Annotated in this window: 31 protein-coding genes and 6 pseudogenes (2 of these 37 cut by a window edge); 17 read left to right on the top strand and 20 right to left on the bottom strand. The window is 68.9% G+C overall.

Annotated elements, in window-relative coordinates:
• Positions 1 to 1,273: the final stretch of a right-handed parallel beta-helix repeat-containing protein gene (locus OG507_RS39210; protein WP_327365077.1), read on the top strand. It extends 1,430 nt beyond the left edge of the window; the window shows 1,273 of its 2,703 coding nt (coding positions 1,431–2,703); the start codon falls outside the window, past its left edge; its stop codon occupies positions 1,271 to 1,273.
• Between the two features lie 32 nt (positions 1,274 to 1,305).
• Here OG507_RS39210 and OG507_RS39205 read toward each other — a convergent pair whose 3' ends face one another.
• Positions 1,306 to 1,929, bottom strand: a complete 624-nt coding sequence (locus tag OG507_RS39205; protein ID WP_327365078.1) for a hypothetical protein — start codon at positions 1,927 to 1,929, stop codon at positions 1,306 to 1,308.
• Positions 1,930 to 2,104: 175 nt separating this feature from the next.
• Between OG507_RS39205 and OG507_RS39200 the strand changes: the two genes are divergently transcribed.
• From OG507_RS39200 to OG507_RS39185, 4 genes are all read left to right on the top strand, one after another.
• The gene (locus tag OG507_RS39200; protein ID WP_327365079.1) at positions 2,105 to 2,581 is read left to right on the top strand and encodes a WXG100 family type VII secretion target; all 477 of its coding nucleotides are present in this window, start codon (positions 2,105 to 2,107) and stop codon (positions 2,579 to 2,581) included.
• A 2-nt stretch (positions 2,582 to 2,583) separates the two neighbouring features.
• Positions 2,584 to 3,012, top strand: coding sequence for a WXG100 family type VII secretion target (locus OG507_RS39195; protein ID WP_327365080.1), 429 nt, complete (start codon positions 2,584 to 2,586; stop codon positions 3,010 to 3,012).
• A complete protein-coding gene (gene eccCa, locus OG507_RS39190; protein ID WP_327365081.1) occupies positions 3,013 to 7,074 on the top strand; it encodes a type VII secretion protein EccCa in 4,062 nt (1,353 codons plus the stop codon). It begins immediately after the preceding gene.
• Positions 7,075 to 7,162: 88 nt separating this feature from the next.
• Positions 7,163 to 28,846: a toxin glutamine deamidase domain-containing protein gene (locus tag OG507_RS39185; protein ID WP_327365082.1), complete on the top strand. Its 21,684-nt coding sequence runs from the start codon at positions 7,163 to 7,165 to the stop codon at positions 28,844 to 28,846.
• 78 nt (positions 28,847 to 28,924) lie between these two features.
• Here the strand turns inward: OG507_RS39185 and OG507_RS39180 are convergent, their stop codons facing one another.
• The 3 genes from OG507_RS39180 to OG507_RS39170 form a co-directional block, all read right to left on the bottom strand.
• On the bottom strand, positions 28,925 to 29,260 hold the full coding sequence (locus OG507_RS39180) for a YbaB/EbfC family nucleoid-associated protein (RefSeq protein WP_327365083.1): 336 nt from the start codon (positions 29,258 to 29,260) through the stop codon (positions 28,925 to 28,927).
• Between the two features lie 153 nt (positions 29,261 to 29,413).
• The gene (locus OG507_RS39175; protein WP_327365084.1) at positions 29,414 to 30,340 is read right to left on the bottom strand and encodes an RICIN domain-containing protein; all 927 of its coding nucleotides are present in this window, start codon (positions 30,338 to 30,340) and stop codon (positions 29,414 to 29,416) included.
• A 647-nt stretch (positions 30,341 to 30,987) separates the two neighbouring features.
• A complete protein-coding gene (locus OG507_RS39170; RefSeq protein WP_442810913.1) occupies positions 30,988 to 32,124 on the bottom strand; it encodes an IS30 family transposase in 1,137 nt (378 codons plus the stop codon).
• Between the two features lie 212 nt (positions 32,125 to 32,336).
• On the opposite strand from OG507_RS39170, the pseudogene OG507_RS39165 reads away from it, so the two are divergent.
• The 3 pseudogenes from OG507_RS39165 to OG507_RS40585 all read left to right on the top strand — a co-directional run.
• A pseudogene (locus tag OG507_RS39165) lies at positions 32,337 to 32,927 on the top strand (IS256 family transposase); the annotation flags it as partial.
• Between the two features lie 70 nt (positions 32,928 to 32,997).
• Positions 32,998 to 33,432, top strand: a pseudogene (locus OG507_RS40590) (transposase); the annotation flags it as partial.
• 12 nt (positions 33,433 to 33,444) lie between these two features.
• Positions 33,445 to 33,687 (top strand): annotated as a pseudogene (locus OG507_RS40585) (transposase); the annotation flags it as partial.
• A gap of 92 nt (positions 33,688 to 33,779) precedes the next feature.
• On the opposite strand, the gene OG507_RS39155 reads toward OG507_RS40585, so the two are convergent.
• Positions 33,780 to 34,262, bottom strand: a complete 483-nt coding sequence (locus OG507_RS39155) for a (2Fe-2S)-binding protein (RefSeq protein WP_327365086.1) — start codon at positions 34,260 to 34,262, stop codon at positions 33,780 to 33,782.
• 422 nt (positions 34,263 to 34,684) lie between these two features.
• Between OG507_RS39155 and OG507_RS39150 the strand changes: the two genes are divergently transcribed.
• Complete coding sequence (locus OG507_RS39150; RefSeq protein ID WP_442810914.1) at positions 34,685 to 35,137, top strand: IS110 family transposase; 453 nt, start codon at positions 34,685 to 34,687, stop codon at positions 35,135 to 35,137.
• Positions 35,138 to 35,287: 150 nt separating this feature from the next.
• Here the strand turns inward: OG507_RS39150 and OG507_RS39140 are convergent, their stop codons facing one another.
• The 4 genes from OG507_RS39140 to OG507_RS39125 all read right to left on the bottom strand — a co-directional run bounded on the left by OG507_RS39140 (position 35,288) and on the right by OG507_RS39125 (position 39,797).
• Entirely contained in the window at positions 35,288 to 36,229 is a 942-nt protein-coding gene (locus OG507_RS39140; protein ID WP_327365087.1) for an FAD binding domain-containing protein, read from the bottom strand.
• Entirely contained in the window at positions 36,226 to 38,502 is a 2,277-nt protein-coding gene (locus OG507_RS39135) for a xanthine dehydrogenase family protein molybdopterin-binding subunit (RefSeq protein ID WP_327365088.1), read from the bottom strand. Before OG507_RS39135 ends, OG507_RS39140 begins: the two co-directional genes overlap by 4 nt.
• A 319-nt stretch (positions 38,503 to 38,821) precedes the next feature.
• Complete coding sequence (locus OG507_RS39130; protein ID WP_327365090.1) at positions 38,822 to 39,151, bottom strand: hypothetical protein; 330 nt, start codon at positions 39,149 to 39,151, stop codon at positions 38,822 to 38,824.
• Positions 39,152 to 39,179: 28 nt separating this feature from the next.
• The gene (locus tag OG507_RS39125) at positions 39,180 to 39,797 is read right to left on the bottom strand and encodes a TetR/AcrR family transcriptional regulator (protein WP_327365091.1); all 618 of its coding nucleotides are present in this window, start codon (positions 39,795 to 39,797) and stop codon (positions 39,180 to 39,182) included.
• An 84-nt stretch (positions 39,798 to 39,881) separates the two neighbouring features.
• Here OG507_RS39125 and OG507_RS39120 point away from each other — a divergent pair, with 84 nt between their 5' ends.
• The 5 genes from OG507_RS39120 (at position 39,882) to OG507_RS39100 (ending at position 45,837) form a co-directional block, all read left to right on the top strand.
• Positions 39,882 to 40,619, top strand: coding sequence for an SDR family oxidoreductase (locus OG507_RS39120; protein ID WP_327365092.1), 738 nt, complete (start codon positions 39,882 to 39,884; stop codon positions 40,617 to 40,619).
• A gap of 243 nt (positions 40,620 to 40,862) precedes the next feature.
• A complete protein-coding gene (locus tag OG507_RS39115) occupies positions 40,863 to 41,912 on the top strand; it encodes an IS630 family transposase (protein ID WP_327365093.1) in 1,050 nt (349 codons plus the stop codon).
• A gap of 408 nt (positions 41,913 to 42,320) precedes the next feature.
• Complete coding sequence (locus OG507_RS39110) at positions 42,321 to 42,611, top strand: transposase domain-containing protein (RefSeq protein WP_442810915.1); 291 nt, start codon at positions 42,321 to 42,323, stop codon at positions 42,609 to 42,611.
• 47 nt (positions 42,612 to 42,658) lie between these two features.
• Entirely contained in the window at positions 42,659 to 43,441 is a 783-nt protein-coding gene (locus OG507_RS39105) for a transposase (protein ID WP_327365094.1), read from the top strand.
• Positions 43,442 to 44,043: 602 nt separating this feature from the next.
• On the top strand, positions 44,044 to 45,837 hold the full coding sequence (locus tag OG507_RS39100) for a reverse transcriptase domain-containing protein (protein WP_327365095.1): 1,794 nt from the start codon (positions 44,044 to 44,046) through the stop codon (positions 45,835 to 45,837).
• A gap of 719 nt (positions 45,838 to 46,556) precedes the next feature.
• On the opposite strand, the gene OG507_RS39095 is transcribed toward OG507_RS39100, so the two are convergent.
• The 5 genes from OG507_RS39095 to OG507_RS39075 form a co-directional block, all read right to left on the bottom strand.
• A complete protein-coding gene (locus tag OG507_RS39095) occupies positions 46,557 to 47,537 on the bottom strand; it encodes an IS3 family transposase (protein WP_327365096.1) in 981 nt (326 codons plus the stop codon).
• A 13-nt stretch (positions 47,538 to 47,550) separates the two neighbouring features.
• The gene (locus tag OG507_RS39090; protein ID WP_327365097.1) at positions 47,551 to 47,832 is read right to left on the bottom strand and encodes a transposase; all 282 of its coding nucleotides are present in this window, start codon (positions 47,830 to 47,832) and stop codon (positions 47,551 to 47,553) included.
• 244 nt (positions 47,833 to 48,076) lie between these two features.
• On the bottom strand, positions 48,077 to 48,760 hold the full coding sequence (locus tag OG507_RS39085) for a hemerythrin domain-containing protein (RefSeq protein ID WP_327365098.1): 684 nt from the start codon (positions 48,758 to 48,760) through the stop codon (positions 48,077 to 48,079).
• A 439-nt stretch (positions 48,761 to 49,199) separates the two neighbouring features.
• On the bottom strand, positions 49,200 to 50,108 hold the full coding sequence (locus OG507_RS39080) for an IS3 family transposase (protein WP_327365099.1): 909 nt from the start codon (positions 50,106 to 50,108) through the stop codon (positions 49,200 to 49,202).
• 5 nt (positions 50,109 to 50,113) lie between these two features.
• The gene (locus tag OG507_RS39075) at positions 50,114 to 50,416 is read right to left on the bottom strand and encodes a transposase (protein WP_327365100.1); all 303 of its coding nucleotides are present in this window, start codon (positions 50,414 to 50,416) and stop codon (positions 50,114 to 50,116) included.
• Positions 50,417 to 50,485: 69 nt separating this feature from the next.
• Between OG507_RS39075 and OG507_RS39070 the strand changes: the two are divergent.
• A pseudogene (locus OG507_RS39070) lies at positions 50,486 to 50,749 on the top strand (integrase core domain-containing protein); the annotation flags it as partial.
• 67 nt (positions 50,750 to 50,816) lie between these two features.
• Here OG507_RS39070 and OG507_RS39065 read toward each other — a convergent pair.
• From OG507_RS39065 to OG507_RS39055, 3 genes are all read right to left on the bottom strand, one after another.
• Positions 50,817 to 51,563, bottom strand: coding sequence for an SDR family NAD(P)-dependent oxidoreductase (locus tag OG507_RS39065; protein WP_327365101.1), 747 nt, complete (start codon positions 51,561 to 51,563; stop codon positions 50,817 to 50,819).
• Between the two features lie 33 nt (positions 51,564 to 51,596).
• On the bottom strand, positions 51,597 to 52,355 hold the full coding sequence (locus OG507_RS39060; RefSeq protein WP_327365102.1) for a VOC family protein: 759 nt from the start codon (positions 52,353 to 52,355) through the stop codon (positions 51,597 to 51,599).
• A gap of 326 nt (positions 52,356 to 52,681) precedes the next feature.
• Positions 52,682 to 53,524 (bottom strand): IS5 family transposase, encoded by an 843-nt coding sequence (locus tag OG507_RS39055; protein WP_327365103.1) that lies wholly within the window; start codon positions 53,522 to 53,524, stop codon positions 52,682 to 52,684.
• Between the two features lie 502 nt (positions 53,525 to 54,026).
• Between OG507_RS39055 and OG507_RS39050 the strand changes: the two genes are divergently transcribed.
• Entirely contained in the window at positions 54,027 to 54,476 is a 450-nt protein-coding gene (locus OG507_RS39050) for a spore-associated protein (RefSeq protein ID WP_327365104.1), read from the top strand.
• A gap of 461 nt (positions 54,477 to 54,937) precedes the next feature.
• Here the strand turns inward: OG507_RS39050 and OG507_RS39045 are convergent, their stop codons facing one another.
• On the bottom strand, positions 54,938 to 55,927 hold the full coding sequence (locus OG507_RS39045) for an alpha/beta fold hydrolase (protein ID WP_327365105.1): 990 nt from the start codon (positions 55,925 to 55,927) through the stop codon (positions 54,938 to 54,940).
• A gap of 141 nt (positions 55,928 to 56,068) precedes the next feature.
• Here OG507_RS39045 and OG507_RS39040 point away from each other — a divergent pair, with 141 nt between their 5' ends.
• Positions 56,069 to 56,719 carry a helix-turn-helix domain-containing protein gene (locus tag OG507_RS39040; protein ID WP_327365106.1) on the top strand — a complete coding sequence of 217 codons (651 nt, stop codon included), beginning with the start codon at positions 56,069 to 56,071 and terminating at the stop codon, positions 56,717 to 56,719.
• A gap of 268 nt (positions 56,720 to 56,987) precedes the next feature.
• Here the strand turns inward: OG507_RS39040 and OG507_RS39035 are convergent.
• A pseudogene (locus tag OG507_RS39035) lies at positions 56,988 to 57,377 on the bottom strand (VOC family protein); the annotation flags it as partial.
• Positions 57,378 to 57,664: 287 nt separating this feature from the next.
• Positions 57,665 to 57,671: pseudogene (locus OG507_RS40580) on the bottom strand (Mu transposase domain-containing protein); its annotated part runs 272 nt beyond the window's last position; the annotation flags it as partial.

Genomic DNA, 57,671 nt, shown 5'->3' with positions numbered 1-57,671 from the left:
CGGAGTCTTCCTCGACGAGCGCAGTGAGCCCTGGATCGAGGAACTGACCATAGCCGACGCCAAGGGCAGCGGACTGGTGATCTGGACCGGGGCCAAGCCCCGGGTGCGGTCGGTGACGATCGCGGGCGCCGCGAAGAACGGCGTATACGTGGGCGACGGCGCCGAGGGGCTGCTGGAGGACTGCGCGGTCTCCGCCACCGGCTATCCGGCGGTGCACGTGGGGGCGAAGGCCTCCCCCGTGCTGCGCCGGTGCCTGGTGCACGACACGGACGAGGACCTGTCGCAGGCCGACGACGCGGCGGCCCGTTTCGAGCAGTGCCGCAGCAGCAACGTCAAGTCCGCCACCATGCCGACGGCCGACAAGGGCGAAGTGGCCGCCGCGGTGGGCGCGGTGGGTGCCGCGCGCGGCGCGGCCGGCGGGCAGGCCGCCGAGGTAAGCGTCCAGGAGCGGGTCGGCGAGGACCGGTTGCCGGAGCTGCTGGCCGAACTCGAGCGGCTGGTGGGTCTGGAGGGCGTCAAGCGCGAAGTGGCCTCCATGGCCAAGCTGATGCAGATGGTCAAGCGACGTCAGGAGGCGGGGCTGCAGCCTCCGCCGCTGAGCCGACACCTGATCTTCGCCGGCAACCCGGGCACCGGCAAGACGACGGTGGCGCGGCTCTACGGTCGCCTGCTCGCGGCGCTCGGGCTGCTGGCCAGTGGACACCTGGTGGAGGCCGACCGCAGCGCGCTGGTGGGCGAGTACGTCGGCCACACCGGGCCGAAGACCACCGCGGTCTTCCGGCAGGCGCTGGGCGGCGTGCTGTTCATCGACGAGGCGTACGCCCTGGCACCGGCGGGGCAGAGCAACGACTTCGGGCAGGAGGCCGTCTCCACCCTGGTGAAGCTGATGGAGGACCACCGCGACGACGTGGTGGTGATCGCGGCCGGCTACCCGGAGGACATGGAGCGCTTCATCGACTCCAACCCTGGTCTGGCCTCACGCTTCACCCGCACACTGCGCTTCGACGACTACGCGTCGACGGACCTGGTGCGGATCGTGGAACACCAGGCGTCCCAGCACGAGTACCGGCTCGGCGAGGAGACGGCGGCGGCGCTGCTGACCCACTTCGACTCCATCGAGCGGACGGAGCGTTTCGGCAACGGGCGCACCGCCCGCCAGGCCTTCCAGCAGATGACCGAGCGGCACGCCATGCGGGTGGCCGACCTGGCCGAGGTCGGCGACGAGGACCTGACGGTGCTGCTGCCGGCCGACGTGCCCACGGTGGTGGCCTGATGGCCCGGCACCGCGGGCACGCGGCGCCCTGCTCAGCCGGTGACGGAGCCCGGAGGTTCGGGGAAGCGCGAGGCCCGGTCGACACGGGCGTAGGACTGGCCCGCGTTGTTGATCATGGCGATGAAGTTGCCGAGCAGCTCCAGGGAGTTGCTCTGCATGGCCAGGGCCTTCTGCATCGCCGGGTTGATGTGCCGGGCGAACTCCTCGCCGATCTCGGCGAGCGTGCGCTGGTCGTTGTCGTCGCTCTCCTGCGGCGACGGGGACCAGCCGGTCCCCCCGGGGGTCTGGCCGCCCGTGTACTGACCCGAGGAGATGGGCGGGGGCGGGGCGGCGGGGCCCCAGAACTGCCCGTGCACAGCGCCGTCGACCTTCTGGCGCAGCGCCTCGTAGTTGAAGACTGCGTTGCGGCTCTGGGCCAGCAGGGTGTTCTCGGTCGCACGTACCGTGCCCGCGTCGAAGCGGATCGGGCCGCTGTCGACCACGTCGCTCGCCGACTGGCCGCCGGTCTGGCCGCCCGGGTCGACGTTGAAGCTGGGCGGAGTGTCCCAACCGACCGACATGGTGGGGACGGTATTGCCGAGGTCCTTTCCGGCGTCGGGGTCGTCGCCGTCGCCCGCTCCGGTGGAGCCGGAGTGGTTCTGCTGGGGATTAGGCATTCTCTTCTCCCGTATGCGCGTCCGCCGGCCGGACAGGGCCGGCGCTCCGGTCGGCAGTTGCCGACGCGTATCAGTTTGTCATACCGAAGTCCGGCCAAGAAAAAATCGAGCCGGGACTTCGAGAGCGGAGATCCGCGGCCTGCGGCCGGCGGGCAACGTAAAAGGAGCATGACTCATGGCGACGCCGACAGGGGACACTGCCGCATTGACCGCGTCACTTCGAACGGGGGCCCTCGAAGCGGAACCGCTCGCTCGTGCGGTGCGGCAACCCGCCGAGGTCGGCGGAAAGGTGCTGGTCGCGAAAGAGAAGGGCTCGGGCGGCAGTCGCAATAATTCAGGTGGCCAAGGCGGCACGATGTCCCCGGGCGAGTTCCAGGTCGCGCTGGGCGAACTCAGGCGTGCGATCGGTGTCGTACGGGGGGAGAGCGAGCAGATATCGGGCCTGATCGGCCAGATCGAGAACCATTTCGAGGCGGCCCACACCTCCTGGCAGAGTCCTTCCGCGTCGTCGTTCGAGGTGATGTCGAGCTGGTTCGCGAGGGCCTCTCGCGAACTGGAGGCACTACTGCGGGACATGGCGAGCCGCATGCAGACCGCCTATGACAACTACGCAGCCGCCGAGCACGCCAACACCCAGAATTCCGGAGGCTGACCATGCCCGAGAGCGTCGACTACGACATCAGCTCGATAAAGATCGACCCGCAGACGCTCGGCGCGGAGGGCGGCAGTCTGATGTCGCTCGCCAACGAGATCGGTGAAGCGATCGTGCGGATCAACAACACCGCCGCCGCCCTGAAATTGGGGTGGGTGGCGCCCAGCGCCGATGAGGCGCATGAATTCGGCGAACGCTGGACACGGGTGATGCGGCAGATGTTCGGCGAGAAGGACGGCCAGATCGGCGTCCTTCCCGCCCTCGCCGGAGGAATCCTCGGAACGGCCGTCGGATTCAGCCACCTGGAACTCGAGCTGGAATCCGCATTCGTCAATTTCTCCAATGAGCTCGCGGTTCCGTCCGGTGGCGACACCGGCCCGTCGGACCACACCGGACCCGGCTTCCCCATCACTCAGGACTTCCCGAACTAAATGACCAGGACAGATTTCCACCGCCCGGCCAGGACGTTCCCGCCGTCGGTCCCGGACCAGCAGATCTCGCTGGCGCCGCCGCCGCAGAAGGTCGCACAGAACCAGGCCCAGACCTGGCTGTACATGCTGCTGCCGCTCCTCAGCAGCGTCAGCATGGCCGCCTACATGGTCACCTTCGGCCGACCATGGATGATCATGCTCGGCATCGGCTTCGTCGTCGTCTCCATCGGTGTCACCGTCCTGGTCAGGATGCAGACCAAGAACGCCGGTCGACGCACGCAGTTCCGCCAGCGCGACCGGTACGTCGAATACCTCGGCGACATCCGACGCCAGGCACGGGAGTCGGCGGCCGCGCAGCGCGCCGTCGGCGCCTTCGTGCACCCGAGCCCCCAGCGGCTGTGGGCGATCGCCACCACCGGTCCGCGCCGCGTCTGGGAGCGCAGGCCCACCGACGCGGACTTCCTGAAGCTGCGGCTGGGGATCGGCAGCGGCACGCCGGCGATGCGTATCGCCCTGAGCAGGCACAGCGACCCCACGACGGAGCACGATCCCGAGGCGCACCGCCGCGCCGAGAAGCTCGCCCGCGACTTCGAGACCGTCGGCCTGCAGCCGGCCTGGGTCGATCTGGCGAACACCGGTGTCCTGAGCGTGCTCGGACCCGAGGAGCGCACCGCGGAGCAGGTCAGATCCATGCTGCTGCAGATCGCCGTCCTGCACGCCCCCGACGACGTCCAGATAGCCGCCCTCACCGCGGGCGAGGACCCCTCCTGGGGGTGGGTGAAGTGGCTGCCGCACGCTCGCCAGCCGGGCCGCGGGGACTCCGTCCCCATGGTGGCGGAGAGCATGGACGGCATCGCCGACCTGCTCCAGTCCCATGTCGACCGCGTGCGCGAGGAACGCGCGGAGCGCGCCGGCTCACTGGGCGTGCGGCGCGAGACCAGGGTCTCCCGCCATCTCGTGGTGGTGCTCGACGGGTTCCGGCCGAACGCGGAATGGGCGCGACTGCCGCTGGTGGCCGATCTGCTGACCGAGGCCGGCCCGGAGAGCGGTCTGCACGTGGTGTGCCTGGTCACGAAGGAGAGCGAGGAGCCCAGCCGGGTCGACGCGCGCGCCCGGGTGGACGCCGACGGGACCCTCACCCTGGAGACCCGATACCCCGCCCTGGTCCAGTCGGTCCGGGACGCGGTCGCCGACGAGTGCCCGCCGCGGCTCGGCGAGCAGACGGCCCGGGCGCTGGCGCCACTGCGGCTGTCCGGCGAGCAGGAGCAGGTCCTCGCCCGCACCGTCGCCCTGCCCGAGATGCTGGGCGTGGCGGATCTCGGCTCGTTCGACCCCACCGAGCTGTGGCGGGAGCCCGAGGACGAGGCGCTGATGCGGCTGCCGATCGGCTTCACCGGCGACGGCGCCCCGCTGGTGCTGGATCTCAAGGAGTCCGCGCTGGGCGGCGTCGGGCCGCACGGCCTGGTCGTCGGCGCGACCGGTTCCGGCAAGAGCGAACTGCTGCGCACCCTCGTGACGGGTCTGACCATGACCCACGCCCCGGAGCACCTGAGTTTCGTCCTGGTCGACTTCAAGGGCGGCGCCACCTTCGCCGGCGTCACCGAACTGCCGCACGTGGCGGGCCTGATCACCAACCTCGCCGACGACCTGGCGATGGTGGACCGGGTCCGCACTGCGCTGCAGGGCGAGCAGCAGCGTCGTCAGCAGATGCTGCGCAGCGCCGGCAACGTGGACTCGGTCCGCGAGTACCAGATCCTGCAGGCGAGCGGCGGCACCGACCTGGACGGCAGGCCGCTGGAGCCGATGCCGTACCTGATGATCGTCGTCGACGAGTTCGGTGAGCTCCTCGCCCAGCGGCCCGATTTCATCGAGCTCTTCGTCCAGATCGGACGAGTCGGCCGAAGCCTGGGCATGCACCTGCTGCTGGCCACCCAGCGGCTCGAAGAGGGCCGCCTGCGCGGCCTGGAGTCACACCTGTCGTACCGCATCTGTCTGCGCACCTTCAGCGCACAGGAGAGCCGGGCCGTGATCGGGACGCCCGACGCCTACCGGCTCCCCTCGATCCCCGGCTCCGCGTACCTGAAGGTCGACGAGTCCCTCTACGAACGCTTCCGCGTCGCCCACATATCCGGCGCCTACCAGGAGGAGGACGAGCGGGAGCCGGTGACGGGACCGCCCCCGGCCCCGGTGCCGTTCCGCATGCGCACCGCCGAGGACGCCCAGGCCGAGGAGACCGACGACGCCGAGCCCTCGGTGACGCTCTCCCGGCCGCTACCCGGTCGGCGCACCGAGATGCAGGTGGCCGTGGAGCGGGTGAGGGCGCACGGCAATCCCGTGCACCAGGTGTGGTTGCCACCGCTGCCCGCGATGGCGGAACTCGACTCGATGCTGGGTCCCGTCGGCACCGAGGGCGAGCGCGGGTTCCACGCCGTGATGTGGCCCCAGGGCGGCGGCCTCTCCTTCCCGATCGGCGTGGTGGACCTGCCCGCCCGCCAGGAGCAGCGCCCCTTGCTCCTGGACCTGTCCGGCCAGCAGGGGCACCTGATCCTGGTGGGCGCGCCGCAGTCCGGCAAGAGCACCCTCCTGCGCTCGCTCATGGTGAGCGCGATGCTCACCCACACCCCCGACGAACTGCAGTTCCTGGGGATCGACTTCGGCGGCGGCAGCCTCATCGGCCTGGAGCGGGCACCGCACGTCTCCGGCATCACGACCCGGCACGACGAGGCGCGCACCCGGCGGGCTCTCTCGGTGGTCCGCCAGCTGGTGAACGACCGGGAGCGGCTCTTTCAGGAACTGCGGATCGACTCCGCGGCGGACTTCCGCCGGCTCCGTGACGAGAAGTCCCTGCCCGACGGTGTCAACGCCGCCGACATCGTCCTCGTCGTCGACAACTGGGCCGCCCTGCGGGGGGCCATGGACGAGGCCGAGGAGGTCATCCCCGACATCGCGGTGCGAGGCCTCAACGTGGGTGTGCATTTGGTGCTCAGCGCCAACCGCTGGGCCGAACTGCGGGCCAACCTGCGCGACACCATCACCGGCCGTCTGGAGCTGCGCCTCGCCGAGCCCGCCGAGTCGGAGATCTCCCGGCCGCTGGCCAGACAGCTGCGCGCGTTCGTGCCCGGCCGCGGCCTCGCGGCGCCCGGCAACTTCTTCCAGGCGGCGCTGCCGCGCCTGGACGGTTCGGCGTCCACCGACAATCTCACCAAGGCCCAGGAAGTCGTGGTCGACGAGCTGGTCGCGGGCTGGAAGGGCGCTGTCGCCCCGCCGCTGCGGGTGCTCGCCGAACTGATCACGCCGGAGGAGCTGGACGGGGCCTGCCAGGCCCTTCCCGGCGGGGTCGAGGCGCTGCCCGCGGGCGCCGTGCCGATCGGGATCAGGGAGTTCGACCTGGCTCCCGCGGCCCTCGATCTGGACGCCGACGGACCGCACTTCCTGGTCTACGGCGACTCCGGCTCGGGCAAGACCTCGTTCTTGCGCTCGTGGATGCGCGCGGTGACCAAGCGCCGGTCGGCCTGGGACGCGCGCTTCATCGTCATCGACTACCGGCGCGGACTGCTCGGCGCGGTGCCCGAGGACTACGTCGGCGCGGTGGCCGGGGATCCGGACGCCGCCGCCGTCTACGTGGCACAGGTCGTGGAGAAGCTCAAGGAGCGGATGCCTCCCCCCGGCATCACCCCGCGCGAGCTGAAGGAGCGCGACTGGTGGGCCGGGCCCGAGCTGTACCTGGTCGTGGACGACTACGACCTGGTGGCCTCGGGCGGGGCGACCGGACGCGGACCGTTGGCAGCGGTGGGCGACTACATCACCCAGGCCGCCGAGATCGGCTTCCACGTGGTGCTCGCCCGCAGGAACGGCGGGATGAGCCGCTCGATGGCCGACCCGGTGGCCGGCCGGATCCGCGAACTCGGCTCCGCCGGGCTGCTGCTGTCCGGCGATCCCCGTGAGGGAGCGGTGCTGCAGGACCAGCGGGCGCGGCGCCTCCCGCCCGGCCGGGGCATCCTCGTCTCCCGCCGCAGCGGCGCCTCCCTCGTCCAGACCGTGCACGACGCGGCCGACGACTAGCCACCCGTACCGGCTGACGCCACCCGAAGCTCATGACCGGCGGGCGGTCCCCGCCCGGACCGCCCGCCTGTAAGGACACATACACGCCATGCCGGCCCATTACGACGACTCGCACATCCGTGACCTCGGCAACCAGTGGATCAATACTGGCCAACGGCTTCACGAGTACCTGGGGACGATGCACGGCGGCGTGCTGTCCATGGCCGAGGGATGGACCGGCAAGGCCGGCCACGCGGCGCAGGTGGTCTGGAACGGTGTGGCGGACCACAACATCTGGCACGCCATCTGGGAGGCGGGCTATGTGGCGCAGGAGGTCGGGAAGTCGATCATCAACTATGCGGACGAGCTGCAGAAGGCGATCAAGGAGATCAACCGGGCGCACCTGATCGAGGCCCTCACCACGATCTTCGGGATGGTCCTCGGGATCGCCTCGTTCGGCATCGGCGGCCTGCTGGGGCGGCTCGCCGCAATGGTCGGCGAGATCGTCGAGAGCATCGCCTCCAGCATCAGCAGGATCGCTGCCGCGGCCGGCGCGATCGGGCGCGCGGCCGCCTTCACCGCCGACTCGATCATCAACGCGGCCACGACACTCGGCACCGACATACTCACCCAGTGGATGGGCTCCGCCGCGGCGGGCGCACCCACCAAGATCGACTGGGCGGGCGAGGGCGTCAACATCGGCCTGAGCGTGTGGATGGGCTGGGGGATGGGAGGCCTCGACGTCTTCCACGCACCGAACGGACTCCCGGGCGGCTCAGTGCCGCACGTGTCAGCCCCCACGACCCCCACGCCGACGCCTGGCCAGACGAACATCTCCGTGCCGAACTCGTCCAACCTCCCCCACACCGGGCTGCCCTCCGTCGGGGACCTGTCCCCGTTCCCGTTGAACTCGGTCGTCCAGACCAACCACGCCCCGCCGACGAACAGCGGCGTCACGAACCCGGTGACCGGCTCGCCCCGCCCGAACGCCGGGATCCCCGGCAACACCGCACCGCTCCCGGGAACCGTCCGGCCGGCGGAGGGCGGTCCCGGCCGGGAGACACCCGGCATGACACGACCGACGGCCCCGGTCCCCGACACCCATGTGCCGAACACGTCCTTCGGTCAGGGGGCCGGCGGCGGCGCGCAGCCTCCGCACCTCGCCCGGGACGGCGCCACCCCCACGAGCGGGACACCCAACGCATTCCTCGACGGGCCGCCCCGCACCCCCGGCGACCTGTCCGGGAGGCCCTCCTCGACCCCGCCGGCTCCGCACGAGACCGGCACCGGGGGCAGGGGCGTCACCGTCAGCGGCCCCGACGGGCGGAACAACCCGCCGAGCACGACGACTTCGCACGAGGGCGGTGTGCGGGAGACCGTTCCGCCGAGCACCGTGACCTCGCACGCCGGTGGCCCTGAGGCCGCACACGTCCCCGGCGGCGGGTCCAGCGCGGGTGCTGGCGCCGGCGGTGGTCGGGGCACGGCTACGCCCGCTCACACCCCCGGACACACACCCGAACCCACCAACGGCCCCGCGACCCCCGGCCGCAGCACCACCACACCCACGCCCGCTCACACCCCCGGACACACACCCGAACCCACCAACGGCCCCGCGACCCCCGGCCGCAGCACCACCACACCCACGCCCGCTCACACCCCCGGACACACACCCGAAGGCAGCAGCAGCCCCGCAACCCCCAGCCGCAGTGGCGCCGATGTCCGCTCGAGCGCCCCGGGGTCGACCGGCGGCGCCCGGACCACGCACGACGTGCCGCAGACCTCGCACCCGGCCACCACCGGCGGCGGAGGCGGCGGTCGTCGTCCGGTGGATTCCCACGGCGGGCACGCGAAGCCCGACGGCACGACCGTGCACACGAAGCCCGACGGCACGACCGTGCACGCGGAGACGTCGGCGACCACCGAGGTCCACGCAGGCGGCGGGCGGCCCGCGGACTCCCTGTCCTCGCCGGCGTCCGAGGCACCCGGGATCAGGCAGCACGACATCGGTTCCGGCGCGACGGCGCACGACGGCTCCCCCGAAGGTGTCCTCACCGGCGGGACCGGCCACGACGCGGGCACCGTCCCCGGCCACCAGCCGACGCACACCCCCACTCCCGGGGACCCCGCGAAGACCGAGCAGTGGAACACCTTCAAGCAGGAGCAGAACGCCCGGAACCTTCCGGTCGTCGAGGCGGAAGCCCGCCTGGAGTATCGACAGCAGGACCTCGACACGGCCTGGCAGAACGCCTACGACAAGTTCGCCGAGAACGACCTGTTCGGCGGTTCGCACCTCGCGCGGGACGGGCGCGAGGCCCTGAACGCGCGATGGCAGTGGCGCAACTCCATCACCCGTGAGTTCCGGGCGGAGGTGGACAGGACGGGGCACATCTCCTCGGACGCCTTCACCCGCATCGTCGACGGCGCGCAGAAGAACGCGTACAAGTACCTCGTCCGGGCCGACCAGAGCGAGAGGTTCACCGCCCGCTTCAAGGAGCAGGTGGACGCCTACAAGGCGAACCGGTTCGGTGAGGGAGAGGACCTGCCTCAGTTCGACAGGGCGCCCTCGAAGTACGCCTTCGACCGCGATCTCCAGACGTACGTCAAGGACGACACCACCGTGTACGGGCACCCCGACGCCGACATCCAGGGGCCCGTCGCCAAGCTCAAGGACGGCGCCGACGGGTCCCGCCCGGACGACTTCACATTCGTCGAGCACACCTCGGACACCAACGCCCCGGTCGACCACTTCCGCGACAAGTCGCACGACTTCAACGCTCTCGAGCAGTACTACATAGGCAAGAAGGAGGAGTTCAACCAGATCCTGGACCGCTTCGTCCACGACGGGGACAGCGGCGGCGGACTGCCTTCGCACACGGGCCGCCAGATCGACGGTCTCCTGGACGGCGTGTTCGACGACCTCGGGGGCATGGCGACGCGCGAGCACGACATCCGGGTGGCGACGGGCGAGAAGTTCGACGACCTCATCCGGTGGAACTCCAGGGGCGCCGAAGAGCTGCCCGATAGTTTCGTCAACCAGGTGCGGCTGGACTTCCAGCGCGACCTGCGGGCCGACCACGCCCTCGTCTTCCGGCGCGGCGACGGGGACGGCCCCCGCGAGCTGTGGGACTGGGCGACCAACCGAGCCATCGACGGCCTCCCGAGTCGCATCGCGAAGGAGCACTTCATCCGGGGGCGGCTGTCGGAAGAGACGCAGCACGTGCAGGAGCACCTGTCGGGGCTGGGCGAGGACTTCCTCGGGCACTTCGGCGAGGCCGGGCGGCAGCGCGTCGTCGGTGAGTACCTGGACACGGTGCGGACCACCGCCGGCCAGCACTTCAACGAGCGGTGGGGCGACGTTCCGAAGGCCGGGGAGTCCGGTCCGACGTGGACCGACATGCGCGACCACCTGCGCTCATCCCTGCCCGGCCGGATCACCCACGAGGGCGACCTGCAGGCCGTGGTGGGCGACTCCGCGCACGCGTTCCACGAGAGCCTGGGCCACCCCGACAGCATCGAGTCCTTCCAGCTGCACAACGACACCGTCAGCAGGCTGGGCAACGACTTCCGTACGGAACGCGTCGTCAAATATGACGAACTGTTCGCCCCCGACGGACACAAGAGCCAGGCCTGGCTGGCGCACGACTCCCGACACGGAGACCCCTTCCAGTCCCGGCTCGGCGACCTGCGGGCCGGCGACTACAACTCCGACTTCCACAGCACCTACTACCCCGCCTTCCGGGACTGGCGAGCCGGCACGCCGTCGCCCGGGGAGAGCGTTCCCGTCCGTACGGGCTCGGACGGACACCCCGCCACCACCAACCCCGCCGGCACCGGGCGCCCGCCCGCCACGACCAACCCCGCCGACACCGGCGCCCCGGCGGTGCCGCCGCGGGAGCACACCGGCGACCAGCAGCAGGTGACGGTCGTCCCGGCGGCCGGGACGCACCAGGGGCCGGGCCCCTCCGGGGTGGAGACGCAGGCGGACCACACCCCGCCGCACCAGGACCAGTCGCAGGTGCAGCTCACCGCGGAGCGGGACATGGTCGGCTCCCCCGGTGTCACCTCCCACAGGCCCGACACGACGCTCTCCACCCACACGTCCGCCACGACTCTCCACAGCGGCAAGCAGGACCAGCGGGCACCGCAGGTTTCCCGGCAGGCCGACTCCGGAACCGCCAGCCTGCCCAGCGAGGTCAACCGCTGGCTGCAGAGGAACACCGACCACACCTTCACCCGCGCGCAGATCGACCAGGCCCACCAGGACCTGCTGCACGAACGCCCCTCCCTCGCGGACCTGCCGGTGCAGACGCAGGCCGTACTGATCGGCAACTCCCTGGCGCGCCCCATGGACCAGACCGTGCGGGCCGCGACCGACCTGCTGATGCGGTACACGGGCGTGTACCCCGACAGCCAGCGAATCCACCGGGTCCACCAGCAGCTGTTCGAGCAGTTCGGTTCCGAGTTCCAGCAGCTGACACCCGGCCGGCAGGCCGAGGTCGTCGTCGCGCGGATGCTGGACCTCCGGGCCGGACTCCACGACGTCAAGCACGACGTCAAGGCCGTGCACCCGGAGCCGGAGGAGCTGGTACCGCCCTCGTCTCCCGTGGAGCACTCCGAGCTTCTGGAGCCGCCTGCTTCCACCCAGTCGCCGGGCACGGTCACCGCTCCGATCGACAGGAACGCGCACGACGGCGTGCGGAACGAGGCCGTCAGCGAGACGCCGTCGGTTCCGCACGAGGCGGTGCAGGACCAGGACGTGGCGCAGCCGGGTTCGCGCTCCGGTTCCCTGGCGGACACCGAGGACGTCGACGTGCTGGGGGCGCCTGCCACGCGCACGGTCGACAAGGGCAAGGGTAGGGATCGCGGGCCGGCGATCGTGTCGGAGTCGGAGCGTACCGAGTTCATCCAGGGGTCGAGTTCCGGGCTGCTCCACGAGCCGGACAACGAGCATGTGCCCTTCGAGCAGGCCATGCGGGAGTTGCAGGTCAAGAACGAGTCGCTGCGCGGCCTCACGCTCGACGAGGTGCGGGAAGCCTTCCACATACAGCGGTACGCCGACCCCTCGCTTCCGGGCCTTCGACAGCAGGAACGCCTGCGTGACCTGGCGCAGATCGGGTGGGAACTGCACGCACACGGCCCCGCCGCGGCGCGCACACTGGCCGCGCGGCTCGCCGAACACGCCATCCGTCCGGGTGCCTTCGGTGGCGCCGTCGAGGAGACTTCGGCTTCGTCCGCGACCCAGTCCGGCAGCCAGGCGAACGCGTCGCAGGAGTCTCCCGTGCCGGCGCACCTGGTTCCCGAGGCGCTGCTGAACACCGATCCGAAGACGTTCCTGCGGGCGAACGTCCTGTCGATGGACATGGACAAGGGTCTGGAGATCCACGCCGCCGGCCTGAACGCGGTGGACCGGGACCAGTTCCTGAAGTCGCTGGACGTACTGCCGGGCCGGGAGGGGCACCTGCCGGAGCACCGGTTCGTGCTGGTGCGGCGGGGCCTGGACACGACCGGGAAGCCGGTCTTCGCGCTGGCGCCCGCGGTCGAGTGGTACGTGGAGCGCTACGGCGCGGAGCGGTTCCGCTTCCAGGAGGGGACCACCCTGCCAGGCGTGCGGACGGACGGCTATGTGGACGCCGCGTACGTGCCTTACCTGACGCGCAGCGCGCAGGACTACGCGAATCAGGTCGGGCATACGGACGTGCTGCGGGAGCCCGGGCAGTCCGGTCCCCGCCTCGTGGTGACGCCGACGATGAACGGCTGCGCGTACGCGGTGACGCCGCACGCCGATCCGGCCCGGATGAGGGTGTGGCACTACCAGTCGCCCGACTCGAAGATGCCGTATCCGGTGCAGTTCCGGCGGGACCAGCAGCCGACGGACTGGTACGGCGCGGGCGAGTACGCCGGTGCCGTACCGCAGGGCAGTCTGTTCGAGGTCGCGAACCTGATGTGGTACGGCAAGGACGGGTGGGAGTTCGTCAGCCAGGAGAACCACACGGGCACCAAGGACAGAGGCGCCGTGACCCTGGCGAACGTGCTGGGTCGCCGGGTGGACCTGGAGTCAGGTCACGAGGTCACCCATACGGCCGCGGCGTACCAGAGCCTGGTCCACAGCGAGCTGCACGACTGGGACCTGCCGCAGGCGATGCGGAACATCGAGGGGGTGGCTCCGGCCGGGCCCGACACCGTGGTCCTGCGCCAGGTGTACAGCCGCATCGAGCAGCACATCAGCGGTGAGATCGCCGAGCTCGGCCGGGCTCAGAACCCTGACGAACTGCGCGCGCTCGCGGACACGTTCAAGGCCGGGCGTACCGCGCTGATGAGCGACCTGGAGAGACTGATCGCGGAGGCCGGCGCGCAGTCCGCGTCGTGGGCCACGACGAATGCCACCCAGGGGGCCGTGAAGACGCGACGCGACCTCGCCGAGCAGATGGTGGACCAGTTCGTCAACCGCCCGGCGAAGGACTGGATCGACCTGCTGCGCGACGAGTCCGCTCCGCAGCATCCGAAGACGATGGCCGCGGTGCACCAGACGAAGGCCCGGATGGAGCTGGGCAACACGGGCTCCACGGTGAACGTCGTGTTCGAGAACATTCTGCGGGCCAAGCCCAAGGGCCCGGTGGAACGGGCCGTCCACGCCGTCATGGAGCAGGTACGCAACGAGATCAAGACCGAGATCGCCCAGCTCGGCCGGGTCGATGACCTCGACGGACTGAAATCGCTGGCGGTCAAGCTCCGGCAGCAGCGCGAGACCGTCCGGATCGTGGCAGAAGCGGGGTACCACGCCATGACCCGCGACGAGCGGGACCGCAAACAGGTCGGCCAGTTCCACCAGCAGGTCAAGGAACTGCTGGACGGTCTGGTCACTCCCCGGTTGGAGAACTGGATCGACGGGCTGCGGCAGGAGACCACCGCCCTGGCGGCCGGCAGCTCCTGGTACCGGCTGCCGCAGACCGAACAGCGGGAGCTCGGGCGAACGGTCCAGGACCTGCTGCCGGCCGGGAGCAGGGACGACGGGTTCTTCGACCTGCGGGTGCAGCGCGCCTACGACGGACTGGACCTTGCAATTCTGGCGCAGCCGCTGCCCCAGCAGGCCGCTCGCGTCGCCGACCTCCTCTATGGCGGGGCGCGGATCACCGAAGTGGACGACTTCTTCGTCCGTTCGGTCAACAGCGTGCTGAAGGACCGGAGCAAGGCACCGGTGTCACCCTGGCAGGTGCACCAGGCGTACCAGAGGCTGGCGTCCTCCCGGGGGGTGACGTTCACCCGGAGCAACTCCGTGTACCGGCAGGAAGCGATCGCCCAGTACCTCGCGGGACTGGTCCGGAACGCCGTCCCCGGCGGCGCCCCCAGTGTGCACATCGAACCGCAGGACGCCCCGGTGCACGAGGTCTCGGTGGACAACAGTCTGTCGGGGGGGGATCTGACGGAGGGGCTGCGGGAGCGGCTGAACCGGCCGGAGTTGCTGAACGCGGTGCACGAGGGCGTCCGGGTTCGTGACCGGGGGCTCACCGATGGGCAGCGGGCCGGGTTCGTGCGCCCGCAGGAGGATCTGCGGCTCGCCTACGGATGGCTGGACAAGGTCAACCCCTACCGGGCGCAGGGCGGTGGCTTCGAGACGAACTGCGTCCTGACCGCCATCGCGGTCGACCTGACCCTGCGCGACGGCGCCGTACACCAGGCATCACCGTCCGAACTCGGCGGTGACCACCAGATCACGCAGGACACCTCCGGACTGCACAACTACCTGTCCAACTACCTCGACCGCACACCCGACCCGGTATCCGGCTCCGCAGCGGTCATGACCGCGATGTCCGCCGCACCGCTCGGCGCACGCGGCATGCTCGTCATCGAGGACCTGACCGGCGGCATCGGCCATGTCGTCAACGTCACCCACGACCACAACGGCGTCGTCTTCCTCGACGGACAGTCCGGCATCCCCGTCCACGAACCCGCCGGCGCGGTCTCCTTCCTCCCGACCACCGAAGGCATCCCCGGACACCCCCTCCACCCCCAGACCGACACCACCACAACCACCACCACGCCGCCGCGCACGCTCGGAGCCCCCAAGCGGCTGGCCGCCATCCCTGAACTGGACGAGACGTCCGTCCCCGTCCTGCCACCCGTCCAGGAGCCGGTTCAGCGGTCCGGGCGGGTCACGACGACCGCCGTGGACCTGGACGAGCAGCGGCCGCCGCGGCTCGACCTCGAACTGCCTGCGGCGCTGCTGACCACCGGCCCGGTGCGGTTCGACGACGGCACCCAGCTGCCCCTCTACATGACCGGCGGCATCGGTTCGCAGCTGCCCGGTCTGCCACAGGACGTCGTGCGCCGTTCGTTCGCCTTCGGCCAGAGCAACCACACGCTGCGCGGCATCGACCACGTCGAGAGGGAGCTCGGCATCCGGCTGGACCAGTCGGCGGGCAGCCGGCCGGCAGTCGTGAAGGGGAGCCGGGAGCAGGACGGTTTCGGACTGCTGGCGCAGGTGTCCCGCAGTCTGCGGGACAGCCCGCAGGAATTCTTCGGCGACGGCAAGCAGTTCGTCTACAAGGCGGCGGACGGGAAGACCCGGACACTGGAGGTGACCGCCCGGCCGTACGGGAACTGGGAACGGTTCACCTCCGGTTACGGGAACCCGGTCAAGATCGACACGATGCAGCGGTCGACCGCCACCGGCGGTCAGATCAAGGTCAACGGCACCTCCTTCGGGCTGGCCCCGACGGCGCCCCTGGGGCCGCTCAAGCAACTCGTCTCCCCATTCGCCCGGCTGAACCTGCAGGCCAACTTCGGCAAGCAGGTGCGGTACAACCAGCAGACGCAGGTGGTGAACCAGACCGAGACCCGCACCACGGACGGTTCCCGCGTCCATCTCGACGACGTCTGGTTCGAGTTCTCGGTCAAGGACCGCCACGGCGACCCCATCGACCTGAGCGGGAGGCCGATTCCCCAGGGCGCCGTAACGACCCGTCGGCCGGTGGAGTTCGGCTTCGCCGTGCGTGACGGACTCACGGTACGGATCGCCGACTCCCTGACCACCGGAAAGGCGCTCACCGACTCGCTGCCGCCGCGGATGCGACTGAATTCCAATTCCCATTTCCGGATGGTGAACACCGAGGCCTACGGCCCGATGAGCCACATCCGCGAGTGGGTGAGGGAACAGGCCGGGGTGGAGTCGGGCAGCATGGCGGCCGCCCAGATCGGCGACTTCTTCTCCACCGGCGGCTTCCATGGGATGTCCCGCGTACTGAACTCGGGCCCGGTCGTCACCCCGCCGCTGTTCGGCGGCAAGCACGGCAGCGACCCACTGGGCGTGTTCTCGGTGAAGGCCGAGTCCGGTGACGCGGTTCTGATCAACGAGACGGCGGCCGCGGAGCTGCGTGACATCGCGCAGAGCACGGCGCGCAACGAGCGGCAGATCGGGAAGTCCCACGGGGTCGACATCGGTGCGTCGGTGGGTCCCGCGGTCCAGCTGTTCGGCTTGGAGAACGGCGCGTTCGATCTGCGGCTGATGGCCGGGCTCACCGGCCGCTACGGCGCGTCGCGCAGCCGCAGCACCCTCTCGGGCGGATCGGCGGCCGTGAAGGTCGCCGCACAGGCCAAGGGCGCCAAAACGGGTCTGTACCTGGTGCAGAAGACGGTCACCGTGACCGCTCCGCCCAACACCAAGAAAGCACCGCCCAAGTCCACGCACAGCGCGTCAGGGCATTCCGGGAGGCTGCAGAAGAACTCGCCGCGGAACTGGAGCGAGCCGCCTCGATCCCAGACGTTCCAGACGTGGGCGGTGGAGCGGCTGACGCGCTCCGAGGCCCGTCGGCTGGCCGGGCTGGACAAGAACAAGCAGGTCGGCAAGGAGCCGGTGGCGCCGCCGTACCTGTCGCAGGACCAGCCGTCGACGTTGGGCATGAGCCGCCCGGAGGAGTTCACGTTCGCCGACGGGAACGTCAGCCGCGACATCGACGGCAAACGGGTGACCTTCCCGGAGCACTTCGCCGACGCCGTACTGAAGGAGGTCGGCAAGGTCTATCCGGACCTGGTCGCCCCCTTGCGCGAACTCGACCCGCACAACCCCCGGTGGCGCGACGACAGCCACTTCCAGACCGTGCTGCACAACACGCTGGAGGTCCTCAACCAGCTGTCGCACCACAGCATGGCGTCGAACGTCGAGACGATGATGACCACCGGTCTGCGGATCGACCTGGTCGAGTCGGGCGCGCTGTCGCGCGGCCACCGCTACGTGTGGGTGGACGCGAAGCTGACCGGGCGGCGCTACGAGGGCAAGCAGGATGACCTGCGGCTGCGGTACAGCGCCCCTGGCAGCGAGACCGTGGGCGGTCAGCAGAGTGGGTCGCGGACCGTGCAGGGCGGCCTCGAGGCCCTGGTCTCGCTGCGCGACACGAACAGCAATGGCATCGGCCGGCCGGAGCAGTTGGGCACCGCGTCCGTGGGCGCGCGGCTCGGCCGGCGGACGGAGTCCGAGAGCGGCTACGGCGTGGCCGCCACGCACGAGGCGATGTCGATCGGCACCGGCGGCTCGCACCTGTACAGCTACCAGATCAGTCTCGGCGCCCAGCGCGGCGGTTACTGGCGGTTCCGCAGGTGGATGCGCGGTCTGATGTTCATGAACGTCCTGGGCACGCAGCCGTTCGTGTTCCGGGAGCAGGAGAGCACGCTGATCGCGCCCCCGACGACCACGAGCGGGCAGGACACGCCGGGGCTGGGCCGAGTGCTGCTGAGCCTCCCGGTCGAGCACACCCCCGTCACCACCCCCGCCACCCCCGCGGGCCAGGCAGTACAGCAGACGCCGCCGGAGACCTTGTCCCGCGAGGACGCCCGCGACCTGGCTCTCGGGACGGGGAAGACGCTGCAGGGCACACCCGCGCGCACTCCCGCCGTATTGGCGGCCCACCCCCACCAGACGATCTCCGTCACGGCCGACGAGCGGCTGACCGGCGTCGTGGAGGATGTGCTGAAGGAGGCGTCGGGCGGCTCGTGGACGGTGACCCAGAAGGGCGCCCCCGCGCACGACGCGGCGGTGCAGCTCACGGAGAGCAGGCAACTTCGGGCGAACTTCGACCAGAGTTCCACCGAAACGGGGTGGCGGGCTCCGGAGCTGTTCGCGTCGGCGCCGTATCTGAACCGGTCGACATCACTCGCGCACCGGACGACCATCCTGCCCGGCATGACCGCCCTGACCAAGGCGGAGAAGGTGGAGACCGAGACCACCGTCGGTGGCGTCACGCAGGCCGCCGGCCGCGAAGCCAGGACCAACACGCTGTTCTTCGGCGGCCAGGTGGGATACCAGAAGTCCCACAACGCGGGGAGTGGGGTCACCGGCACCTACGCCCTGGTGGCCAGCCCGTACCGGCTGGACGTCTCGAAGTCGGTGACGGTTCAGCGGGCAGCCGTGTCGGAGGTCAACCGCAAGGACACCGGACGCCACGTCCTGGCGACCGCCCCCGTCCAGCACGAGATCGCGGCCGCCTCCGAACGGATCGGCGCGTGGGCGCACACCAAGGATCACGTTCCGGCGTCCCTGGCCGGTGTGTCGGGGCGCAAGCTCGTGGTGCCCGACGGCTGGGTGGGCCACGTTCCGGAGAAGAGCGCCTACCGGCTCGGGCTGCTGAAGGACGGCTTCGGTGATGTGCCGCTGTACAACAAGCAGTCGTGGTCGCCGTTCCCGTGGCTGAGCGGCCATGCCTTCGGCAGCTGGCCGGTCAACTCGCTCGACACGGCGGCGGCACTGCGTCAGTTCGAAGAGCAGTTGACGCCGCTGGGGCTCTCCGCGCAGGACCGCGAGCAGATGCGCCGTCTGGTGTCCGGCCGTGTGGTGCGTGCCATCGGCAAGGAGATGTCGGGCACGGGTTCCGCGGTGCCGGCGCGCATCGGCCGCTGGGGCTCGGACTGGGCCCAGACGTGGGTCGGCCACCGGCAGGTACGGTTGCGGGCCCAACTGGTCCCCGTGAAGGGCACCGACGACAGTTTCGAGGGCCTGGGCCACAGCGTGGAGCTGGAGGAGCACCGGCAGGCGGTGGAATCCATCCAGCAGGCGCACAGCCGTGCCTCGGGCAAGCTGATCGGCGTCTCGGTGTCCGAGGGCGCGCACACCTCGGATTCCGTGGCCAGGTCCGCGGGCCCGACGTTGTCGCAGGTGGGTTCGTCGGTGCAGGCGACCACCCAGACGCGGAACGCCAGCAGCGTCGAGTTCTCGACCGCGACGACCACGCAGGCGCACGGCGAGTACGCCACGGAGTACGAGCTGCGGCTCGATCTGGAGATAACCGACACCAAGCCGGCTGATCCGGCCGCCGTCGCGCACAGCGGTATGGGCCGTCTCAAGGACGAGGCCGGGCGATGGCTGCAGATGTGGACCGGACGCCGGAAGCACTCGATCTCGGTCCAGGCGAACGTGGGCAGGCTGATCGAGCACTTCCCGCTGAGCCTGATGCGACCCGACCCGCAGAACGCGGCCGGGCTGGTCGATCCGCTCGAGCCGGCGCGACTGGCGCAGCACGGTGAGCCCCATCGGGTCGCCCTGCCGTCGTCGCTCGGGGCCGGCGGCTGGCACGACGTCGCGCACCTGGACTCCGGTGGCACGGTCAAGCCGTTCGAGATGCCCGAGGACGGCTTCGCGATCCGCAGCGTCGTCGGCCTGGACGGTCTGCACACCGCCAACACGCTGGCCCTGGGCGCCGCGTACAACGCGTCCCTGTCGGTACCCGAACATGGTCCCCTCGACGCGGACCTGCTGGTGAAGGCGAAGGACACGGCGCTGACCCGCGCCGGCACCGGATCTGCGCAGAGCCTGGAGGACGGCACGTCCAACGCGGCGCTGACGGCGTTCTACGACCGGACCCTGACTCCGGACGGTTACCAGGTGGCGGGGCTGACCGACCGCGGCTTCTTCGGGGGCGCGGACGGTGCTCTCGCGCTCTACTCAAAGCCCGACCTCTCCGGGGCGCGGCTGATGGCCGTCGCGGACGGGATGAAGTTCGAGGGCGCCGAACGGGGCACGCATGGCGTCGGCTCGTCCGCAGGCCGCGTGGGAGCGGCCGACCACGTCCTGTTCGCCGGACCGACGACCTCCTCTCCCGCGGTCGGCACCAGTCAGATAGGCAGCGGGTCGGGCGCCCAGGAGGTCGACTCCGTGACCGCAGGTCAGGCCAGTGAGCAGCTCGCCTCGGTGAACGTCAAGCCGGACAAGGGCCGGGCGTTCCTCTTCGCCATCCCCACGAAGTGGCTGTCGATCGCCCAAGTCCACCACCACCTGAAGGACAGCGCCCCGGTCGGGCGGGTCCGGAGCCTCTTCGGCAACCCGCAGCGCGAGCCGCAAGCGCTGGAGACCGACACCACGGTGCTGGCCTGGGTGCGCGAAGACCGGGCCCGGCAGCTCGGCCTGGTCGGCGACGCCAACTTCCCGGCCAAGGTCGCCGAGTCCTGGGACGCGGTCAGCAAGGCGGACAAGGAATGGACCGCCGCCGACCGGGCCTACTGGGATCTGCGCCGCGGCGACGCCGCGAAGCGGGAGTCCGAGCTGATCGCGACCGACAAGGTGCTGAACGACCTCACCGGCGGTGGACAGCGGTCCGTGCCGTCGGTCGAGGACGCCCTCGGTGCGCTCCGCTCGCTCGAGCAGGACAATGACTTCGCCGAACCCGCCCACGACGGCTGGGAGGAGATACGGTCCGAGCAGATCGAGCAGGCGCGGACGACGCTGGCGCGGGCGCGGCAAGTCGCCGCCGCCCGTGCCGCGCGGGACACCGCGCAGCAGCGACTCAACGACGTGGAGTCCGCTTTGAACGCCCGCCTCGCCTTCGCCGACGCCCTCTCGGACGAGTACACGCGGGTGCGCCGGCTCACCGACCGGCTCACCAACTGGTACCAGTTGGACGCCACCACACAGGGCCGCGGACCGATCGAGAACATCCCGGAGCCGCCCAAGGCCGTCTTCTCGCGGCCCCCCAAGGCGGACGCCGCGAAGGCGGAGGCACTGAAGAAGGGCAAGGAGGCGGACCGCACTGGGATCGCCGGCATGACACGGCAGTTGGGCGCCGCGGGTACGGCCGGGTTCGTGCGCCCGCAGGAGGATCTGCGTCTTGCTTACGGGTGGCTGGACAAGGTCAACCCCTACCGGGCGCAGGGCGGTGGCTTCGAGACGAACTGTGTCCTGACCGCCATCGCGGTCGATCTGTCCCTGCGCGACGGCGCTGTGCACCAGGCGTCACCGTCCGAACTCGGCGGTGACCGGCAGGTCACGCAGGACACCTCCGGACTGCGCAACTTCCTGTCCAACTACCTCGACCGCACTCCCGATCCGGTATCCGGCTCCGCGGCGGTAGTGACCGCGATGTCCGCCGCACCGCTGGGCGCACGCGGCATGCTCGTGATCGAGGACACCGCCGGCGGCATCGGTCATGTCGTCAACGTCGCCCACGACCACAACGGCGTCGTCTTCCTCGACGGACAGTCGGGCATCCCCGTCCACGAACCCGCGGGCGTGGTGTCCTTCCTCCCGACCACCGAAGGCATCCCCGGACACCCCCTCCACCCCCAGACCGACACCATCACCACAACCACCACGCCGTCGCGCACGCTCGGAGGCCCCGAGAACGCAACCGACAAGGCATCGACGGTGGACGGGGTGTCGTCGGGGCGGCCGCATGTGAAGGCCCGGGCCGCACGCCGCAAGCCGGTCGATCCGGTGGAGCGGCAGCGGTTCGACCGCTTCAGCCGCGAGCTGGAGCGGCTGGTGGTCCGGCCGAACCCGGACCGTGAGCAGTTGGGCCGGGCGATCGGCGAGTTCCTGGGCGACGTGTCGTCCGAGCACCGGCATACGTGGGTGCGCGAGGTCCGGCAGTTGATCGACACACTTCCGGACGGGAAGTACCTGGACGAGTCCGTCAACGCTGCGCACAAGGCGCTGGACGGGCACGACCACGACTGGCCCGTGTTGGGCGTTCCGGGTGCGGAGTACATCGCGGCCAGCCAGGTCGCCGACGGTCCGGGACAAGGCTTCATCAACCGTGATGTCCCCGAGACCGTTGTCATCGACGGTGAGCCGTATGTGCCCGTGTATTCGGCGGTGTTCGGCGACGCGCTGGGTTCGCACGCGCCGCGGTTCAAGGACATCGGCCAGGACGAGGACGGTGTCGTCCAGATCCACACCGGGTCCGAGGGCGTCGACGAGAAGGTGCTCTGGGTGAGCTTCGGCCAGCCGCTGCGGCAGGTCAAGTGGGTCGAGAAGTACCGTGCGGACCACGCCCAAGAGCCGATGATCCGGTCCTTCCTGGTACCGCTGCGGACCGTCAGCGAGATTTCCCGGAACGCGGTCACCGAACACCACTCCAGCAGCAACACGCGTGATCTGAACGTCGACAAGCACTTCGCGTCGAACCAGTTCGGCATCCGCGAGGCGGGGTCGCTGGAACTGCTGCGCCAGACGGCGCTGCCAGGTTCCTTGCGCTCCTATACGGACGGCGACATCGAGCAGCGGCCGGGCTCCTGGGGAGAGGTGCGGCCGCTGCACGAGCTCCGCGACCGGCTCGGGGTGCCTGACGAGACCATGCCGGGCTTCGAGGTCTTCACCGAGGGCACCGGCTTCCTGTCGCCCGCGAAGTACGAGAGCACCGCGCGCACCCTGCGCGAGGTCGTGGCGGCCCACTACGGCAACAGCTCGCTCCGCGAGCCGGGTGACCGGGTCCTGTCACGGGGCGACGTCGAGCGCTTCTTCGACGAGCACGCTCCCGCGCGCCTCAAGGAGAACATCGCCTCCAAGGCCGACAAGCGGGCGGCCGTGGAGGTCTTCGTCCGTGACCACCTCATCCCCTGGGCCAACCAGGCACGCATCACGCAGGCCCTGCACCACGAGTACGACGAGTTCCTCGAGAGCGGTCCTTCGACGACGCCGGTCGCCTACCGGCTCACCGAATCGGTTCCGGTCCTGCGCGGCCAGCGCAGGACCTTCGCCCACCGACTGGGCGCCGAACACCGTAGGCACATGGAGGTCCGCTTCGGGATCCGCCAGGGCTACGAGGAACTGGGCAACCTCATCACCGGGGCCTTCAAGTCCGCGCCGCCACAGGTGCGCCGGGAACTCAACCAGCTGAAGGACCAGCGGGCCGAAATCCTCGCCGACTACCAATTCAAGATCGGCGACCGCCTCACTCTGCCCGACCGCAACGACGCGTACCGCTCCACCGCCCTGGACGCGCACCAGCGCATCACCACAGCGCTCCACGGGACAGCACCGGACGCCACCGTCCAGCAGATCCTCGACGTCCTCACCCGCATCCGGACCACCACCGAAACCCAACCCCAGAACACCTCAGCACCACGGAAGTTGGGAGCCACGGGTGCGGCCGCGACCATGCGCCCGCAGGAGGACCTGCGTCTCGCCTACGAGTGGCTCGACAAGGTCAACCCCTACCGGGCACAGGGCGACGGCTTCGACACGAACTGTGTCCTGACCGCCATCGCGGTCGACCTGTCCCTGCGCGACGGCGCCGTTCACCAGGCGTCACCGTCCGAACTCGGCGGCGACCGACAGATCACCCAGGACACCTCCGGACTGCACAACTACCTGGAGAACTACCTCGACCGCACACCCGACCCGGTAACCGGGTCCGCGGCGGTCGTCACCGCGATGTCCGCCGCACCACTCGGCGCCCGCGGCATGCTCGTGATCGAGAACACCACCGGCGGCATCGGTCATGTCGTCAACGTCACCCACGACCACAACGGCGTCGTCTTCCTCGACGGACAGTCAGGCATCCCCGTCCACCAACCCGCCGGCGCGGTCTCCTTCCTCCCGACCACCGAAGGAATCCCCGGACACCCCCTCCACCCCCAGACCAACACCACCACAACCACACCGCCGCGCACGCTCGGAACCCCCGCCGCGCAGACCTCGCATGCCGAGGGCGTGGAGGTGGACCTCTCGGGGTTCACCGAGAGGGTGGGCAGCGGAGTCACCCGCGTCGCCGAACAGCACTCGGAGCCTCAGGACGACGTGTCGCTGGACGACCGGTACGGTCCGGCGGTGCAGCCGAAGACGGTGAAGCGCGGCGAGAAGGACGACGCCCTTCCGCCCCAGGTCCGTCTCAACCCCCTGTGGTACAGCCTGGAGGACTTCAAGCCGGCCCTGCTGGAGCGCGGCGGCGTCTGGACGTACGCGATCGACGAGGACGGCCGGTTCTTCATCGGCAGTGAGGACGTCTGGTCCATAGCGGGCGAGGAGGAACGCACTGAACTCTTGGAGGCGATGAGGACCACTCACCCCGATCTCACGATGGCGGACCTGAAGGGGCTCCTCAACGACCAGGGAGTGCCCACCGTCGCCGCGGGATTCGACCAGACCGGCGCCACGGTGATCGGCTCCGCCCGCGTCGGCGGCGAACTGTTCCGCGACCCCCTCACCGGCCAGTGGACCATCGACGCGTCAAGCCGCTACGTGGGCCCCGTCGTCCGCCCCGGTGTGGAACCCGCCACCGTCACACGGTGGGTGCGCAACGCGGCCGAAACGCTCAGTTCCGCCCTGCGCATGACGATCCTCGCCAAGGACGCGGAACGGCCCACGATCACCCACGGCGCGCTCGTCGCGGGCACGGGCACCGGGGAACTGGACCGTGACTACGGCCCGCTGGCGGGTCCGAAGAAGGTCAAGGACCGCGAGCGCGACGGGGTAGCCCTCGACCAGGTTCGGCTCAACCCCCTGTGGTACCGACTGGAGGACTTCAAGCCGGCCCTGCTCGAGCGCACCGAGGGCGTCTGGCACTACGCCGTCGACGAGGACGGGCAGATCAGTATCGGCAGCGACCAGGTGCTGTCCATCATGACGCAGGAGGAGCTCCACGAGCTCCTGTCACACATGCGGCGAGCCGACCCGGACCTGACCCTGGAGCAGCTCAAGGCGGCGATCGACAACCAGGGCCATCCGACCGTCGCGGCCGGGTTCCGCGAGGACGGCACCACCGCGGTCCGGCCCGCGCGCGTCAGCGGAGAGCTCTCCTACAACCCCGCCTCGCAGGCTTGGGAGCTCACGGACAAGTCCGGCCGCTATATGAGCAACAAGATCCGGCCGAGCGTCGACTCCGATGAGGCGCGGCAATGGCTCGCCAACACGGCCGGTCGCATCAGCGAGCATCTCGGCGTCCCCGTGAAGCCCGTGTTGTTCAAGAACGCACCGGGTACGGCCACCAGCGCTCCCGACGGCGTCCTGGCCGGATCGAGCCCGCGAACCGAACGCAGCGAGGTCATGACGGAGTACGCCGGGGCCGCTCAGGAGTTGGCCGCCGCGTTCACGGCCGGTGCGGCCTTCCGGGAACGGCTCCAGGGCGCGGGTTCCTCAGCGGACGCGGAGGTGGCCGACACGCACGAACGGCGCCTGGCCGCCGCTGAGTCGCGGTTCGAGGCCGCCGAGGGCCGGATGGTGGAACTGGGGCTGGGCGACCTCTCGGGCCGGGACGACGCGCTGCTCCCGGACGAGATGCGCGAGCTTCCGGCGCGGGAATTCCGCGCTGCCATGGGTCGGGCCGAGGAACTGCTGGGAGCCCCGGCTGTGGTGTTCGGCTCGGAGCGGCACGTGCGGGAGATGCGTGACGCCCACAGGGTGGCGCAGATCGCCGTTGCGGCCGAACTCGTACAGGGCCGGGAGGAGGCAGCCCGGACGGTCGCGGCGGAATTCTCCGAGCTGCTCGGGACACAGCCCGGAAAGAGGCTCGGCGGAGCGCTGATCGTGGCGGGCGTCAACCTGACCGAGCAGTTCAGGAAGGCGACGGAGGAGCTGGAGGAGGAACACGAGAGCAACCTGCGGATGTTGCGGCAGCATCTCGAGTGGACGACCCGTCAGGCGGCCGCTGCGAAGAGTTTGTCGGTCGTCGACACGTTGTGGGGGTGGCTGGGCTGGAGCTCCCCGCAGCCCGCCGGGCCCAAGTGGGATGACGAATCGGAGAGCGAACTCCGGGACAGCATCGCGAAGCTGCCGGACGAGATGCTGCTGAAGCAGAAGAAGTTCCTCGCCGATCAGATCTCGGCCATCGAGCGGGGCCTGCAGGAGGAGCGCCACGGTCAGGTGCTGAGCGCGGCGGAGCGGCGCGCCTTCAGGCACGATCGCGACCGCATCCGGAAGCGGCTGGCACGACTGATCGTGGAGCCGACCGGGCACCGCGGATACCACGCCGTGCTGGAGACGGAAGTGGGGAAGCACCCGCAGTTCGGTGCGAAGCGGCAGGACGTCAGGGTCGACAACTACACGGATCTCGCACGGGGCCTGCTGGGCTGGACCGCGGCGAAGCCGAGCCGGCACCAGGAGAAGGAACTCGCCCTGCGGGTCGAGTCCGAAGGGCACGTCGAGCAGATGCTGGACATCCTGCTCACCCGCATCCACACGCATGTGCGGGACCTCCCTGACGGGGAGCGGATGCTCGGCGAGATGGAATCGGGCGTGTCCCACGCCGACGGCAGGGAACTGGGCGCCTACCTCCGGCACTTCCGTGCGAAGAACCTGCCCGAGGACCTCAGGCATCTGGCGACGACCGTCTGGGACCGCGGCGGCATGGCGGCGGTCCTGCGTGACCCCGCGGAGTTCGGCATACGCGACAAGATGATGGTCCTGCACGACCTCATGGAGTACTTCAAGGACTCCCGCCACTATCCGGTGACGTACGGCACCGGGCTGCTGCCGGCCGACCGTTCGAAGGAGGCACAGAGCACTACCGTCGTCGACGAGGACGGCCGCCGCATCCACTCCACGAAAGATCGCGGCCAGAACCCGCTCAAGGACGGCAGGACCCACCCCTCGACGCGGAACGAGAACGCGGAGTCGACGATCCTCGCGCGCGAGCTGGGCATTCCCGTGTGGGCAGGCCAGTCGTTCACCGCGATGCGCATGTTCAAACTGGCGCAGTGGGCCGGGGCGTCGCGGCAGGAGATCGCCGCGGTGGCCTGGGGCATCTTCGCCTTCTGGCGGCTGCACTACGACCACCGGGAGGAGCTGGCCCACCACACGCTCCACGAGACGCTGGACATCGCCCAGAACTTCGGTGTGCCGTACTCGCTGCGCGACCGGGCTGCGGGGCTGTCCGAGGTGACGGTAGAGCACCTCCTCACGTATGTGGAGACCGAGGCCGCGGGCTTCGCCCGACTGGCCGAGCGTGTGAACCGGGCCGTCGACGCGCTGTCCCGGCGCGAAGTCCCGGAGAGCATGAACGAGACCCTGGGCGAGTTGGGCGACGCCGCCGCGTACTTGACCGCGGTCGCCCTGGAGATCGAGCGCCGCATGGGGCCGGCGCGGTCGCTGGTGGGCGAAGGGCTCACCAAGCCCGGGATCCACGCCGTGATCGAGCTGGTGGACCACGTACCCGCGGGCCTTGCGGCACAGGAGGTCGTGACGGAGCACGGACGCGTCCTGCTGCTCGGCCTCGACGGCGGCTCGCGCGACCACGGAATGGACCCGCAGGCCGAGGGCTGGGAGATGGGCCGTGAGATCACGGTCATGGCCGAGCGGTACGGCCTGCAGGAGCGGGAGCTGGAACAGCCGTTCACCGTGCCGGGGAGCGGCAAGGGCGCAGAGGTGTTCCGCGAGTTCAGCCGGCCGTTCCCGCACTCGTCGCGGTCGTACGGCTACCAGGTCGGTTCCGCCGGAAGCGTGCTGCTGCCGGACGGCGGCGCGCTGAGGGGGCGTTGGACGCGGTTCGGGGACGACTTCCTGCATGAGCAGGGATACGTGCTGCGGGGGGACAACGGCTGGATCGGGCGCGTCGCGAACTGGGAGGAACTACGGACGGTCCTGCCGTCGGACGCCGCCGAGTACGAACTGGCGGCGGACGAAGCACGGATGTACTTCGTACCTTCCGACGGGGGCGGCCGGACGGTCGTCCTCCCGCTGACCGAGGAACGCACCGAGTCCGACGGCGGGCGCACCGGTGTCGGACTGCGGGCCACCGCGGCGGGGGCTTACGAGCCGTCCGTGGAGGGTGACCGCACCGACCTCGTCGCCGACGCGGTGTCGCCGAGCGACACCGGCGCGCGGTTCGCGGTGGAGGTCGACGCGGTCGACGCAGTCCACGCGGACCGGACGGCCCACCCGGTCGACGAGGTTGACGCGGTCGACCTCCTCGACCTGGACCGGTTCCGCGCGCACACCAGCGATTCCACGGCGTCCGACCTCCGGTCGCTCTCGCGGGTGGCGGACCTCGACCGGCTGCTGCACGACTACCAGGCGATCGACGAGCACGATCACGCGCGGCGCGCCGACGCCCTCGACGAGCTGTCCGAGCGGGCCCGTGCCTACGCGGCCACCACTAAGAACGAGTTCCGGCAGCAGGCCGTGCAGCGGCTGGTCGAGCAGGCCGGAACCCGGGCCGCCATGTACCGGCGGCAGGAGGGATCGCAGGAGGCGCCCGCCGGCACCGCGGAGGCCGTGCCGCCCGGTCCGCTCGGGTACCGCGAGCGCATCGCGCTCGCCAAGCGCGAGTGGGAGGGGCCGGTCACCGAAGAGGTGGCACGGCTGGAGCAGATGCTGCTGGACGCCGGTCCCGGCGCCCGGTCGCTGGTCATGGGCGCGGTGCCTGGTGAGCAACTGTGGGCGGTGAACGTCCTGGGGACGGTCCGCTGGCTGGAGCAGGCCACGGCAGAGCGGACGCAGGCTCCGCAGTCCGCACAGGGCACGGTGGTGTCGATCGACCTCGACCCACGCGCCAGGCTGATCGCGCCCGACCCGCGGCTGCTCGGTGCCGGTGCCGGCACCGAGGCGGCCCGCTTCTGCGAGCTCGTCGTGGGCGGGGATCTGAAGCACGTCGTGTGACGGCCGCCGCGCGCAAAAGCGCCGGGGCCGCGGAACCGGTGGAAACCGGAACGCGGCCCCGGCGCCCGGGGTGCCTCGTCAGCGGGAGAAGTCCCCCAGCTCCGTGCGGAGCTCTTCCAACACGGGGACGAACTGCTCTTCCTGCCGGGCGGCCAGAGCCTGCTGGGCGTTCCGGACCGCGGAGACGATCATGTCGGCCAGGCCCTGCGCGTTGCCCGCGTCGGCCACGACCTGTGAGATCACCAGGTCCTGGAGTACGCCCTTGCCGTTGACGGTCGCCTGCACCGCTCCGCCGCCCGCCGTGCCCTGCACGGTCAGCGCGCGGAGCTCCTCCTGGGCCCGGGACAGGTCCTGCTGGATCCGGCGGGTGCTTTCCAGGAGCTTCTGGATGCCGAGGCCGTCGTCAAGGTCCATGTCTGCGTTCCGATCGTGTGGTGGCCGTGCGGTGGCGGGGGACCGCCGTTTCTTTCGAGCTTATGCGGACGAGCGGCCGGGGGGAGCCGATGTGACCGGTGACGCACGGAACGCCGGCCGCCGTCGGCGCTCCGTGCGTCACCCCGTCCTCGCTCAGCGCTTGCTCCACTTCTGGTTGTCGGTGCCGTAGCAGGTCCACAGCTGGAGTTTGGTGCCGTTGGCGGTGTTCTTGTCGACGACGTCGACGCACTTGCCGATCGCGGTGTTCACGAGGTCGTGCGAGCTGTTCACCTTGAACTTCTGGGCCCAGCCGCCGTTGCATCTGGCGAGCTGGATGGGCGTGCCGTCATTCTGGGAGGCGCCTGCGACGTCCATGCACAGGCCGAACATCCGGGCCGTGCCGTCGGAGCGGAAGTCGATCTTCTGCCACGATCCGCCGCCGCAGTCCCAGATCTCCAGGCGCGTGCCGTCAGTGGCCATGCTGTTGGCTGCTCCCGTGGCAGCGACGCAGCGGTTGCTGTCGTGGCTGACGACCGCAACGCCCGGGTAGGTGGTGTTCTGCGGCGCCTGCGTGGTCTGGGTCGACCGCGCGGTGTTGGCACTGCCGGACCCGGAACCAGAGCCGGAGCCGGTGTTCGCACCGGCGATCGGCGGCCCGGTCGGTGCGCCCGGCGCCTTCTCGCCGGATCCGCCGCTTCCGCCTCCGGCCTTGGGACCGCCTCCGCCGTTCGGCGCCGGGGCGTCGGGGCCGACGGCCTTGACGCCGCCCGGCATGCCCGGTGCGGTCGAGTTGCTGTGCGAGGTGGAGGACTGCGCGGCGCCGGACGCGGACGGGGAAACGGAGGCGGCGGCGACAGCCTTCTCCTTGTCGCCGGAACCGGCGGGGAGCTTCGCGATCGCGAACACCACCAGAACCACGACGGCGGTGAGCGCGGCCGCGGAGACTATCCACGTCCACGGCCGGGCCCGCGGGTTGCCCCCCTCGCGGAGCTGCGTCGTGCGCCGGGTGAAAGCGTCGGCGAAGCGCGACGAGGCTCCGTCCAGCAGCGCGGGGTCCTGCGGCTTGGGTTGGGGCGGCACTTCGTCTCCTGTGAACTCGGAAGCCATGGGGTGGGTATGGGAAACGTGACGAGGCGATTATCGAAGCACGGCTTGGCGATTCGATGGCCAGGGGGTACACACCACGTAACGGTTATTTTAGGAGTCAAGTTCTGTCGGCCACTGGCGGGGCTCCCGTACGAAGGCGGCTCTCCGGCCGGGCACGACGCCCATCTGTGCGTGGAGGGGGCCATGCACACCGCTGAGCTGTGGAAACCGGCCCGGTGCCCGCTCGAACAGGTGTGGCGCTTCGGGGTGAGGGTGCCGGTGTGCGGGTCACCGCGATGTGACGCTGCCCGGTGGGGCCTTGACGTACACAACGAAGCTCCGTGCGCAGATGGCCTTCTCAAGTCGCCTGCGCAGCGCGGAGCTTACGTGGAGGCATCCGGCACGTCCGAGCGCGCCGGCTGCCGTCCCGGCCCGGTCACCGTGCTGCCCACTGACGCAGCGCGCCCTCGGTCACCTCACCGCCGGCCGGAGGGGCTTCGGGTGCCTCGGCGGGACGGGCGCGGGCGGCCAGCGGGTTCAGGCGCCGACGGCCGCGCGTCCGGCCGCGTAGGTGCGGGCCCGCTCGGCGACGCGGCGTCCGAGGTGCTCGGCGGTGGGCGGTTTCTGTCAGTGGTTGCGCATCAGCAGGTCAATGGGCCTGTGAGGTAGTCTCGCATGGCTTCGGATGGGGTCTTGTCGCCGAGGACCATGCGGGGGCGCCGGTTGAGCTGTCGGGCGACTTCTCGCAGATCGTGGGACGTGTGCACGGACAGGTCGGTGCCCTTGCGGAAGTACTGCCGCAGCAGCCCGTTGGTGTTTTCGTTGGTGCCGCGCTGCCAGGGTGAGTGCGGGTCACAGAAGTAGATCCGCAGCCCGGTCAGCGCCTCGATGTCTTGGTGCAGGGCGAGCTCTCGGCCCTGGTCCCAGGTGAGGGTCCGGCGGAGCTGGGTCGGCAGGTCCGCGGTCTGCGCGATAAGGGCGTTGCGGACCTGAGGGGCCTTCCAGCCGTGCGGTAGATGGACGAGCCTCACGTAGCGGGTGCTGCGCTCGACGAGGGTACCGATGGCCGATCCCTGGCCACGCCCGATGATCAAGTCGCCCTCCCAATGACCCGGTTGAGTACGGTCGTTGACCTCCAGCGGGCGCTGGTGGATGAGCGTCATGTTCTTGATCTTGTTGGGTTGGGGGACGCCTCGGCGCTGCTTCTTGCGCCGGGTGCGGCCGGTGCGGAGCCTGGCGTCCTTGAAGCCCAGCAGGCCGGCGAAGAGCGCCCGATAGATCGTCTCCGGGCAGGCCCGCATCGCCGGATCGTTGCCGAAAGACCGGGCGAGAAATCGGGAGACCTGCTGCGGTGACCACTTTTCGGTGAGCTTCTCGCGTACCAGGGTGCGCAGCGGCTCGTGGCTACGGATCTTCTCCTCCTTCGGCCTGCCACGGCGCAGGAGTGCCTGGTTGTGGGCCCACCAGGGCTGGTAGCGGCCGTCCGGCTTGCGGTTGCGCTCGATCTCCCGGTAGACGGTCGAGAGGCTCTTGCCGATCGAGGCGGCGATCTCCTTGACGGGCTGTTTGGCATGGAGGCCGTCAGCGATAGCGATCCGGTCGTCCTGGGTGAGGAAGCGCGGAGATATCGGGCCGGGGTCGGGAACGAGCATGCTGCCAGCATCTATGAACCACAGCGATCCGCAGCTGGTGGACACCCCGACCTCGCGGGCGGCAGCAGCACCCATCAACCCCTCGCGGAGCAGCTCGAAGTACCTCCGCTTCACATCGGTCGGCATCCTGTCCGGGGCTTATCGGGGCATCGGAACGTCCTCCTCGGAGAGCGTTCGCAACCACCAATAGAATTCAAGTGACAGACTGACGTTTCACCGAAGCTCCGTTGGTTCAGGGCGACTTGCGAGGTCAACCACCTCAACGGAGCTTCGGTCTTTCCGGGCACGGGCCTCTCATCAGCGGAAACGCGTACACGCAGGACTTTGCGGCAGCCCTGAAACACTGGCTTCGAGTACCTTCCGAGCTCAAGAACAGGGGCGTCGAAGACGTCCTCATGCTGGTCTGCGACGGGTTGAAGGGGCTGCCCGACGCAGTCGGCGAGGTCTGGCCGCGAACTGTGGTGCAAACGTGCGCGGTTCACCTGCTGCGGGCGTCATTTCGATACGCGGCCCGGCAGGACTGGGACAAGATCGCGAAGGCGCTCAAGCCCGTCTACACCGCGCCGACCGAGGACGCGGCCGCGACACGGTTCCTGGAATTCGCCGAGACCTGGGGCAAGAAGTACCCGGCGATCGTCCACCTCTGGGAGTCCAGCTGGCCCGAGTTCACGCCTTTCCTTCAGTTTGATGAAGAAATACGCCGCATTGTGTGCACGACCAACAGCATCGAAAGCGTCAACGCCCGCATCCGCAAGGCCGTTCGCTCCTGCGGGCACTTCCCCACAGAGCAGGCCGCCCTCAAATGTGTCTACATGGCCGTCATGAGCCTCGACCCGACCGGCGCCGGCCGCAAACGCTGGACCATGCGCTGGAAGGGCGCCATGAACGCCTTCGACCTGGCCTTCGACGGCCGTCTCACCGCAGGCCAACTCTGGCCACACCAAACCCAGTTACACCGCTCGCTTGGCTCTGTCTCACATCCGGTGGTGACGGACGGTGATGATGGCGACGGGTAGACCCACGAATCAAAAAGCTCGCAGGTCCAGTATGTTGGAGCGACCGTTGGTTGGAATAGCCAGCCTGCACAGAGACCTCCGATGCGAGCCTGGCGTGCCGACGCCGCGTCTCCCAGCGCAGCGCTCTTCGCTCGTGAAACATCGAGGTCAGAGCGTCAACCGCACTCTCTGCAACTGGCTGCCGTCGATGCTCACGATCTGTCACCACCGGATGTGTGACAGAGCCGCTCGCTTTACAGACCCGAGGTGTCCGGTGAAGATTTCCGTGCCCCGCGACTGGGACGGATCCTTCGAGCCGAAGATCGTCAAGAAGCGGCAGCGGCGTCTGCCCGGTGTCGACGAGATGGTCATCTCGCTCGCCGCAAAGGGCCTGACCACGGGTGAGGTCCAGGCCCACCTGGCCGAGGTGTATGGCACCGGCGTCTCCCGCCAGATCCGCAAGGTCATCTGCTCGACGAACGCGATCGAGAGTGTGAACGCCCGCATACGCAAGGCCGTCCGCGCCCGCGGGCATTTCCCTAACGAGGCCGCGGCCCTCAAGTGCGTCTACATGGCGCTGATGAGTCTCGACCCAACCGGCAAGGGTCGCAAGAGGTGGACCATACGCTGGAAGGCGCCTCTCGACGCGTTCCAGATCGCCTTCGAAGGCCGGCTCGCACCGGCCAACGACTGAACCTCAACAACCAAGATCAGCCGTCAAATTGACACACCCACTGGACGGACCAGCCACCTGCGAAGACCCTGGGGCTGGTGCGCCTACGGGGATCAGGACGTGCTTTTACGTTGCTCTCGCGCGGCGCGGGTGATCGCACGGCGGATCGGTTCGTAGCCGGTGCAACGGCAGACGTTGGAGCTGACGATGTCATTGATGCGTTTCTCGTCGTCGGCGATGCTCGGGTCGGCCTCCAGCTCGCCGGTGGCCACCATGAGGAAACCAGCGGTGCAGAAGCCGCACTGCAGCGCACGCTCGGCGGAGAACGCCTTCTGCAACGCGCTGGGTTCGCCGTCCGGGTCCGCCAGACCCTCTACCGTCCGGATCGCCTTGCCATCGCACTGCACGGCCAGCATGAGGCAGGCGCGGAGGGACTCACCGCCCACCAGCACGCTGCAGGCCCCACATACGCCGTGCTCGCAGCCCAGATGCGTTCCGGTTAGCCGGCAGTCGTCCCGCAGCACGTCGGCGAGGATGCGTCGTGGCTCTACGTCAAGCGCGTAGTCCTGACCATTGACGTTGAGGGTGATCTTCATCTGCTCTCTCCTTGAGGAAGTGTTAGGTAGCTGATCAACTTCGGGCGGTGATCTTCGTGGGAGCTGTCCGCGAAAATGACGTCCATGTGTGCCTGCACGTGCATGCCCGCCTACGAAACGTCGTTGACGGACGCTCATTGGGCTCTACGTTCTTGACCGAGCTGGTCCTCCCGTTCGTAATGTGGGGCCCAGGGGTGCTGTGGTACCACCACCCCTTGACCTCGTCGCGGATGGCGCGGGCGTGCTGGCCAGGCCTGATCCCCAGTATCCGGTGGGCTGCGGTCCTTTGCTTCTACCGCTTCGTCGCCCGGCGCCCCACGACGATTCGGCCGCCGATTAGGAAGCATGAGCAAGTCGCTGAGTAGAGCAATGCCGGCAAGGTCGTCTGTGGTGTGAGCAGAACGAATACGCACGTCAGGAGCATGAGCCGGATATGGGCGGGGATCGACAGCGGCAAGGGGCATCACCACGGCCCTGCCCTGGATGTGGACGGCGAGACGCTCCTGTCGCGGCGGGTCGCCAACGACGAGCTCGAGCTGCTGAAACTGATCAGCGATGTCCTCGACCTGGCCGATAGCCGTGAGGTCACCTGGGCCATCGACATGACCGGCGGAGAACCCGCGCTGCTGCTGGCCCTGCTGATCAACCATGGCCAAGTAGTCCTCTACATGCCCGGACGGCTGGTGAACCGCGCCTCTGACGGCTACCGCGGCGAGGGGAAGAAACACTTCCAGGCAGTACTCGCTCTCGCCCGCCGACGCGTCAACGTTCTGTGGGCCCTGATCCGTGACCGACGGTGCTACCAAGTCACACCCTTCTCGTGGACACCTGCGGGCTCGTCCTGCGAGCGGTGGTGCACTCGGCCTCGATCCTGACCGTGCTGGGGCCATACTGGTCCTCACCTGCATTCGAGCGCTGTTCCCGCAGGTCGGGATCGTGTGGCTCATGGCCGCGCGGCTCCCCGGGGAAGACATCAAGCCGCACGGCCCCAGCGAGCGAAGCCGCCCGACGCGTCACCGAAGACCTCAACCATCAGTGATGGACCAGTTACCTTTCTCAGCGTCGGTGCGCGACCTCTGGTCTGCTGCGGCCTGGCACAGCGTCCTGGCCACCACGGTCGCGATGGCGTGCCTGCGGTACTCGATGTCGGCGTAGGGCTCGGCGATCGGGGACGCATCCTGATCCGCCGCGATGCGGCCGGCTCGGGCGAAAGGATGGCCCTTGGGCAGCTTGTAGCCCGCCGGCACCTCACCGGCCTCCACGCCGGCCAGCACCTCCTCGGCGGCGCGCGCGCGCACAGGACGGTCGGCGCAGTTCACCAGTCCGATCCTGGCTCCCTCGATCATTCCGTCGCTGATATCCAGCGTCGCCCCAACCGCCACCTGAGCGAAGCAGAAGTGCGTGCGCCTGTGCTCGATGAACCCGACGCCCGTGTCGCCGCTGAGCAGTGGCCACCGCAAGGAGGTGATCACCTCGTGCGGTTGCCGGACCGTCCGGAAGGATCCTGTGAAGAAGTCGCAGGCGCCGACCTGACGGATGCCCCCCGGACCGGTCAGCTCGATATCGGTATCGAGAGCCACGGCGAGAGCGCACCATTCCGACGCCGGGTGGGCCCAGCCGAAACTGCCCGCCATAGTGCCGCGGTTACGGACGGGCGGATGCGCGATGTTGACAACGGCACGCGCGAACAGCTCTCCGAGCGGGCCCGGCACGGCCCGCGGGTTCTCGAAGACACGGTGCCGGACGAGAGGACCGACCCGCAGAACGCCGTCCTGCACTTCCATTCCGCCGAGTTCCGGAATTTGGTTGATGTCGACCACGACGTCGGGGCTGAGACGCTTCAGATGCATTTCCAGGAGCAAGCTCTGCCCGCCCGCGAGCACCTTGGCGTCCTTGGCGTTGCTCAGCGCGTCGACAGCTTCGTACACCGTCCGCGCCGTGAAGTAGTCGAAGACCGCGGGCTTCATTCGGGTTCCTCCGACTTCGGGGCTCGAGCCGCGCGCCAGACCACATCGGGAGTCAGCGGCATCTGCAACAGATCTGGATCGGCGACTTGAAGAGCATCGACGACCGCGTTGACGACCGCCGGCGGCGTTCCAATGCAACCGGACTCGCCGGCTCCCTTAGCTCCCAGCGGTGAGACCGGGCTCGGGGTGCACGTGTCCCTGATCTCGATCGGCGGGACTTCCTCAAATGTCGGCAGCAGGTAGTCCAGAAGACCGTTGTCCAGCATCGGGGCACCGGCGTCGTCATACGGGATCGCCTCGTACAGGGCTTGTCCGATTCCTTGCATGCATGATCCGAGGGCTTGACCGTGCACAGTGCCGGAGTCCAGCACTATCCCGCAATCGTCGACCGCTACCACCCGCAGCAGTGTCACCGTTCCGAGCTCGGTGTCGACCTCCGCCACCACGACATGCGTGCCGAAGGGGAAGGCCGCCTCGGTCTCGAACCTGTCGTCCACCTTCAAGGGCTCAGTCAGCTCGACCAGTTCGCCCAGCTCCAGGCACATGGAGTCGTCATCGGTGTGCTGCAGGCAGCCGTCGGACCACATCACGTGCTCCAATGGCACGTCCCATATCGCGGCGGCCCGCGCCAGGGCCGTGTCGATGACCTGTCGAGAGCAGTGCTGCAGCAACGCACCAGCCACCTGTGCTGTGCGGCTGGCGAACGACCCGAGACCGTCGGGCTGTTCGGCAGTGTCGCCCTCGATGAGACGGACACGTGTCTCGTCAATACCGAGGGTCCTCGCCACCAAGCCGGCTAGCACCGTCTCGTGGCTCTGGCCGCTAGACGCGGCACCACAACGGGCGGTGACGGTGCCGTCCTGGTGGACCTCGACACTGCCGCACTCGAAAAGGGTGCCCGGCTCGCCTCCGGAGCGCTCCACGTAGGACGACAGTCCGATCCCAATTGGCTTGGCGGCGGAGTCCTCACGCCGCCTGGCCTGCTCGGCTCGCCAATTGTCGTAATCCACGGTCTCCAGGGCCAGTTCGAGCGCTCTGGCATACTCACCGCTGTCGTACTTCCGGCCGGTGGGGGTCTGGTGCGGGAAGCTCTCAGGCGGGATGAAGTTCCGCCGCCTGAGCTCGGCGGAGTCCACCTTCAGCCTGCGGGCCAGCGTGTCCATCGACCGTTCTAGCGCCATCACCGCTTCTGGACGGCCGGCCCCCCGATAGGGATAGGTGATCATGGTGTTGGTCAGCACCGACCTGACCCTCGCGTGCACTTCGGGGATGGCGTACGGGCCAGGTGCCATGGAGGCGGTCTGCATGGGCAGCGCAACGCCGAGGTGCGGGTAGGCGCCGACATCAGCTTCCAGACTCAGCTCGTAGGCCAGCAAGCGTCCGTCGGAATCGGCGGCAAGACGGGCATACTGGTCCTGTCCCCGGCCACGCGTAGCGACGAACATGGATTCGAGCCGGTCCTCGATCCACCGGACAGGTCGTCCGAGGGTCATCGCCAGATGGGCGACCACGACGAACTCCGGCAGACATCCGCTCTTGGAACCGTATGCTCCTCCGGTGTCGGGAACGACCACCCGGATCTGATCTTCCGCCCAGCCCCACAGCGAGGCCAGTTCGCGGCGCAGGCGATATGGCATCTGGTGCCCGGAGTGAACGGTCAGCCCGTCCTCGTCCGGGATCACCAGGATGCCCCGGCACTCCATCGGTGTCGGCATCAACAAGCTCTGCCTGTACCGCCCCTCCACCACTACGGCCGCTTCGCGCCAGACCGAGTCCTGGATCGGCCGGCCCGTCTCGTCTTCCATGACGACATTGGTGGTGTGCCCCTCGAACAAGGGGATCGCGTCCGCCGCCACAGCGGCGGACGGCGTGACCATCGCGCGCAGCGGTTCGACCTCGAAGGTAACTCTCGCCGCCGCGTCTTCGGCCCGATAACGGTCCTCCGCCAGCACCACCGCGACCGCCTCCCCCGCATAACGCACCCGCTCGCGGACCAGCGGCGGCCACTCCCGGCCGTCGGCGCCGCGGTCCGAGGACTGGCCGAGTACGGGGTCCGGGACAGACGGCAGTTGCTGGAGCGTGGCCGCCGTATACGCGCCCAGCACACCCGGCCCCGAGGCGGCCTTGCTGGTGTCCACCGACCTGAGGGTCCCATGACCGACGGCGCTGCGAACGAATACCGCGTCCAGACAGCCGGGTACGTGGATGTCGGCGACGTAGCGGCCCCGGCCAGTCGTCAGCCGTTCGTCCTCCCTACGCGTCCACTGGTACACAATCGGACCTCCGCACTTGCTTCAGGGCGTGACGACGGTCTCGGTACCTCGGCCCTGGCCCTGGTGGGACGCCTGCCAACGCTGTCCAAGGAACCCTCACCTTCAAACGTAGAGGCGCGACTGCAACTCCGCACGCCACAGCGCGCCCGCGTGCTCTGTACAAACTCCCCAGAGCTGGAGGACGGCTTCGAGGATGTCGGCCTGATTTCGGAGAAAAAACATGAGTTGACCTGCGGAAACGCCTGTGAGCACGCCGAGATGGCGTGTCACTAGTGCAGCGCGTCGCAGGTCCTTTGCTGGTTGAGTGTGCGGGGTCTGGCTACGCGTGGTAGTCAGCGAGGTGGACGAGGGCGGCGGTATCGAAGGCTGCCGTCGGGCTGCCGGTGCGCAAGACCGCGTCGGTGTAGGCGTCGGTGGCGCTCAAGTACATGGCGAAGCCCCAGGCGTTGTCGTCGCCGAGGTATTCGATGCGGCACAGTGGGATACGCGCGTCCTCGCCCTCTTCCTCGACGATCGCCGTGAGGTAGCCGAACGAACCGCGCCACCGGGTGTCAACCTCGGCCAAGGCGGGCCAGCTTTGCAGCTGGAAGGCGTGGTGGTCGACGGTGTCGTCGACCTCTTCCTTCAGGCGTTTGGGGGGAACCGGCATGGTGATCACCCAAGCTCCCGGCTGGTGCTCACGTCACGTTGCCGCGCAGCAGCGCCGTCGCCGCGCGCGTGGCGCGTGTGGCGACATCCTCGGGGGAGAGGCGGGAGCAGGTCAGGAAGTCCTCCGTGTCCAGGGTGACGTAGCCGTGGGCTAGGACGAAGAGCTGTTCAAGTAGGAGCAGTGCTTGGGAAGGGTCGGCGTGGCCCGCCTGCCGGGCGAGGTCGAGCAGCAGCGCCATCAGGTCCCGGCCGGCCCGGGCCACGTCGGCGTCGCGCAGCGGCCTCAGCTCCCGGGCGAAGATCACGTCGAGGCCGGCGCCGCGGTCGGACACGTGGCGCACGTATGCCCCCGCGGTGGCCGCGAGCCGGTCGATCGGGTCGGGGCCGGCCGCCTGCACGGCGGCCTCCATGGACCGGGTGAGCTCGTCGGCGGCCTGTGCCGCGACGACGGCGAGCAGCGCGTCACGGTTGGGGAAGTGACGGTACGGGGCGGCCGTGCTCACCCCGAGCCTGCGGGCGAGTTCGGCGACGGAGAAGCCGGCCATCCCCGTCTCGGAGAGCAGCACGAAGCTCTCAGCGATCAGCGCCGAGCGGAGCTGCCCCCGGGCAGGGCGCTCACTCCCCGCCCCACTTGCTGCGTCAGTCACTCGGTCCACCTTCCTTGACTATAAGTAAGAGACCACTTACTTTAGAAGTGATAGCCCTCTTACTTCTAGCACTGGAGGCCGCGCATGACAGGGATCGACGGCAAGGTGGTGGCCATCACGGGCGCGGGCAGCGGGATCGGCGAGGCGAGCGCGCTGCTCCTCGCGTCGCGCGGCGCGAAGCTCGTCCTCGCAGCGCGTCGGAGCGACCGGCTGGAAGCGCTCGTCGCCCGCATCGAGGCCGATGGCGGCACGGCAGCCTGGACGACGACGGACGTGCGTCGCCGCGGAGACCTCGCGGACCTGGTGGCGTACGCCTGCGGGCGCTATGGCGCGCTCGACGTCCTCGTCAGCAACGCCGGGATCGGCCCCATCTCGCCGTTCGACGAGCTGCGCGTCGAGGACTGGGACCGGATGATCGACGTCAACTTCCGCGGCGTGCTGCACGGGATCGCGGCAGCGCTCCCTGTGTTCCGTAAGCAGGGCAGGGGGCAGTTCGTCAACGTCGTCTCGACCGCCGGGCTACGCATCGTGCCGAACCAGGCTGTCTACGCGGCGACGAAGAACGCAGTCCGCACCGTCTCCGAGGGACTGCGCCAGGAGGCCGGGCCCGACCTGCGGGTCACCATGGTCTCGCCCGGCTACGTCGCGACGGAGTTCGCCGACTCGGTCACCAGCCCCACCGTCAAGTCGCAGGCCCCGGCAGTCGACTTCTCCCTCTCCCTCTCCCCCGACGACATCGCCCGCGCTGTCGCCTTCGCGATCGAGCAGCCGTCGAACGTCGACGTCGGCGACATCGTCGTCCGCCCCACGGCACAGAGCTGACGCCTCACGGGCCTCTCTGGGCGAACTCGTCGACGCCCAGGTGCGTTTCCTCCGGAGGGACGGGCCTGACCGGGGATCTCCCGGCTTCGCCCGTCTGTCCGGCAGGGAGCGAAGCGTCAGGAGGCTGTCAGCGATTGATGATCGCCCCAGCTTCCGGCTGGTGCTTACTCCAAAGGAAACGCACCCTTCGTGGCCCATCCACCCGCACCGCCGTTGCCGCTTTCACGCAAGCAGGAACGCAAGATGCGCACGCTCGTGGCCGCTGCCGGGGCCGGGCAGGCGGTGGTGCGGCGCGCACGGATCGTACTGCTGGCCGCCGCGGGCCGGCCCACCACCGCCATTGCCGCCGAGCTCGGCTGCAGTGTGCCCACCGTGCGCACCTGGCGCGAACGCTTCCGCCGCCGTGGGGTGGCGGGCCTGTTCGATCGCCCGCGCAGCGGACGCCCCGAACAGCATGGTCCCAGCGCGCGCCTGGCCGTGGTGGCCACCGCTACCAGCGTGCCGCCCGAGGGAGCCACGCTATGGACCCGCGTCACAATCGCCGCCCACCTGGCCGAACGCGGCCTGGTGCTCTCGCCCTCCACGGTCGGCCGGGTCCTGGCCGAGGCGAAGGTGCGCCCGCACAGGGTCCGCGGCTGGCTCAACCGGGCCGACGACGACGCGTTCTGGTCTCAGGCCGGCGCGGTGTGCCATCTCTACCTGGACATCCCACCCGGCACGTTGCTGGTCAGCGTGGACGAGAAGACCGGCGTTCAGGCCAAATCCCGCCGCTACCCCACCCGGCGCACCCGCCCCGGACAGGCCGAGCGGCGGGAGTTCGAGTACCGCCGGCACGGCACCGTCTCCATTGTCGCCGCCATGGACGTGGCCACCGGCCAGGTCCTGGCCGAGCGCATCAAGCGCAACGACTCGGCCGCCTTCATCGCCTTCCTACGGCGATTGAACCGGCTGACCGACCCGGCCCTGCGCCTCCACCTGATCATGGACAACGGCTCCTCGCACACCTCCAGGGCCACCCGCGCCTGGCTCGCCGCCCACCCGCGAATCACCGTCACACACACGCCCAAGCACGCCAGTTGGCTGAACATGGTCGAGCAGTGGTTCGGCGTCCTGACCCGCCGCCTGCTCCGCCGCGGCGACTTCACCTCCCGCGAGGACCTCGAAGCCCAGATCACCGCTTTCACGATCCGGCACAACCGCACCGCCCGCCCCTACCAGTGGCGCTACGACGCCGACGCCGACCACGCCCGTCACCCCCAGACCGCCCCAGCGGAGTACACCAAGGCCGCATGATCCTCACCCACCGTCACCAAGGCGACCACCAGCAACCGGCAAAGGACCTGCGACGCGCTGCACTAGGCGGGGCATAGTGCCTGGTAAGCGGCCTGCGGTCAGATCGGTGATCCTCCTGGGCGGGGTGACGTTCAGGGCGGGGGTCTGCTGCAGGTTCGGGTGACAGGTTCGGTCACGCGGCCTGGAGGGCCGGTGGTGTCATGACGGTCTCGAATTCGACGGCGGTCAGGCGGCCGAGTGCGGCTTGTCTGCGACGGCGGTGGTAGGTCCGCGTGAAGTTTCCCCAAGGCCGGGTAGTTAGCGTTTTCGCAGGTCACGCAAGGGGTGTTGACGGGTTTTCGACGTGGAGCAACGGAGCTCGTTGGTACAGGCAGTCGTCCAAGACAGCTTGTCCCGCAAGGAGCTCCGTTGCCTGTTCATTGTGCCCCGTCGTCGGCGCTGACGACCATCACCCGTACGGTGATGGTGGCCGCGGGCCGGTTCGCTCCCGGTCACCTGGGGGAGCTGACACCGGTCATGCCATTCGAGCTGGTCGACGCGATCTTGTCCGAGACCGGGACCGTGCAGCGGCGGCTGCGTGATCTGCCCTCGCGGGTCGGCATCTATTTTTTCCTGGCGATGTGCCTGTTCCCCGAGATCGGCTACCGGCTGGTCTGGGACTGTGAGAATGGGGCCACCTCGTTCGGGACCGTGGTCTGATCCGGTCTGGGACTGACCATCGTGTCCGGAGCAGCGATGCACCGAGGTTGACAGACCATAGGGGCATCAAGCTGACCGCCGGTCTGGCGGGGATGCCGACGGTCGTCTGCCCGAGCACGAAAGCGCTACGTGATCTGCGCCGCAGGCTCGGCAGCGCGCCGGTGCGGGCGCTGTTCGAGGTGCTCGCCGGGCCGCTGGCCCAGCCGGCCACACCAGGGGTACGGTTCGGCCCGTACCGGACGGTGTCGTTCGACGGCTGCAGCTCGATCAAAGTGCCCGACAGCGAGCGCAACCGCGGCCGGCTGGGGCGGTGCGCGCACGGCGGCTATCCCCAGGTCGAACTGATGACGCTGGTCGAGACCGGCACCCGGGCCGTGATCGGAGCGGTCTTCGGCCCCACCCGGGAAGGCGAAACCTCGTACGCCACCAGGCTGTTGCACCATCTGGGACCCAAGATGCTGGTGCTGTGGGACCGGGGCTTCGACGGCAACGACTTCCTCGCCGCCGTGCACTCCACCGGCGCGCAGGTCCTGGGCCGCATCAACCAGCGCCGCCGCCCACCGGTCCTGAAGGCGCTCGCCGACTCCTCCTACCTCTCGGTCATCGGCGACGTCCAGGTACGCATCATCGAGGCCCGGGTAAGCGTCCGCTGCACGGACGGCAGCACCTTCGAGGGCGCCTACCGTCTGATGACCACGCTCCTGGACACACGCCGCTACCCCGCTCACCGCCTCGTGCACCTCTATCACGAACGCTGGGGTGCGACACGAAGTCGCACGAGTTTGAGTGAATTACCTGAAGGAGGCCGACAGTTGATGTCGACAGCGTAGTTCCGGGCCAGTGCTCAAGGCCCGTCCCCACTCCGACATGCGTCGCTGGCAACGGCGGGGTGTGAAGCTCGGAGGAGAAGCCCAGGGACTCTCGTTCCATCCGGGAGTTACAGGCAAGGGGAAGACGGGACGGGTGAACGCAAGTGAACCCCTGATGATGCTTCGTAATCGTGACCCCCGCCGATGGGTTGTTCCAGCGGAGTGCAGGACTGGCCGTTGAGAAGCGGCAGGCGCCGGCTGAATCCCCATCGTCAGCCGGGAGAGCATCGCCGCCCCGGAGTTCAGGGGGCACCCACCCCGGTCGTGTCTCACTCGTGCGGAACGTGGAAACCCCGTTGGGGTCCGGTGCCGAAAGGCGCCGGTCAGCCGACCGTAAGGAAGGTCCAACTCCCCAGCGGGAACAGGATGGCCCAAGAAGCGAACGCCGGTGGCCGAAAGGCAACGGGAAGCCGCGGCGGATGATCAGCACCTCCGCTGGTCGCCGCGGACAACCGGCCGGATACGGGCACTGCCCGGACCCGAAAGGGTGCTGACGTGGGCCAGGTGGGCCTGTGAGGAATCGATGACCATCAGCACCAAAACCGAAGGGCAAGTTGGACACCATGACGATACGAACAGTCGAGGCGCGAGCCGCTTCGGGTGCCGACGGCGTGGTGAACGGACCGGAGGGCGACTCCACTGATTGGCAGTCGATCGACTGGCAGCGCACGGAGGAGGAAGTACGGCGGCTGAGGCAGCGGATCTTCACGGCGTCACAGGCAGGGGACCTCAAAAGGGTCCGCAATCTCCAGAAATTGATGCTTCGCTCCCGTTCCAACACGCTGGTGAGCATGCGGCGGGTGACGGAGGTCAACGCTGGCCGCAAGACGGCAGGTGTCGATGGGCGGGTTGTCCTGCTGCCCCAGGGGAAGGCCGAGCTGGCCGACTGGATGCAGCACCGGGCGGCCCCCTGGAAGCCCCGGCCCGTCAGGCGGGTGTTCATCGACAACGCCGATGGCCGCCAGCGCGGCCTGGGCATCCCCGTGATCATCGACCGGTGTCTTCAAGCCGTGTCACTGAACGCGTTGGAGCCTGAGTGGGAGGCACGGTTCGAGCCGAGATCCTATGGATTTCGGCCCGGCCGAGGCTGCCACGACACGATCGGAGCGATCTTTCTGGCCGCCAAGGGCAAGGACCCGAAGCGGCAGTGGATTCTTGACGCGGACCTGGCAGCGGCGTTCGACCGGATCGACCATAATCGTCTACTGGCCGCCATCGGACAGTTCCCCGCCAGGGGACTGGTCGAGCAGTGGCTCAAGGCAGGAGTGATCGATCGCGGCTGCTTTGCCCCGACCGAGGAGGGGGTCCCGCAAGGCGGGATCATCTCCCCCGCGCTGATGAACGTGGCCTTGCACGGAATAAAAGAGGCCGCCGGAGTCCGCTACCGACCCACCGGTCCGCGTGCCGGTGAACTGGCAGTGGGCTCACCGGCCTTGATCAGGTACGCCGACGACCTGGTGGTGCTCTGTCACAGTCATGAGGAAGCCCAACAGGTCAAGGAACGGCTCGCCGTATGGCCGGCGCCCAGGGGGCTGGCCTTCAACGAGGACAAAACGCGCATCGCGCACCTCGACGAAGGCTGTGACTTCCTGGGGTTCACCGTCCGCCGCTTCAACGGCAAGCTGCTGATCAAGCCGAGCAAGACAGCCGTGCGACGAATCCGGGCACGGCTCACCGCCGAAGTGCTGGCCCTTCGGGGACAGAACGCGGCAGCGGTGATCACCAAGCTCAACCCGATCATCCGGGGTTGGGCTGCCTACTATCGGGGCGTGGTCTCCAGCAAGGTGTTCACCTCGCTGGACAACCACGTGTGGAAGCTGGTCTACAAGTGGGCCAGGCACACGCACCCGAACAAGCCGAGGGGCTGGGTGACAGCCCGGTACTTCGGCCGGTTCAACACCTCCAGGCAGGACCGGTGGGTATTCGGCGACCGGGAGACCGGCCGCTATCTCGCCAAGTTCGCCTGGACAAAGATCGTCAGGCATCAGCTGGTCATCAAAGGGGCGTCCGTGGACGACCCGGCGCTGACCGAGTACCGGGCCTCGCGGCGACGCAGGAACAAGCCCCCGCTGAGCCCGCCCTGGTTGCACCTGCTTCAGGGGCAGCACGGGCAGTGCCCTCTCTGCGGAAGCCTTCTCCTGCATGCCGACCGGGAGCCGCAAAGCCCCCAGGAATGGGAGCAGTGGCTACGGGCGACCCGGACGGCGGTGCGCGGCAACGCGCTCACCCTCATCCCGGACGCAGGTCAGCCGGACGATCGTGTCGCCTTCCGACTGATTCACGTCCACTGCCACCGCTGGCGCGGTAGCCGTGGACCGGCAAATCTGGCTGCCCGTGGGCCTTCAGGGCCTGCTTGAGCCGGATACGGTCAACGCCGCCCGTCCGGTTCTGAGGGGGGTACGGCGCAGCAATGCGCCGCACCTACCCGACAACACGAGAGCGCCTACTACGCCCTGCGCCACACCGTCCTGCACGGACGTGTCCTGCGCTCACACGACCCGGTCGGCGTCGAACAGGAAATGTGGGCCCTGCTCACCCTCTACCAGCTCCTGCGCCGCACCACGGTCGAGGCAGCGGAGTCCCAGCCGGGCACCGATCCCGACCGCTGCAACTTCACCATCGCCCTCCAAACCGCCCGCGACCTGCTGGTATGTGCGCAAGGAGTCTTCGAGCAGGGCATCGGAGAGATCGGCCGCCGAGTTCTGTCGACGCTGTCGCCCGCACGGCGAAGCCGCGTCAGCACCCGCAAGGTGAAGTCACCTATCTCCCGCTATGCGGAGAGGAAATTGGACGGCCGACCCGACGGCAGCAAGGTCGTGACCTCGACGACGATCACTCTCCTGCCACCCCCCACTGCCGCAGCCCGCACTGCCCGCGACGACCGACCGGGAGAACACCGGCAATCGCATGGCACGTGTCCTGACCATCCTGCAGGCGGAGCCCGAACGGCTATGGCGCTCAAGGGAGATCGCCGTGCTCCTCGGCGACGTCACCCTCGTCGCCACCTATCGCCAACTTGCCCGCTGGACCGAGAGAGGAAAGATCAAGAGAGTCCGCACGGGCCGCTACGCGGCCATCACACAGACCCCGAACCCCTTGCGTGACCTGCGAAAACGCCAACTACCCGGCCTTGGAAGTTTCCCCATGATCTTGGACACGTGATGGTTACGCCGCGAGGGCGTGTTGCTGGCGCTGCCTGGTCTCGGCCGGGGTGAGGTAGCCGAAGGTCTTGTGCTTGCGTAGGCGGCGGCGGTTGTAGAAGGTCTCGATGAAGTTGAAGACCTCGGCGCGGGCGGTGGCCCCGGTCGGGCCAGGTGCGGGTTCCGATCTCCTCCTTGAGCAGGGCCCAGAAGCTCTCCGCGGCGGCATTGTCGAAACAAGATCCGGTGCGCCCGCAGCTCTGGCGAAGCCCCAACTCACGTATTCTGTCGCGGAATTGGGCCGAGGTGTACTCGCTGCCGCGATCGCTGTGGATCACACAGTCGGGCTCCAGTCCGCTGCGGCCGTGGGCCATGTCGAGAGCGTCGATGACGAGTTCGGCGCGGTGGTGGTCGGCCATGGCATAGCCGACGACCTCACGGGTGGCCAGGTCCAGCCAGCAGGCGAGGTAGAGCCAGCCCTCGGCGGTCGGCAGGTAAGTGATGTCGCCGACCAGCTTGATGCCTGGACGCTCGGCGTGGAAGTCGCGGCCGATGAGGTCCGGGGCCGGCTTCGCCTTCTTGTCCGGCCGGGTCAGCGAGCGGTGCTTGCGCCGGGTGGCGCCGCGGATGTCGCGTTGGCGCATGATGCGGGCGATGCGCTTGCGGTTCACCCGCTGCCCCAGGCGCCGCAGTCCGGCGTGGATGCGCGGGACGCCATAGGTCTTCCGGGAGGCGATGTGCAGCACGGTGATCTCGTGCGCGAGCGCGTCGTCGGCCGCCTGGCGCTTTGGACGGGCGGCCTCGCCGTCGCGCCAGGCGTAGTAGTAGGAGGAGCGGGCCACGTGCAGCGCCCGGCACAGCAGAACGATCGGGTAGTTCGCCTTCTCCGCGTGGATGAACCGGCACAACTCGCTCACCGGTCGTTCTCCTTCACGAAGAAGGCGGTCGCTTTTTCAGGATCTCGATCGTCTGCTGCTGTTCGCGGCTCTCCTTGCGCAGCCGCTTGAGCTCCTCGCGCTCGGCGCTGGTCAGCTCGCCGGGGGTGCCCTCTCCCCGGTCTGCCTTGGCCTTGCGGTACCAGCCGCGCAGGGACTCGGAGCTGATGCCGAGTTCCCGGGCAACGGCGGTGACCGTCTTGCCCGAGGAGTCGACGAGCGCGATCGCGTCCCGCTTGAACTCCTCGGTGCACCGCTTCGTGTACTTGCTTCCCACCTGGTGCTACTTCCTCTGGAACCTCAGGTCCCAGTCTCCAGGTGTCCACGATCAAGGAGAAGCTTCACAAGCTCGCTGCCCCCGCCTTCTCCGCTTCCCGTGCGAACTCGGCGGCCCGGTCTACCTGATGGGCCACATGGTTCAGGTACGGAAGAGCGAAACCGATCTGCATGATCACATCCTTGTCGAGGGTTGCTGCAGGAGACGGGGCCGCTGGCATCGAGTCGGCCAGAGGCAGGAGCAATCAACTGCCCACGCGGGGCGGAGTGGACGTTCTGTGAACACGCCTGGCGTGCGACGCGTACAGACGAGGTGCGATGACCGGCATCAGCAGGCGTGCTGGGAGGGGTGCGTGGGCCAGCACCGCCTTGACGACATCGGGGTCGCCCTCGTACATCACCATGCCGAAGGTCAGAGGAAGCGTCTTCCTCGGACTCTTCTCCAAGCCGTGCTCCCCCATCCGCGCCCATTCCGCGGCGGTGACGTACCGCTCGGCCAAGGGAAGGATCTCCTCCTCCTCCAGAGCCATGTGCTCGACGAGGACCGTCAGCAGCCGTTCCAGCACCTCGGCCAGTTCTTCACCGCCGCGGCCCGTGGCCCGCCACCCGGACAGCAGTGCCACCACCTCCGCGTGGGCGCGCTCGATCGCGTGGTGTTGCTCCTCCATGGTGGGCACGATGGCCGCGGCATCCTCGCCTCCGCGCTCAAGAAGCAGCGGCCACAGCACCTCGTCCTCACCCTCGTGGTGCAGATGAAGGACGAGGCACAGCAGTTCGACATGTGCGCCGACGACCTCAGCCCGCTTCATGTCCCCGGGGGGCACCGCCCGGACCACATCGGGAAGCAGCCGGAACTCGCGGCGCATCATTGTGTGCGCCATATACATGTCACGCACATCCGCCATCGGTTCGCTGAATACGGACCCCACTGTGCATTCTCCCTCGCTCTGGTCCACACCATGCCGCGAGTCGGGACATCGGAACGGATGCCGCCAACTCGCCCGCGCAGTCACCCTTACACGTAAGTGCCTACGCAAGCAAATAGCCAGTCAGGGCGGAATCGTATGATGTGGGGCAGCGGTCAGTTCTACCCAGCGGACAGTCGTCTGCATGGCGTACAGTTGACAACTTTTTCCCAGCCCAGCACTCCGCCGTTCGTTTCCTGGTGTCGGCGTACGGGCTTCTCTCCCCAGCTGCGTACAGATGAACGTCCCCAGCTGTTGAGGCCCGCTTCTGATCCTGGTGGGCCATGCTGATCCCATGACAGCTAAGGGGTGGGGCATAGCGGTCGTGGCCTGGAGCGTGATCGCTGTGCTGTTCATGGGGACGACTGTGTGAAGTTCCCCCCGCGAACTGGACAGCGGGTGTTTACGCGGCCGGGACGAGGTTCTGCCTGAGCAAGGATCTCGTTTCGAGCGGGGTCACGTACCCGTAGTCGGGGTGCCGACGGAGCCGGCTGCGGTTGTACTCGACCTCGACGTAGCGGAAAACGTCGGCCCGGGCGGCTTCGCGGGTTGCCCAGACGGTGGTTCCGATCTCCGCTTTCAGGATGGCGAACCAGCTTTCCGCGGCGGCATTATCGTAACAAGAGCCGACACGCCCCATCGACTGCCTCATGCGCAACTTGCGTATTTCGCTGCGGAATTCGTCACTCGTGTACTCGCTGCCGCGATCCGTATGCATGACGCAACCCTGCTCCAGGCCGCCACGCCCGGCCGCCATCCGCAAGGCGGCGACCGGCAGCTCGGCGCGGTGGTGGTCGGCCACCGCCCAGCCGGCCACCTCCCGCGTCGCGAGATCGATACAGGTCGCCAGATACAACTTCCCTTCCAGCCTGCCGAGTTCGGTCATGTCGCCGACGAGCCGCATCCCGGGCCGGGGCGCGGTGAAGTCCCGGCCGATCAGGTCGGCGGCAAACACCGCCCGCTTCGCCTGCCGGGTCAGACCCCGCCGCCGGCGGAGGGTGATCCCGACGATCCGGTGCTTGCGCATCAGCCGCTCGATCTTCTTGGAGTTCACCACCCGCCCGGCCCGCCGCAGGGCGGCGTGGATCCGCGGCGCCCCGTAGACACCGCGAGATCCGGCGTGAAGCACCCGGATCTCGCCCACCAGCACCTCCTCGGCCCGCTCCCGCACCGTCCGGGCCGGCCGTGACGCCCTGTGCGCGTAGTAGGTGGAACGCGGCACTCCCAGCACACGGCACAGAAACGCAACGCTGTGACCTGCAGGATTACCCTCCGATGCCTTCTCCGCATCGATGAAACGACACCGTGCCACGGTGTCTACCTCATCTTGTCCTGAACGAAGAAGGCGGTCGCTTTTCCCAGAACCTCGATCGTGGCCTCCTGCTCGCGAACCTTCCGCCGCAGCCGGACCAACTCCTCACGCTCCGCAGTGGTCAAAGCCCCAGCGGGTCCCTCACCGCGGTCGACCTTCGCCTGCTTCACCCACCCGCGCAGCCCTTCCGGACTCACGCCCAGATCCCTCGCGACCTCGGTGACCGTCTTCTCCGAGGACAACGCCAAGGCGACCGCGTCCCGCTTGAACTCGGCCGTGTACCGCTTACTCATGTTGCTCTTGCTCACTACCTGTGACTGCTTCCTCCGGGACCATCCGTCCCAGTATCAAGCTGTCCGGCCAGCAGGGGGAACCTCAAAGCCGGCGTCACCCAGTCCATGGGCGCGGTCGGTTCCAGCGCGGACAACGCGCTCGCCGAGTCCTTCAATGCGACCTGCAAACGGGAGACCCTCCAAGGCCGGCGGGCCTGGGACACCGAGCGCGAGGCACACCTGGACCTTTTCCGCTGGCTGCACCGCTACAACACCGTCCGACGCCATTCCCGCCTCGGACATCGCAGCCCGATCGCCTACGAGCGAGCACTCGCAACAACATCAACTACGCTGGCCGAAGCCGCATAACCCGTGTTCAAGATCAGGGGTCAAGGCCCGTTTCGTGGTGTCTGATACCGAGAGGTTCTCCGCCCGGTTACAGCTGGGTCTGTCCACCGTTGACCTCGTAAACGGAGCCGGTGACGAAGGAAGCCTCGTCCGACAGGAGGAACGCGGCGACCGCTGCGACCTCGTCCGTGGTGCCGCTTCGCTTCATTGCAGTCTTGTCGGCGATGGCCTTGCGTACCTCCGGGGGCAGGTTCCTCGCGGAGGGGGCGTCGATGGGGCCGGGGGCTACCGCGTTGATCCGGATGCCTCGCTCGGCGTATTCGACAGCGGCGGAGCGGGTCAGACCGATGATCCCGTGTTTGGAGGCGGCGTAGGCGGGGCGTCCGGCGTGGGCCATGACTCCGGCAGTGGAGGCCATGTTGAGGATGACGCCGCCGCCGCTCTCGACGAAGTACGCGATCTCGGCCTTCATGCAGTAGAAGGTGCCGGTGAGGTTGGTTCCTACGACGTCGAGCCAGTCCTGGGGGTCGACGTCGTGCGTGTCGGTCAGCGCGGGGGTGATGCCGGCGTTGTTGAAGGCGAAGTGCAGGTGGCCGTAGGTGCTCACGGCGAATTCGACAATGCTCTGGGCGGCCTGGAAGGCGGAGATGTCGGTTGTGAACGCGGAAGCCTGCCCACCGGCAGCGACGATCTCCCTGGCGACGCGTTCGGCGCCGACGCTGTCGCGGTCGGCCGCGATGATCTTCGCGCCGGCGCGTGCCAGCTGCTTGGCCGCGGCCTCCCCCAGGCCGGAACCGGCCCCCGTGATGATTCCTACCTTGTCATTGAAAGTCATGATCTGATCCTTGATGCAGATGTGCCGGGTGCGTCAGTGAGTCGGGGCCAGGGCGGTGAAAACCGCCCCTGTGGGATCGAGGAGGACCGTGATGTCGCCGTGCCCGATTGCGGTAGGCGGCATCAGCACCGTGGCACCGAGCCGGACGGCGGCGTCGGCTGTCTGCTGAGCGTCGGCCACGGTGAAGTAGGCATCCCAGTAGGGCGGGATCTCGGCCGGCATAGCCGGGGGCCTCGGCAGCAGTACCGAGATGCTCCGGCCGCCCAGCCGCCAGTCCCGGCGGTTCAGCGGGCCGTAGGGCTCGCCCAGAGTCCAGCCGAAGACTTCCCCGTAGAACGCCGCCGACTGCTCAACGTCGTCGGTGATCAGCTCGCCGCCGTGGAAGGCGCCGGGCTCACCCGCTGCACCGCAGCCCTGGTGCTCCCCCGCTTCCCACAGGCCGAACCGGGTGCCTGCGTGGTCGGCCACGACCACCGACCGCCCCGCCGTGCCCAGCCCGTGCGGGTGGACCAGCACCTTCCCGCCGGCGGCAAGAACCCTTTCGACGCTCTCTCTGGCGTCGGCCACGGTGACGAACGTGGTCCAGCCACCTCGCTCGGCACCCGGCGCAGCGGTCACGGCCGCTGCAGGACGTCCGCCCAGCAGTGCCATCCGTGATTGCGGCTGCCCGCCAAACCCTTCAGCGAAAGCCCAGCCGAACAGCTTCCCGTAGAAGCGAGTACTCGCTTCGATGTCGGGCGTGTTCAGCTCGACCCACGCCACTGTGCCGACCTGGTGGAAGTCGACGTCCATCGTTCTCTCCTCTCGGCAGCCCCCGCCTGTCAACAGTAAGCATGAATGTCACTCGATGACAAGTTCATCATTGAGTGACGTTTTCTGGACGGTCGAGGCGCAGATCTCCGAGCCCCCGGCGGCTTGGAGATCCTCCGGGAGAGGCACGTGCGGCATAGGCGGCATGCGTCATGCCATCGATTGACGAAGATGACATCCACTGACAGTTATGATGCGGAGATGGCAGCCATAGATGCGAAGACAGAACGCGGTGGGGTGCGCGAGGTTGCCCGTCGCGCGGTCCGCGCCGAGATCGCGGCTAAGAGGCCGCGCGGATAGGCGTGCGGTCATGATCGGCGGTTCGGGCGTTCGTCCCAGCGGTGAGTTGTCCAGGCCCGCCGGATCAGGCTGCGTATGGTGATGATCGTGTCGGCAAGGTCGAAGAAGGCGTCGATGACAATGGCGCGCCGCTCGTAGCAGCGGGCGAGCCGGGAGAAGGCGTTCTGCCAGGCGTGGGTGCGTTCGACGTGCCAACGCCTGCTGGCCTGGATAGGCGCCTTCTCGCCTTTGTGGGAGATGCGGCCGTGGAGGCCGCGTTCGTTGAGCAGCGCGCGGGTCTTGTCCGAGTCGTAGCCGGCGTCCAGGTGCACGGTGATGCCGTCGGGTAACGGTCCCAGGTCGTCCAGGTGGTCCAGGGTCGGTGCGAGCAGGGGGGAGTCGTGGCGGTTGGCGCCGGCCAGGACACGGCCCAGCGGAATGCCGTATCCATCTGTCATGCCTGAGCGTTTCAGGCCCTGTTTGCCACGGTCGACCGGTGAGCGCCCGGCGACCTCGCCGCCTCCGGGAGCCTTGGTGATGGAGCCGTCCACGGCGATCTGGTCGAGGACGAGGCCGACGATCCGGTCGTAGGACTCCAGCGCGATCTGCTTGAGCCGGACGAAGAGGCCCTGCCGTATCCACTCGTCACGGCGGTTGCGGATCGTGGTGGCCGAGCACGTTGTGTCGGCGATCGCCTCGTAAGAACAGCCGAAGCGCAGCAGTTGCAGCATCTTGTCGAAGATGATCCGGTCGCTGATGCGTTGGCGGTGGCAGCCGAGCGGATGGTCCGGGTGGTACTCCGGCCGCTCGGGCAGCAGGGCCGCGAATTGGTCCCAGAGCGGTTCGGTGAGCCATGATGGCAGCGCGGGCACAGGCCTCCTCAGTGATCACAGAGCGTCGCAACTCCATGATCACCAAGGCCTGTGCCCGTTCTGTTGCCGGGGTCCCCCACCGCGCCTATCTGCGCGACCTCTTAGTCACGACACTCTCCGCCTAATCCCAACATCGCAGGCCAGCAAGCCAGTCAACTAGAGATCGAGACGTCTGCCGAAGGAACCATTACAGGTCAACACCCATACCAGATGTCGATCTTGTGTTGTCTCTGCACTTCAAACGCTGCAGCTCAGAGCTTGATCGATATCAACTAGACGGAAGACGGACACTCGTCCATTCCTCAACGGATACGCCCACCTGCTCATCCGTCTCAACCACCGGCACGATCAAAGGACCCCTCCGGGGGTCACTGCCATCCCGGAGCAGTCCGCCCGGACGGCCTCGTGCAACACCTCGGCATGAACACGGCACAACCATCCGTGCCGCTTGAGGGTCACATCAAGTGTGAGCAAACCGCTCTCCGAGGCACAAGGGGGAAATGTGAGAATCACGCGCAATATCGCAGCTGCCGGGGCGTTGACCGCACTGGCAGTGGGCGCCACGACCGCGCTCAGCACGACCGCCTCCGCCGCACCCAACGTCACACCGCGCACCGTCTGCGGCAGCGCCTACAAAACCGTCAACTCGGTGCCCGTCGGCTCGCTGGGCACCGTCTACCTGACGTACAACTCCACAAACGGCAAGAACTGCGTCGCGACCATCCGCAACAACCCGGGCACCGCCAAGAACATGTCCACATACATCTACGTCCCCGCCACCGACGAGTGGGCCGGCGACTACGGGAACTTCACGTCGTACGCAGGACCGGCCTACGTCTACGGCAGGGGCTACTGCGTGAGCTGGGGCGGCAACATCGACAACGTGTACGTGTCGGTGGAGAACTCCAACTGCGCCGCCCTGAGGGAACACCGAGTCACCGAAATCCGCTGATCCGGTACAGCATCCGGCCGCGAGCCCCGCGCCGCCGCCCCCCGCAGGCCGAACCGGCGGGACCCTGCCGCTGACGACTGCCGGGAAGGCAGCCATGAGCCGCAGGCGGCGCGGGACCTCGTCGTGAGCCGGCCGACCAGCCGCCAGGCCTGCCACGGCAGAACCCGGGAGACCGCAGCCAGTTGCTGCCCACCCCGGCCACCCCCACCTGCTGGTCAGCCAGAAGAGCGCGGTCGACCCCGACCACCCGGCCGTCAGCATCGGCACCCTGAGCGGAGGCCTTCCCCGCGGGCTGACACTGAGCGGCCTGAGACAGGACGGCATCCTCAACGAAGCAGCGGACAGCGCCGACCCGCTCAGGCTGATGCGGCTGTTCGGCATCACCGAGCAGGCCGCCATGCGCTACGTCACCGCCGCCCACCCCGAACGAACCGCCAAGCTGCCCAGGTAGCCTGCCTGGTTCAGCCCTGGAGGGTGGCGAGCCAGTCGGTCAGCAGGCGGTTGACCTCGTCGGGGCGCTCCTGCTGGATCCAGTGGCCGCAGGCGTCCAGGAGGTGGGAGGCCGACAGGCCGGGGAGGGTGGTGGGGTAGGCGTCGATGGCGTCGGACATCCAGGTGGTGGAGGCGTCCAGGGCGCCGCCGATGAACAGGGACGGCTGCTTGATCGGGGCTCCGCGGTGCGGGGCGAGTTCTTCCCAGTCGCGGTCCATGTTGCGGTAGCGGTTGAGAGCGCCGGTCAGGCCGGTGCGCTCGAACTCCCCGGCGTAGACGTCGAGGTCGTCCTTGCTCAGCCAGGCCGGGAGGACCCCCGTGGGGAAGCGGTCGCGCAGTCGGCCGCCGGCGCGGGCAACGAAGTGGGGGTCTGGCTCGCCCTGGGCGGGCATGGTGTCGGCGGACAGGGCCGCGTAGAAGCCCGCGAGCCAGCCCCGGACGTCGGGCTCGATCTCCGCCTCGGCGCGGCCGGGCTTCTGGAAGTAGGAGACGTAGAGCTCCTGCTCGGGGCCGCCGATCCGGCCGAAGATGTCGGTCGGGCGCGGGCCGCCGGGCGGTGCGTAGGGGACGCTCAGCAGGCCGACGGCACGGAAGACCTCGGGGCGGAGCAGGGCCGAGGCGGAGGCAATGTTGGCGCCCCAGTCATGGCCGACCACCACCGCGCTCTCCTCTCCGAGGGCACGCACGACGGCAACGTTGTCCTCCACCAGGTCGAGCATCCGGTAGGCCTCGGTCGCCTCCGGCTTGGAGGAACGGCCGTAGCCGCGCACGTCGATCGCCACCGCCCGGTAGTCGGCCGCAGCGAGGGCCGGGAGCTGGCGGCGCCAGGAGTACCAGGACTCGGGGAAGCCGTGGACGAGCAAAACCAGCGGGCCGGTGCCCTGCTCGACCAGGTGCAGGCGCCCGGCCGGGGCCTCGACGGTGCGGTGGCGGAGCTCGGCGGTCGGCTCGGGCTGCATGGGCTTCTCCTCGATTCGCGGGCGGACGCGGCTGCCCATCGATCATGCGGCACGGCACCCGCCCGACGCGATCAGCCTTGCCCTTCTGGCAAACTCGCAGGACAGAGCGGTGGAGCGGCACGGAAAGAAGGAGCGGGAAAGGTGGCAGTCGAAGACGTGGACGGCACGCTGGCCGCGATGGGGCCCCGGTTGCGGGCCGCGCGCGAGCACCGCAGTGCGACGCTCGCCGGTGTCAGCTGCGCGACCGGCATCTCGACCAGCACGCTGTCCCGGATCGAGACCGGCCGGCGCAAGCCCACCCTGGAGGTGCTGCTGCAGCTGTCGAAGGAGTACGGCGTCTCCCTGGACGAACTGGCCGGCACCGCGCCCGCCCCCGCGGCCGAGCCGCGCGCTACGGCGCCGCTGAGCTTCGGGGATGACAAGGCGGTGCTGCCGTTGACCCGGTACGTCGGCGGCCTGCACGCCCACAAGCACGTCCTGCCCGCTGTCGAGGGTCGGCCCGCACGGCCGCGGCAGGTCTCCCACGAGGGCTACGAGTGGCTGTGCGTCCTGTACGGGCGGCTGTGGCTCGCGCTCGGCGACCAAGACCTCGTCCTGACTGCCGGGGACGTTGCCGAGTTCGACACCCGCACCCCGCATGGGGTGGTGAACGCCGGCTCCGGCGGGCCTGTTGAGTACCTGATTATGTTCGGGCCCCAGGGCGAGCGCCTACGGCTGCGCACCCCTCCGGCCGTTGGCCGCGGGGACCGCCAGCCGAATCGCGCCCAGGCCGGCCGCGAAGCGCAGCCGTAGGCTCCGAAACCCGTTCCGGCAAGACAGCGAAACCGCGACTTGCGCGCAGGTTCGCGGCCAAGGGCTGCCCAGATTCCTGAAACTCGCGCGCTACCGGCCGGACGGCTCAGAAGATCCGTCGCCGGGAGCAGGGCCACGAGTACGCCGCCGCGCAGCTCGTGGCGCTCGGAGCTCCGCGGCTGCGGCCCGGCTGCGACCCCGCCGTGCGGCTGCGTCACGCCCTGGTCGCGGTCGGCGCCCGCAACCTCCGGCACCGCAGCGCGCACCGCTACGTGTTCCGGCTCGGTCGAACCCGCCAGGAGCGGGAAGAGAGCGAACTCGGACTCACCGCCCTGCGGCCGTACCCCGAGCAGCCCGACCCCGAACCGGAGATGTGGGCGCAGTGCTGTCCCCACGGCATGTCGTTGGGGCCGCCGCGGACCGAGCCGCCCAGCGCCTCCACCCGGCCGAGCGTCTCGTCGACGTCGTCGACACCGATGCTGAGCAGGATCCGCGACGCCGCCCCAGTCCCCGGGTTCTCCTTGGCCACCAGCCCGAAGTCGGTGTCGCCGATGCGCAAGCCGAGGTAGAAGGCCGGGCCTTCCGCCGGTGCCCGGAAGATCTCCTCAGCGCCGAACAATTTCGTATAAAAGCCGAGCAGAACGTCCTGGTCGGCAGTCCCAGCTGGACGGTCTCAGCGGGCATGCGCCGGTGCAGGAGCAGGACCTCGATCAGCACTCGGGTGCCCGCCGCGTCGCCGTGTGCCTGCCGGGCAGCGGACCAGAAGGCTTCGTGGGCTTCGGTGAAGGCACCGCTCTGCCGGACAGCGGCCAGAGCAGTTGATCCGGCCATCGCCCCGGGTTTGACCAGGAGAATTTCCAGGTAGTGGTCGAGTTCGTCACGGTAGTCGTGGCGTTTGGTCAGCCGCGGATGGAGGGCCACGACCTCCCGCCGGTCGAAGACCAGCAGTTCG

Source organism: Streptomyces sp. NBC_01217 (assembly GCF_035994185.1).
GTDB lineage: Bacteria > Actinomycetota > Actinomycetes > Streptomycetales > Streptomycetaceae > Streptomyces.
This window is presented reverse-complemented; position numbering and strand designations above follow the sequence as displayed.

Excerpts from the sequence above, each read along its gene's own strand:
- OG507_RS39205 (WP_327365078.1), bottom strand. The coding sequence starts at position 1,929 with ATGCCTAATCCCCAGCAGAACCACTCCGGCTCCACCGGAGCGGGCGAC.
- OG507_RS39200 (WP_327365079.1), top strand. The coding sequence starts at position 2,105 with ATGGCGACGCCGACAGGGGACACTGCCGCATTGACCGCGTCACTTCGA.
- OG507_RS39195 (WP_327365080.1), top strand. The coding sequence starts at position 2,584 with ATGCCCGAGAGCGTCGACTACGACATCAGCTCGATAAAGATCGACCCG.
- eccCa (WP_327365081.1), top strand. The coding sequence starts at position 3,013 with ATGACCAGGACAGATTTCCACCGCCCGGCCAGGACGTTCCCGCCGTCG.
- OG507_RS39185 (WP_327365082.1), top strand. The coding sequence starts at position 7,163 with ATGCCGGCCCATTACGACGACTCGCACATCCGTGACCTCGGCAACCAG.
- OG507_RS39180 (WP_327365083.1), bottom strand. The coding sequence starts at position 29,260 with ATGGACCTTGACGACGGCCTCGGCATCCAGAAGCTCCTGGAAAGCACC.
- OG507_RS39170 (WP_442810913.1), bottom strand. The coding sequence starts at position 32,124 with ATGCCGACCGATGTGAAGCGGAGGTACTTCGAGCTGCTCCGCGAGGGG.
- OG507_RS39155 (WP_327365086.1), bottom strand. The coding sequence starts at position 34,262 with ATGAAGATCACCCTCAACGTCAATGGTCAGGACTACGCGCTTGACGTA.
- OG507_RS39150 (WP_442810914.1), top strand. The coding sequence starts at position 34,685 with ATGAGCCGGATATGGGCGGGGATCGACAGCGGCAAGGGGCATCACCAC.
- OG507_RS39140 (WP_327365087.1), bottom strand. The coding sequence starts at position 36,229 with ATGAAGCCCGCGGTCTTCGACTACTTCACGGCGCGGACGGTGTACGAA.
- OG507_RS39130 (WP_327365090.1), bottom strand. The coding sequence starts at position 39,151 with ATGCCGGTTCCCCCCAAACGCCTGAAGGAAGAGGTCGACGACACCGTC.
- OG507_RS39120 (WP_327365092.1), top strand. The coding sequence starts at position 39,882 with ATGACAGGGATCGACGGCAAGGTGGTGGCCATCACGGGCGCGGGCAGC.
- OG507_RS39115 (WP_327365093.1), top strand. The coding sequence starts at position 40,863 with ATGCGCACGCTCGTGGCCGCTGCCGGGGCCGGGCAGGCGGTGGTGCGG.
- OG507_RS39100 (WP_327365095.1), top strand. The coding sequence starts at position 44,044 with ATGACGATACGAACAGTCGAGGCGCGAGCCGCTTCGGGTGCCGACGGC.
- OG507_RS39065 (WP_327365101.1), bottom strand. The coding sequence starts at position 51,563 with ATGACTTTCAATGACAAGGTAGGAATCATCACGGGGGCCGGTTCCGGC.
- OG507_RS39060 (WP_327365102.1), bottom strand. The coding sequence starts at position 52,355 with ATGGACGTCGACTTCCACCAGGTCGGCACAGTGGCGTGGGTCGAGCTG.
- OG507_RS39045 (WP_327365105.1), bottom strand. The coding sequence starts at position 55,927 with ATGCAGCCCGAGCCGACCGCCGAGCTCCGCCACCGCACCGTCGAGGCC.